Raw genomic sequence first — 53,256 nt, forward strand, 5'->3', positions numbered from 1 at the left:
TTGTCCAGATACAGACCGTCATCGCCATACCACGTCAGCGTACCGCCAAAACCGTAGCCGTCTGAGCTGATGCGTCCGCGACCAAGATCGGAATCGTAAGGCGACCAAACGCTGGCAACACCATGGGTGTAATGCACGGTAATGCCGCCGATCAGCTTGCCTGTTTCACCTTCATGCAACATGCCGTCAATACCAGCCTGCATTTTATAGGCGCTGTAGTCATAGGTGGCATCGGACGTCGACGTGCGCGGCTGCATTTTGGAGTAGGAGCCTTCAATCCGCCCCCAAATGCCAGAAGTTTCAATATAGCTGCCAGCCTCGCTGTTTGGAGCATAAGGCTCAATTGCATCTGCGCCTTGTGAGAGCATCAGATTACCGGCATGGCTCCAATAGCGATTGCCCACACGCTGTTGAAGTGTTGGCAAAGTGTTCAACCCAAGCAGGAATTGCGGATAAATTTCATAGACAGGAGCACCCGGCTGATAATGCGGCTTCTTGTCTTTCAGTTCAGAGCGCAGATACCAGTTACCGTCGGCACTATCATCTCCTAAGCCGTTGCGAAACAGTCGGTACGCATAGGCACCGCCGACAACAGCCTGATCACCTTTGTGAGTATAATCACCCAGCAATGTAAATGAAGCGCCTGATACACCATCAATCTCAATGATCCGGATACCATTAACGGTCTGCGCGCCCTGACCGCCAATATTGGTCACTTTTACAAAACCAGTCCCCGAAGTGTCACCTTTGACAAAAAATTTATCTGTCACGGAGCCATCCAAGCCGAGCTCGGTATCAATAAATAGCTGACCACCATCACTATGATAATCGCCTTCAAATTTTAGCTGATCTCCGGCCAAAGAGTTATTTGAAAGATTAATGGTTCCGGACAGATTATGAAATTTGCCAGTCAGAGTATAATCAACCGGCAGCGCTCCCTGAGCTTTCAAAAATAAAGCCGCTTTATCCCGAAGAGTGACTTCCGAAAAACTGGAATTATCACTTAAATACCAGGCACTGTTTTCGCCTGCTATATTTAAATTAAGAACGCCATTATCTCTAATTTGGGTTGCCCCATCGAAACGGCTGCCATTGCCCATCCAAAGATCAATCACGCCCGATTTTGTGGCCAGCATATCTCCGGAAATTATATAGACTTTATCATCAACGATCGTATTCGTGTCGCTGTTAAATGATCTGATGCTTGCAGTCTTGCCAACAGAATCTTTGCCATCCGCTGCACTATAACTATCAGCATAAAATGCATAAGATCCGGTACCGTTCACCTTTACACTGACATTGCCCCGTAATTCCACATTACCGGAATAGTCTGTCACTCCGGTGTCATTCCGGTTATAATAATAATCAAGTAATTGTCGCTGAGCTGCCACGCCATGCGCGTTATCGCCATTTGTTACAACATTGATATTGTTGGCTGCTATACGTCCCCAGCCATTCGCGTATATACCGTAAGCGCCATCGCCGTTCGTAGTAATATTGTGACTATTAGCGGCTCCACCTAAAAGCTGTATTTCGCCAACACTAAGGGTTCGGCACGCATAAAATTTAAGTATTGACGGTCCACAACCATATGTCTGCGTACCGGCATACACTGCATGTCCGGCATCCCAGCTCCCGTCACCATGCGTCACTATATTTGAGTCACCATTGAATATAATAAGGTGCTTTTCAGGCCCCATCTCAGACGAGACTGAGCGAATTCCCATTCCCTGCTGAACTTCAATATTAGCAGTATTATGGACTGTTAGGCGTCCACCAGAATTATCGCGCCCGACATTAATACCATCGCCGCTTACACCTGAAGCAGATATTGTTAAATTATTGAAATCAACCGTTGGCCCATAATTACGCAAGGTTACACCGTCACTCTGTGAACCTTCAACGGTTATAAAGGCATCTTTAAATACAATCTGATTAGAAAATTGAGCATAGCCATGCTGATTATTGGCAGTTCTATGTAAATATACCGTTTCATATTCATGAAGTTTTTTACCTCCATGATTAGCCGGTTCATATGTTTCGCCTGGAGCACAATTAACAGTATCACCAGAAACCGTACAGTCAGCAGCTTTTGCTGTATTGGTATATCCTAATGCAATGAACGGCACTGCAAATAATAATACTCGCATCCTTCCCTCCTGCCATTATGACAACACGCTATCTCTGCAAAAACTCCACACAACAAAAACAAAATATGCTTAATTATTGATTAAGCATATACTTTTAAAATAATACAATAAATTTTATAATTATAAATTACACTTCTATGTAAAAATTATCTCTAACAAGGCAAAATATTCATCTAACTATTTGATCAAAATTGGTTTTTTATTATAGTTTAAATTTTAAAAGTGATTTTTAATCACTGAACAAAGGCACAAATCATTGTTGTGCATTGAAAAAAATCAACTATCAACAGCAATTCACAGCGTCTATTAGCTCTTTCGAATCTGTCTTGACTCTTCCCTAAGAAGAGAACAGATGTAGAACAGAATTGTAATTTGAAAGTTTATCGACCATTTTGCGCACTCGTTTGCGCCACGGATTTTTTGTGCCATGCGTAAGCCAGAAACCATTGAACGATTATATTTGGATTTTGACGGCTTCTTTGCGAGCGTTGAACAGCAATGTGACAAGCGCTTGCGCGGCAGGCCGGTTGGAGTAGTGCCGTTTGAAGGCACAGATCGGACGGCCGTCATTGCCTGCTCAAAAGAAGCTAAAGCCTATGGCGTGAAAAACGTCATGAAGATTAAGGACGCAAAAGCACTGTGTCCGGATCTGATATTGGTGCCACAAAAGCCAGATCTATATCGCCGCGCTCATAACGCCCTGCTCTGCGAAATCGAATCCGTCATTGCAATCGATACAGCCAAGAGCATCGACGAACTGACCTGCATTCTGGATGAGCGCGGTCGGCGCGATCCGGAGGGGCTCGCCCATAAAATCAAGGAAACAATCAAACTGAATGTCGGCGAGTTCATCACCAGCTCTATTGGCTTTGCAGCGAACCGGCAGTTAGCAAAAATGGCCTGCAAAGCCGGCAAGGATGCCAGCAAAAGAGCCGGCCAATATGGCAACGGCTTAGCGATCTGGCACCCGAATATGATGCCGAACCCGTTATTTGAGGTGAAGCTGGCCGATGTGCCAGGCGTTGGCGACAACATGCGGATGCGCCTTGCCCATAGCCAAGTCATCACCACCGAGCAGCTTTATAATCTGCAGCCCAAGCACATGCGTAAAATCTGGCGCAGCGTGAATGGTGAGCGCCTTTGGTATGCCCTCCACGGCTATGATATCCAAGCCATACCGCAGAAACGCGGTATGTTTGGGCATGGGCGCGTATTGCCACCTGAAAGCCGCAGCATCAACGGAGCCTATGAGATTGCCCGCCTCTTGCTTGTGAAAGCTGGCAGACGCTTACGGCGTGAGGAATACTATGCCGAGGCTTTATGGCTTTGGCTGTCTGTCCGTGATGACTCATGGTTTCGCATTGTGAAAATGCCAACGGTTAACGATGAGCAAGCCATTATGACAGCCCATAGAATGCTGTGGGATTATGTGCGCCGTGAGCTGCCGCGAAACACAACCATATTTCGTGTCGGGATAACGCTTGCCGATCTGAGCCAAGCCAATGCCCGCCAGCTGGATATCTTCAATAACGACGATGTAATCAGACAGAAATGGGAAAGAGCCAACGGCGCAATGGATGCGCTTAATGCCAAATACTCCAGCACGATCGTGCATATGGGAGAATGGAAGCCACCTGCAGGCGGTCATGTTGGCGGTAAGATCAGCTATGTCCGTATCCCATCTGCAGAGGACTTCTACTGATGGGTAACTGGAAAACAAAATACAAAGTCGGTGATCTATCCGATGATCAAAAACTAGAAATGATCTGCAAAAAATGCAGTCGGCTTGTCTATATCACTAAGGCAACGATCTGCACGGCAAGAGGCCGTGAACAGCTGTATCTGGATGAAATTGAGAACCGTGCCCGATGTAAAGCGCAAGGCTGCAGAGGCCGCATGCGTATGGCCATGTACAGGCTCGATGAAATGTCAGGCTTTGTTGGAGGTCTGGCATGAGTGACGAAACACAATCCCGCACATCGAAAGGTATGTATATTCATTATTGCATGCATAAAGGATGCAATAAGTGGGGAGCTTACGGATTCAAAGGTCGCTACGGCACTGAATGGTTTTGCTGTAAACACAAGCAGGATGGAGAGGACACGCCGAAATGAACCAAAATTTCAATCCAGTGTGTCATTCATTTTGTTAAAAATGCTCATCAGTTAGTTTTGGTCATTAGTAAGTTCCATGTCGGAGAGAATATCTTTGCGACAAGAGGAATTAGAAGTGAGCCCAGAATAAAACCAAACACACCATCCGAAAATGCAGTCACAAGCCAGTTAGCGGCCGATGTAAAGGCCTCAGAAACTTCGCTTGATGCTAACAATGCCAGGTACTCGATGTAACCATAAGGTTGATGCACTCCCAACTCATGCATCCCGTGTATAAAGATATTTCCGCCTACCCAAAGCATAGCTGCGGTTCCGATTACAGTCAGTAGCCACAATAGTTTAGGTACAGAGCGAACTGTCCAATGACCAAATGCACGCGTCCATGACAGCCTGCCTTTTTTGGCTAAAAGCACACCAAAGTCATCAAGCTTAACAATTATCGCAACAACGCCATACACAAGCACCGTAACCATAATACCCACTAAGCATAGGGTTACAAACTCTATCCATAAAGACCGAGATTCAATCATTGAAAGAGCCAATGTCATAATTTCTGCAGATAATATGAAATCTGTCTTTACTGCACCTGAAACACGACTTTCTTCAAGTGCTGTAGGGTCTTGAGTGTCATTATTCTCATCACTATCGTGAGAGTTTGAAGGGAGTAACTTGTGCCAGATTTTTTCAGCACCTTCGTAACAAAGATAGGCGCCGCCAATCATAAGAAGTCCGGTCACGCCTATCGGAAAATAATAATCCAAAGCCAATAAGCCGGGTATAAGGAAGGCTTTATTTCGTAAACTCCCCATAGCAATGCGGGCAATCATAGGGAGTTCGCGTGCTGCAGTTATTCCGACGACATAATTTGGAGTTACCGCTGCATCATCAATGATGACACCAAGTGTTTTTGTACCGGCTCGTGTTGCATTGGCGGCAATATCATCGACCGAAGCTGCAGCCACCTTCGCGATGGCAGCTACATCATCCAAAAGAGCTAGCAAACCACTCATATGATTATCTCCAATAAAATCGAAGAACAGAAATAAAGTACAATAAATCCGTCTTATATATCGAGATTAATTCTACCAAAATGAACCAAAGGCACAATCCTGCGTTTCTGCTGAGATGGAGGATAGAATGTGCAATCAATATAATCTTAAAATGAACAGTGCCCAGCTTAAACAAGCAGTCGGGTCATATATTGATCTGACAAACGGCGCGTCATTTGATGAAAAAATCTATCCTGACTATCCGGCACCAATACTGCGCAATAATCTGGATGGTATAGAGCTGGGCTTAAGCCGTTGGGGGATGCCAACACCACCAATGTATGTCAAAGGCGAAACTGATAAAGGCATCACCAATGTGCGGAATATATCATCCCGCCACTGGCAGCGCTGGCTTGGCGTTGCAAGCCGGTGCCTTGTTCCGGCAACTTCATTCAGTGAATATGCGCAGCATTCGGATCCAAAGACAGGGAAAAAACCGCTACATTGGTTTGCTATTGATAAATCAGAACCGCTGTTTTTCTTTGCAGGCATTTGGACAGAATGGATTGGCGTAAGAAAGCCATCAGAAGGCAAACAAAATCACACATTATTTGCTTTCCTGACAAGTGAACCGAATTCCGTTGTCGCGCCAATTCACCCGAAAGCGATGCCGGTCATCCTGACTGAGCCAGAGGAATATGATATGTGGATGACAGCGCCGTGGGATAATGCAAAGGAGCTGCAGCGGCCGCTGACATCAACAAAATTATGCATGCTACTTTGAATTAGCACACCTATCTCAGTGCAATAGTCTAACGATTATTCCGTGTGCCTGAAGAGTACAGCCTTCCCTCCTCCTGTATTTGCCGAAAAGGTGCAGTGAAAACTGCATACAATCCATCCTCTTTATAATACACGTTTGACGCGCCAATCCCCATCAGCCCCATTTTAATCAATCGTGAACCAAATCCTTTAGATTTTGGCGGAACAACTTTCGGCCCATTACGCTCTTGCCATTCCAAAACGAGTGTAGGGGTATTGTCATCATTTTTAATGAACCAATTAACTACAATAGACCCCTCAGGCACTGATAGGGCTCCGTATTTAATTGCATTTGTGGTTAGCTCATTAATAAGCAATGAAGTAGACATAACCCCTTTAGGTCCAATTAGAATTTTGGGACCATTGAGCTCAACTCTACTTTTGCTTGCGACAGGCTCCAGAACAGCATTAATAACTTGTTCGATAGTTCCGTTAGATGAACTACCTAACCTTAATACATCATGACCATTAGCAAGGGCATGTAACCTATTTGAAAAAACAGGTAGAGCATCCTTAACATCATTTTTCCGAAAAGTTTGGTTTGCCAAAGCCTGGATAACACTAAAAGTGTTTTTTATCCTGTGCGCCAGCTCGGAATTTATAACTTCAGCATTTTTAACTGCTTCTACCTTGGAGGTCATTTCAATAACTGTATCGATCATTCCTAAAACAGTGCCGTCACTTCCAAGTATTGGGCTGTAGCAAAATGTAAAATAGCATTGTTCAGGGTAACCATTGCGATTAATAATAAGCGGATAGTCTTCGATAAAGGTTGTCTTGCCTTTATAAGCATCCGCAACCATAGGTTCGATGCTGCTCCAAGCTTCACTCCAAATATCCCGAAAAGATTTTCCCATACAATTTTCTTTTGCGCCAAGAATTTGCGCAAATGCATCATTATAAAGAGTGGTGTAATCATCCCCCCAAATAATTGCCTTGGGAAAATGGGAAGACAACATAAGTTGCACTGCATTTTTAAGCTCACTCGGCCAACCCTCAAGGGGTCCAAGTGGATTTTTATGCCAGTCATAAGCTATAATTTCTGATGATGACTGCCCATTATTAGGTAGAAAGTAGAATTTATTTTTCAATTGAATCACCAAAGGGCGAAAGAGGCAGTGACATAGCCTCTCCATTAATCACCATTCAGAGAAAATGTCTCATTAAAAAACAGATTTAAATCCGCTAAAAAAATCATTTAAAGTATTTTATGCAAAACTTCTTAGCGCAATATGCGCAGATGATACATCAGGTCCATAATGATAATGCCCATCCATATCCAGTAACTCTTGTAAACGCAGCCTCGCTCGGGAAACACGACTTTTAATTGTTCCAAGCGCGCATCCACAAATAGCTGCAGCTTCTTCATACGAAAAACCAGAGGCGCCTACCAGAATAATCGCCTCCCGTTGATCATCAGGGAGTAGATTGAGCGCCACACGAAAATCGTGTAAATCAAGTGAGCCGTACTGTGCTGGATGAATTGCAATATTATTACAATATATGCCTTCGCTATCTTGAACCTCACGGCCGCGTTTTCTCATCAAATTATAAAATTCATTGCGTAGAATAGTGAAGAGCCAGGCATTTATGTTTGTACCTTTTTCAAATAGGTCCTGTTTTGCCCATGCTTTTAAAACGGTCTCTTGTACCAAATCATCAGCTTTATCAGCATTTTTTATAAGAGACTTTGCAAAAGCTCTGAGATTGGGAATGGCTTCCATAAGACCGTCTTTAAAAGATGATGTGCTCTGACCCATAACTTACCTTCTCCCTTTTTCGTGGCGAGCATCAATTGAGAGAGCTTCCTGATGCTTCAACTTATCCAATAAATTTAATAATCTATCGGGAATGCCTTCATCTTTAACTGAGTTATAATAAGACTTTAATTTAACACCGATTGCATTGCTTGAATCAAAGTGCATAAACTCAGAATACTCTGTATTTTTATTTTCTTCATTCATACCAATTCTTTTCAATGTTCTGCTCACTTTAGCTTTTTGCAGCTTTACCGTTGCTACCTCCATTTGCTTGTTCGCCTTCGTGAGAATAAATGCACGAGGAGGCTTACGGTTCCTAAATATTCTAAAAAACAAAACGAAAGTTGGTAATTTAAATAGGCTAAGCATCTATTTTCTCTCATAAACTAGGGCTGCCAACACCTGATCCAGACGCTTATTAGTCTCCTTTGTCCCATCTCTCAGCTCATCACGAATTTCTTTAATGTTCTTTTTTATCTCATTCATTTGAGCATCATGATCGACACGCTTTACATATTCATCGCGCACCCTGTTGATGCGCTCATGTAGCTGATCGTCACCATCTTTCATTGTAGCTGACAAAGACCGGAATGAGCCAACAAGCGCAATCATGAACGATACACCTAAACTAGCCGATATCCCGATCAACCACTTAATATCATCTCCCATCACCAGCACCCCTGCCGTTTTCCATTTTGGTCATTACCTTCCACTCGCTCAGCAGCCTTCCGATCAGCTTTTGTCAGCGCCACCAGCCCAGCGGCTGAAAGATCATTCTTGCGCCAGCCCGCGCAGCTGCTCACAGTCTGCGGATTGCATCCCGCGACGGCGAAGAGACTGAATGCAAAAATCATAGTCCGAAAGATTGCGTGTTTTCGCATCGTCTTTCACCCTCTCCCGCTCAGCACGGATATCACTCTTTAATTGCTGAATTGCGCCCTCTTGGCGCTGTTTGTACTTACCAAGCTGAAAAGCACCGGTGAGCACCACAGCGCCCACCAGCAGCAAGGCTGCGATAGTTTTGAGCTGCCCCAACATCAGAGCGCCTCAACCAGTTCGGTGATTTTGTCTTTCACCTGTTTCATGGTGAGGATGGAATAGATTGAGATACCGATGATGCTGACAACAATCACCATCTGCACCCGCCAATCAAATGCTCCCATCAGAGCTGCAGGCGACATAGTGCCGATATAGCTCCACAACCATGCCCGCTTGGACTTCCAGACCGGCTTAGGCTTTTCAGGTTCAGACGGCAGGTTTTCGGCGTCCCGCTTTTCAGGAGCCAGTACCGGCAACTCATTGCCTGCAGCTTTGGCCTTGCGCAAAACCGCTTCAATGGCTTCCGGCCTCACCAGAGCCTTATTAAGCGCATCACCATCATAATAGGACTGACCACGCTTAAGCTGACCATGCGCCCCTTTGGTTGCAGCAATCACAGGAAAAGAAGCCCATTCCATTGCCAACCGCTTGGCAAACTCTGTTACGGTCATTTTGCCCGCCATGAATTCTTCATATCCACGGCGTTTCAACAGGTGATAACCAAGGCGGTCTTGCAGATCAGGTTCAAATACCTGCCGACCGTTCAGGCGAAGCTCACGCGACAAATCCTGCAAGGTTTTCCGCATGAACTGATAACCACCAGATGCAGAAGATTTGAAACGCTTGGTAAAGCTGGCCTGCTCATCAACCAACTCACCAATCGTCATGGCGGTAATCTGTTTTTTCAGCTTATGCTGGTTTTGACCATAGATGACATCATAAGACGCGCGATCAGTCCGCCCGACTTCAGTCTTACGAATGAAGTCAAGCAGGATCGCCGCGCCAGCTGGCACGGTTTTATCCATTTTCAATTTTCCTGTGAAAATGCCTTGTCGATTTTTTCGATCAACCTGTAGGCAATAAAAACCGCCTCAATGGCAGCTATAGGGGGATTTGCCTTCTGGACACATACATCCTAAGGGAAGGCTTCATTGTTAATCTTAGTGGGGTGAAGCTATGAAACAATATGCCGGACTAATCACAATTACCGTGCTTTGCGTCGGCGCTATTGCATATGCTCTTTTCAGCAGAATGCTGTAAAATGAATGCCTGCTTGACCTCAGTACGAATACCGAAGTCAAGCAGGATCGCCGTGCCAGCTAGCACGGTTTTATCCATTTTCAATTTTCCTTGAAAAACCGCTTAAAAGCGACGAAGAGAAACAGGCCTCAGATCAGGCCAGCCATGCTGTATCAATTTCAGCAGGCGATTTATCAAACATAGCGCCGATCATATCGACATACGGGTCGATGCGACTGATATAGGTGGAAACTTCCCAAGCGTTGAGTGCTTTTTGACGCTCGATATCAAACGGAATTTCATTGATTTTCGCCGCCACCATATGAGGGAAAATTCCCATATCAGTGAGAATATCTCGAAACTCACGCGGAGTTTTATCCGCCATCTGCGCCCTCAGTTCCGCGGCCGTCGGTTGATGTGGCTCCACATAAACCCACTGATTACCTTGCCAGATGTGATTTTCACTTGGCTTGAATGGAACTTCGATTGTCCCTTCTGGATAATCATCTAAAGAAGGATTTCCGCCTACAGTTTGCCAATAACCGATATCAGGATGATAAAAACCTTTTTCCATATTAACGAAGCTCCCTGTAAGATCCACCGGTGGTAGTTTTATAGTAATAGCCGTTAGGAATTGGCATGCCCATGACCCACATACTGCCACCACCAATCTCTGAAGCAGTTGACCAGTTCACATTATCCGGCGACATCTGAAAAGTTCCGTAGCCGCTTGAAATGTTGACAGTAATGAAAATCGTCCTACCTGTTGTGTTTTGGAAAACAGTATTAGCAGGGCGGCTAACAGACTGCCAAACTTGACCATTCCCAAAGAACTGGTTTTTTAAGGCATCAACCTCAGTCTGCCACTGCACTGCCGTTTTATTGCCAAGCCTTGCGCTGTCTGCGGCCTGTGCGTTTGATGGTAGCTTTCCCTCCAAAGCATCGGCAATTGCTCCGCTCTCAACCATTTGTGCTTCGGACTTGTTGGCGACGTTGCCAAGGCCGACCATTGCTTTTGTTAACCAGCTTTGTATCCAAGTTTTAACCGCACTGAAGCGGAATAGCTTTAGCCCTGTTCCTGTTGGGTCAAGGCCAGAAAGTCTATCACCATCTGCGATTGTTTCGGTTGGTGTTGGCGTTGCAATAGCAGCCCCTACGCTCGCCGAATTGACAGGCTGCACACCAATATTATTGCGGGCTTGTGTCTGCTGCGCCACCGTCAATGTTTGTGGAACAAACTGAACGGCACTGATAAGGCCCCCCGCTGCTGCTGCTGCACGGTCAGCCTCTGTTTTTGCGCGATCTGCTTCATTTGTAGAGGTCGTTGCACTTGTCGCGGCTTGGTTCTTGCTGGTATTCGCTGACGAAGCGTGACTGGAAGCCGCCCCCGCATATGCAGCCGCATTATTTTCACTGGCTGCTGCCGCTACTGCACTACGCCCCGAGCTCTCACTTGCTGAAACAGATTGGTTTTTTGCTGTAACGGATTGATCACGTGCTGCATCTGACTGGTTCTTCGCAGTTACAGACTGATCACGCGCCGTTTCTGATGCTGTCTTTGCGTCCTCTGATTGGGTCTTGGCTACGACTGACTGATCACGTGCAGTCTCAGACAGTGTTTTCGCCGTAACAGACGCAGCCCGTGCACTGTCTGACGCAGTTGCTGACTGTGCCGCCGACAAAGCGGATGCCGGATCATTCATAATCCGATAACGCCCATCTGTTTCGCGCGTCAGCATCACGCGCCCAAGCCACTCACCGGCTGCCAATGGATTTCCGGCGACATTGAGTACAACACCCTGACCAAGCCCGACCACATTAAGTGTCACGCTGGCAGTGTTTGGCACTGTCACATCAACATAGAACACCAGTGGCGTTGACGGATTGACACCCTGCCCGACAGTTACCGTTGGCGTGTTCACCGCGCCACCAGTGATAAACAATCGTGAGATTGTGTCCTGCAATGCGCGACCGAATATCCACCCCGTGCCGCTGTTAGTGTAATAGCCATTCTTGAGAGCATCAGGATCAGCTAACACTACGGCAGCAGCAGGATACGACAGCGGCACATATGCCGTCAGAGCCGTACCGTTCTGGAAATAAACCACGCCAGAATTGAGATACTGCGCAAGGCTGTCAATATCATATTCCGCAGCCGTGCCGACCGGTACGAAAGGCCATGTTCGTTCCTGAGAACCGAATTCGGCTTTGATCGTATATGAGCCACCGGCAACAAAGAAAAACACTTGCCCATTTTCATCGGCATTAAATGGGTTTGCCTTTGGTGCGGAGCCATCACGAGCGCTGTACAATTTTGCAAGCGCTCCCGTTGATGTATTGCGAACGGTAATCTTTGCCATAGGGACAACAGCGCCGTTACCATCCTGAATAACGCTGTGCCAAGCTGAGTATTCCATATTTATACCTCAGTTTATGCGTGGGCCACGAACATCGCCTTGGCCGCTTGTGAATGTTAAAAATGAAAACCCATCAACTGCAGAACCGGCAGCCCCGCCAGTTGACCAGCTCTTACCGAGGCCATGTTTGCCGGGTTGACCTGCTGCGCCACCATAGGCACCATCGTTACCGCCGCCATTGCCTGCCCCTGGCCTTTCAGGTGTACCCGCAGCACCATCGCCCTGCCCCGTACCCCCTAGCCCCGCAGAAAACCCCTGTCCGCCTCCACCGCCACCGCCATATTTCCAAGTACCGGAACCACCGCCACCGCCGCCGCCCCAAATCTGGTTTGACTGCTCAATAATGACAGGCCTGCGTGCATAAAGTGCCGTTCCGCCTGCCTGACCATGTGTGGCGTACCCATCATTGCCAGCGCCATTGCCACCATTGCCGCCGCGCCCTTGAATGCGTCCACGGATAAAGAGTTTCAGAGGAATATCGGAAGGCCAGTCACCAACAATAAAGGCAGCCCGACCGAAAATCTGACTGCCTACATTTGCACCTTCATTAATGATGCAGATTATTTCATCTTCCGGCTTTGGCGGCGGATAAAGCCGGTCATAAGCCTGCCGCCAGTTGAAATTATAAACGTCACCGTCAATGGTGATTGTGCGGTCATTCAGATCATCCTCAGAGAAGTCCAGAAAGCGCATTTCAAGAGCGCTCACGTCAAAGCCTTCCGCCTTCGGTACGACTTTCGTTACCTGAACCGGAACAAGATCAGACGCACCGGTTGCGTCCTGCAGAATGCGCGATGAAACCAGATAGCCGTCGCCTGCCATTGGCGGGATTGTATCGACACCTCTGAATGAGCTGAACTGAAACTCCCGTGGTGGATTTACAAACCGGCCAAGCAGAATTTCATTGATCCGCTTGGCAACCGGACGACCGAATGCTGGTATCCATGAGGCGTGAAGCGTCTTGATAATATCGCTGCCGTAATTGGTTTCTTCCTCAAGGTTCACATCCATCTGTAGGGAATGATAGCTCGTTGGCTCCGTATCCCGCTCCAATGGGCTACGTTTCCCATAATAAGTCATCACCTGAGAAAGACGCGTATCCGGCTTTTCCGTTTGTTTAAAGCTGCCTTTGAGCGTGTTCATGTCATCATAAACTCGAGCGTCAGTATCAATCGCCCTGATAACTTTAAGACGGATCAGCTTTGTATTTTCATCCCACCACACCATAAGTCCGGCCTGCTGAATGAGTTCCGATATGGCTTTTGCTACCCCCATAGGCTCTGCAATGATGCGGAAATAACGCCGCCGTAAGAATGTTGCCGTTTCAACGCGCCAATCATCAATCGGGATATATTCAGTCGGTATTTTGGCAAATGAAACGAGCAGATCGCGAATAATGCCTGCAGGGTCTATACCGTCATAGACCTGGCAGACTTGCACTCGATCTTGCGATTTGTGCGTGACATTGAGCGAACCTTCAAGACCACGCTCCACCGTGAACACATCGCCGGAGCGGGTGAAGGTGCAAATCTCCTTACCCCCGATATTGATATATCCACTTTCAGGATATTCGAGATTACCAGCACCTGTCGGCCCGATAGTGAATGTCGTTTGCGCGGCATTGATATCTGATAAAAGATAACCCCGTGATGCAATTGGCACCTTCACACGGTCATCATCTGCCAGTTTCAAAACATCTTTGGCTGTGATATTAAAGCGGCCATCCAGTGTCGGCCCATTAAAATTATCAATGATGAAGTGGCGCACTTCCATTGCATCAATAGATTGCCCGACCTGCCCTTGTATCCATCGCATAGGGCGGCCACGCAAATAGCGTTGGCGTGCCGAGAACTTGCCCCAAAATGTGCCTTGTTTATACGGATCATAGCCACGCTGAGCATGATACTTATCAAAGCCAAGACCGGCATCAGACCACAGAAAATCCGACATGGTGACGGATAGGCTTGCTCTGCGGCCAAGGTTTTCACCAATAGATACCTCACCAGCTGAATAAGATACGCTCTCGATACAAGGTGCTGTGATTTCAATGCCAGATGATTGAAGATATGAAGCCCCGACCGCAAAGCGCAGTGTAACGGATTGCGGAGTAAATGATGTCCGTACCTGACAGGTCGATTTTGTATTGAAACACGGGCTTGAGCCGGTCGCGCCACAAGGCAGCACTCCATGATTGAGACTGCAATATTCAATATCAATCTCAATAAATTCGAGACGCTGCATTTAACACCTATGCGATTGTCGATATATCCAGTGTGAAATTCACCTGAATGCCACCGGCATAATGTGCAGCATCAGGATTAATGTCGGTGTTGAGCCAGCCGAACCCGACTTCATCCGGGTAAAGTTTTGGAAGCCATGAAAAGAAGAACGGCTGCGTCAGTGAGGTTTTGGCAAACTCGCCAAATTCACGCTTGAACCAGCCATAATCAACCAGTTCGAAGCTATAGGATACGCTCTTAGACTGATCGGTAATGATGCGACCAAGGAAATCGCCGCTCTCTGCCCGACCGGTCGCAACCTCAGTTTTATAGGCGAAGTGCAGCGGCACCACTTCCTGAGCAATCCCGCGCTGCATCACCGTGAGCTTGCCGACATAGAGAATGGCAACCTGTGGCGGTGCATTCTGTGGCTTCAAATGTACTCTGATCCGCGTCGGGTAAATCTCACCGAACCGAATGATAACCGGCTCGTCAGTACCGAGAAACTGCCCCGCAATAAGTTCAACATAGCCGTCGCTCTCTTGACCGGATATAAGCGCCTCGACGCTGATCTCGCAGAATGATGAGCCAAGATTATGACGGGCGACTGCGATATAATCAATCGGCGCACTACCGCCCAACTCCACATCAACGGTCTGCTCATCCAGTGAAGTAGAGCGCCACGACAAAGCGGTATTAGTGTTACCAAGATTGCTTGCCGGATGCAGCACATCCTCATACTGAGCAACCACATTGCCACGGGTCACATAGTTACGCCATGCAAACCACGGTTTGCCACTGGCACCGGATTGAACCGCCGTGACAACCATGTTTTGCGCGATAATGATTGCCATTTAAATGCCTTTCCAACTGATCACGTGGCCATCTTTCTGAACATCGTTGATCTTCTCGATCAGGCCAATGACCTGCTCACGGTTGAAAACTTCGCCATGCACGTTGATTTCAGCCATTTGCCTGGGCGGGGCTTTTTCTTGAGGTGCTGCGGATTGGGTTGTGCCTGCTGAGCCGCCGCCGCCTGAGTTTGAGCCAGACTTAATCGCCCCAACAAGCGCCATGCCCTTGGCGAGAACTGCGGCAACAGCCGCAAATTTACCCCAAAACGGTACAGTTGGATCAGCAAGCGCCTGAGAAGCAGCCAAATAAGCGTTAACCAATGCAGCAGCAGCAGCGAAGGTCTTCTGCACGCGTAGCAATTTATCGTTATTACCACCCATAACGCTTGCAAGTGCCCCGAAAAACTCGCCTGTAGCCGTCAGGCTATCCGAAAAACCTGCTGCCCGAATTTGCAGCATCTTTGCTTCATGATCACGAGTAACTCGCTCTTTCCACTCAAGGAATTCTTGTTCAGTTAGTTTTTTCTGATCAAGGTGCCATTGGAGTGTTTCAAGGTCTTTCTGATATTTGGCAAGCTGCACCTCCTCTTCATTGCGGTGCGCTTCTTTCAGGGCTTCGAGGCGCTTTTCCATATCACGGGCGAGCTTCTCAGCGGCTCGTGACTTTTCATCTTTCCCACCGCCCCCTTTCCCTTTCCCGCCTTTTCCACCGCTGCCGTCCCCCAGAGCGCCGCCCATTCCGGAGCCTGCATCGCCTTCAAGGGCAGCGTTCATATCTTTGATTTGATTGGTGGCATCGCCAGCTGCAGTCCAGACCTTACCGAGCCCGTCGACAATCCCACCAAGATGATCCTCACTAAAAGCTTTGGAATAAGCATCACTGATCAAATCACCAGTTTCTTTGGCTTGGTCAGACAACTCAAATTTCAGCCCAGTCAGAACATTCTTCATCTTTCCTGCTGCGCGGGAAGCTACCATCGGAAGGTCGGCAATACCGGCGCCGATATCGACGCTGCCAAGCTCTTGCATCTGTATTCCCACTTGATCCAGCAACCACCTGACGCCAGAGAGCATCTTATTAAGTAGTGAAATAGCCTGGTTTACCATCCATGAAATGGCATCCACACCAAGCTTAACAGCACCACGCACAGCATTAGCGAAAATGATGGGAAAGTTTTCCATTGCGTCCCCGAGCATAGTAGGGATTTCAGCAAAAAACACTTCAAGCTTTCCAGCCCACCAAATCATAACATCAAGAACAGAGTTGACGCCTGTTTTCCATGTAAGTTCAAAAGCAGCAGGAAAGTTATTCCACACGGCCAGAACCGCATTATACGTCCCCACAAAGGCACCAAGAATATAGTTCCCGCCTGCGCGAGCTGCGTTGCCAACATCGAAGCCAAGTATCTGATTGATCTGGTCACCAAAGAGGTACAGTGCAGCTCCCGCCGCCGCCAATGCGCCTACTAACAAGCCAATAGGGTTTGCTAAAATTGCGGCGGTCATTGCAGCGAAAGCCCCAACAACCGGCCCCAAGATAATTGATGATAGGCCTACCAGTGCAGTGCCGACTAGCCCCACGCCTGCAATAATCATGGCGGAACCGGTATCAAAATCGCCAAACATTCCCGAAAAGGCTGTTGAAATAGCTTCAATAGCCTGACCGCCAATCATCTGCATTGCGACAAATGCCTGCGCGATAGTTCCCGCCTGCTCGGCAACCTGATAGCCAAGATCATATAGAGCTTGCCCGAGCGCACCACTTGCGCCTGTCGCCTGATCAACGGTTCCAACAATGGTTGTAAAGGCATTGGACCACGCAGTAGCCGCATCCTGCATAGTAGCAGGCATACTGCCAGCCTTTTCGCGCAACTCCTCTAAGCGGTTGGTCAGAGCACTATAAATCACATCACCGGTGATTTTCCCTTCTTGTCCCATTTTGCGAAGTTGGATTTGAGATACGCCTAGTTCAGCAGCCAAAACGGCTGCTACTTCCCCACCTTTGGCAAGGACGGTATTCAACTGGTCGCCTGACAGCTTCCCCAAAGCCATAGCACGAGACATTGCCTCTTGCACTGATGCGGCGGTCTCAGCCTTAGCGCCAGACACAACCAGAGCGTTATTCAGCGCTTCTGTATAATCAAGCGCCTGTGCAGTGGATTTACCAAGATCACGCAATACCCCTGCGTTGGCAATGAAGCTCTCGGTCGTCGTATTAATGTCAGAGTACGTATTCTTTGCCACACTCTGTAAGCGCTGCATAACAGCAGTTGCCTTATCAGCACTACCTACGGCCAGCCCGAGTCGAGCATTCATGTCTGACCAGCTATCCGCTGCATTTTTTACAGCCATGACGCCAAGTGAGATGCCGAGAGCGCCCAAGGCACCTGACAGCAAGCCAACCGTTGACGTTAAGCCTTTTGCACTCTTTTCAGCACGATCAGCGTTGCCGGTAAGCTTTTCTAAGCCTTCATTGGCTTCAGGAACACCTTTGGAATTAACAACAAGGTTTAAGATTGCCTCTGACATCTGACTCACTTCTCATAAAAAAAGCGCCTCGAAAGGCGCTTTTGACATGCTCAAACTGTGCGGTATTCTTCGCTATTTCATGTTCTCAATTTCAGGGAATGGGCTGTATTGAGCGTGAGCGCAATTGAACTCATCATACTGAGATGAGGTCTGTGACTTATTGCCGATTTCACCGTTATTAAACCAATAGGCGGTAGGCGTGATCCCAGTGTATCCGCCCATTCGGTTCTTCGCATTCGACCGAACGCAGACAAACCACACTTCCCCGTGGCCAATCCGATTGACCGCAAAAGGCTTAGATATTGATGCGTCCCGAACAGTGTATGGGTCAAAATAGTTTTGCCGAACGTGCTGGATTACTTTCTGCTTATAGTTTGCTGGTGGCGGAGTTTTAGGCGCTGCTACCGGTATTTGTTCACTTGTACACCCTGCCAAGAACAAGGAAGAAGCGATAATAAGATACTTTTTCAAAGATGTTTCCCAACCCCTACAGTGATGTGTCTTTGCATATAAAAGCAAGTCTAAACTGGTTTTCCCATTTTATGTGAAAGTCTAACCAGACGGCTATCCCAATCCCCTTGCCAGCCCTCTGCTTTAGCCTGCCGTGTAAGTAATATTGCTTTCGCAAAGTTACCGCGCTTTTCTTCGATTATTGCGTATTGTTTAAAGCAGTGATGGCTAGGGATGATATCGAACTTTTCTTCGATTATAAATGCTTCCGCCGCCAGTTTACTAATAGCAAGAGACTTTTCACAGGCTTCAATTGCCCCACCGATCGCGAAATCATCTACATCTCTCCAACGATAATAGGAAATGCAAATTGCTTGGAAGGCAAAATGCCTTGATAATATAGGGATGGCTGGGGCATCTAAATCATACATTTTATCTATGATCCTGAATGCTAAATGCCTTGTAGGCTCCTTATTCAGGTATCCAACTAGTCCTGATAGAAATTTTAACGGGTCGCCCGATGAATGAATTATTTCCCCCGCATCAAGTCTCACGATTCCAGTGGTTAGCGGGTTATATGCAGCGCGAATAATTTCTCTTTCATCTTCGGAGAAGCTCGAAAGCCACCAGTCACTCAATCCCCAGTAAGCGATATCCCCGCCAACTATCGTCCCTTTATTTTTCTTTAAAAAGCCGAACATTGCACCCCATCGCCATTTACTCGCTTAAGAATAATTGTCGATAGCGTAAAAATTGTCCAGTCCGCAGTAATAGAAAAGGCGGCTTAGGCCGCCTTCTTTTGTTGCTGCTGAGATCACGGTAGTTTGACACAAACATAATTATCTCTGTCGGATAAACCCACATCTTACTTTGTGGTCAATAAAGGAATCCCATCGACCACCGTGAAGCTTTTACATTGCTTCGCAGAGTTTTTCGATGTGGTAATCGCAGAGTTCCTCAAGTGTCATTGGGCTTGATGCATCCAACGCCGGAGCCGCCATTACAGCGCCTGCCACCGGTGCAGCACGGAGGAAAGAGCGACGGTTCATGCTGCGCCCCTCATTCTCAAATCATCAGGAACGCGCTCATTAAGGTATTTCAACCCTTTAGGCGTGATAAATGCCTGCGGACGCACCTTATCATCCACAATGGAAGTCTTTACCTCAAAGATGCCCATCTGGATGAACTGAACACGAGCCACCAGATTGCCACCCTGATAAAACAGGTAGTGCTCTTTCAGCCAGCGGATAAACAAGTTCGGGCGGCAATTAAATGCCCGTGCCGCATTTTGAAGCCCATAGAGGCCATCGGCATTCATGAACTGATCGAAGAACTGAGTTTTCGGCTTATCCGCTTCAATCCGGCTCTCAAGTTCGATAACCTTCTCGCTGTACGAAAGAAGCAAACCCCGCATTGCAGCCGGATTATTAAGAACTGCAACCGGATCAACCGCATTTTTAGCTCGACGCTCACATTCGATGAAATACTGACGAGCCTGCTTGCCCTTCTCATTGCGTTCAACCATGGCAAGCTCTTTCGCCATGTCTAACGAGATATAGTACTCGCGGCTTGGACGCCCACCAGATGAAGTTTTACTCAATTCTGAGTAAAAGTCCTTTCCCTCTTCAAAGGCATATTCAGTGATCCGGCGAGACACCCAATCATTGAAGCGAACTCCAACTTCAAGAAATGAATACAACTCACGTGCATTAACCGTCTGGATTGTCTCTGATCCGATAGCCCCTTCCATAACGGCAGGGAATACAGTATTGTCATTGGTAGACATTTGATACCTCATCGTTTCATTTGTTATGAAAAAGCTGGATTATGCTGTGAGAGGCGATCCGGCTTTTTCGTTTTCTATGGCTTGAAGCCCTTTTTCGACAAGCGCTCTAACAGCCGCAGCCCTTGCCCCTATTCTCTGTTCAAAGCGATAGTCATCAATCTTTTTTATCAGTGATGGCTCCCACATGATGGGAACGCGCTCAGTCTTAGCTTCAGTCAATCATATCTCCTTTAAGTGCCTTGCAATTAAAGTATGGCCTAGTGCCATATTGTCGTCAAGCCAATATATGGCTTAAGGCCAATATTTATTTATGGCACAAGGCCACATATGATATTGACATGACTCAAGACACGCCAAGCCGCTCTTTAGATAAAGTTATTGTACGTTTGCCTGATGGCATGCGTGACCGTATCCGCGAGGCTGCGGAAAAGAATAATCGTTCAATGAATGCTGAGATTGTTTCTCGCCTTGATAATTCATTCATACAAGAATTCTGGGATGCTAAAGCTCCATTCCAACTTGCGAAAGAGCGTTCATTACAGGAAGATGCAATTCAACAAATTATTGAACAAACAGTCCTTCAGCTTTCAGATGTATTAGGTCTTGATAAAAGCAAACTCAATTTAAAAAAGTAAAGACGCCGAGGCGCCTTTTGAATATGCGTCGGTCTTACTTTAAGATGCCAATATTTTCGCCTATTCCGGATCGAGGATCTTTAGGCATACTCGCCTTTGATGCTGCTCGAGCTTGCTCTTTGAGTATTTGATTAATTTCTTTTTCTATATTTTCAGCATGTATTTTAAATAACACGCGCACCCCATGAATAAACCCTATCATTTGCATCAATATTAATAATATTAAAGACACCGAAATGCCGCCAATTATTCGTGTTAGCGGCATTTTAAAGGCGTAACTCACGTCTCCAACAGGAAATTTAATTGGAATATATATTTCAACCCACTGCAACAATGAGCCGAATATCAATATAAATCCAAGTGTTAATGTCCATAGAAACAGTCCAGAGAAAAATGAAATGAGTTGATCAATTGCACCCCTAAGCCTATTAAATTCGTTTTTACCTTTAACCATAGGGCTCAAAATCGTAGCTGCTAAGATCATAGTTGGAACGAGCGCAGCAACTATAATCCCCGCAAAACTAGCTATTGTCGAAGTTGTATCTCTGTATGCCGATGCGGGTAAGAAGCAGCCAGCCGCAACTCCCGCTGCAACAATAAAACTAATCTTTAAAACTCTGATTAATTTTTCCCAATTCTTCTTCATTCTATTTCCAATGGAGATCCATCAATGTGTCCATTACTCCGAAAGAAATTATAAGCTTCCATTAGAACCCGACGGCAATCATCCGGCTCTAAAAAGTCACCCAATGTTTTCACTTTTGCGCCGGGATAACGCACTCGTGTAAGCGATCCATGATATTTCCCATTTTCACCATAAAACGATATAGTGTCGTTTTCTTGGTTAGTCATGAGATCACTAGCTTTAATCCTATCAAACTTTACAGTCTTACCGTCCTTAACTAGCTTAAGTCGCAAATCAGCGACAAGCTCCCCATCTTCCGATAGGCTGGCAAGCAGTTGTAAATCACTTGGCCCCATGCCCGCGGCTCTCGCCATATCTAAAGCCATAGAAGTAGTGGCGGAAGTAGCTCTCCCCGCTTCTTTGACATCCTTAACGCTCTCCATTCTCATGGTGGGACTTGAATCTGAGGAAAGTTCACTACGAGCCTTAACTTGAATCGCCTCTACCTTCGGTGCATGCTCACCAGAGGCCTCCACTAGAGCCTCTAAATTTAACGGCGCTCCAAGCTTCGGTCCATTTGCACAAAGCAACCATTCAAAATATGAGCGCAAAATGCCAACAGACACGTTAGGGGGCTGAATAAAAACGACATGCTCGTCGCAATTAATATAATAAAGGACACCTTTTATGAGATGCTGCCCATTTTGCAGTGACATCTCTTTCAAATCAAGAACATTCGAATCTGCTTTATCGATAAGAACTGGGACACCTTGGCCAGGGTTGAATAATGCAACCTCACCAAACGTCCAATTACTAAACTCATCAATTCTGTTTAGAACTGCATGCCCTTTATCATCAATTTCAGCTGTTCGACATTTAGGAACATCTCTTCTTAATTTGCCTTCTACGATTTCGCCTAATGCTGCAACTATTGCCTCATGCAGGTTACAACTGGCACCACTTTCAGGAACAAATTGGCGATACTGGATATTAACAGACCTCATTACCCCACCTTTTTTAAATATTCTCGCTGAAATAAAGCGAATATTCTCATAAAAGGCGAGTCCTTTAATCTTTCCTTTAACTAAAGGCTAACATCAGGTTCATTACCGCCTGCCCTTGCTTGTCTCAAAGGCCTTTTGTTGCTCTTCCTGCCTCTTACGGTTATTTGCCATTTCAGACCGGAATGCCTCGACAAACTTGCCGTCCATTGACGCGATAAGTTCAAATTCAAATGGCGTAAGATTTGTACCGGACAGTCGAGACCAAGCGTCAATTTCAGAGTATTGCAGACGCTTTTCACAATCATGTCGGGCATTCGACAATTCAAAGAACCATTCCCAGAGATAGAAAGCTTCATGAGGAAAAACTATCTCTGGAGTGTTATCTTCCCACCCCGCAAGCTTGTTGCGCTCCCGTCGCGTCACGCCCTTATGATCTGGGGTATCATATTTGACATGATTGAATACGGAAGTGCAAAGGTCAGCTTTTAGGGTTTCATAAAATTTTGGATTTTATTCGCCTGCTCATTAAGCTGCTCAAACACCCACGCCACGCGAACGATAATGAGCTTGTTTTCCAGGGTGAGTTCAGGCGTTCCCATAATGCCCGGCATAAATTCCTGATCTTCCGGAACGGACAGACCAACGATACAGGCCGCAATGCGTTCTTCTGAAAGCTTTTCAGCTTTATTGATCCGCGCTTCGTCAGTGATCTTCTGATTTGGCGAAATCTCAGCAAACTGCTTGCGCACCACGCCTTTGATAGTTTCGGAGCCTTGCGATACCAGATCAAAGATAACGCCGAGGCCTTCGCCGGTGGCAGGATGCTTCAATTCATATTTAATTGTGCGGTCGTAATCGACAAGATTGAGCGTCGCCACGGTTGATTTTTTCTGTGTCATGCTCTGCCTTTCAAATGATGGAAATAAAAAAGCGCCTCGATGGGCGCTGTATTAAGTGGCTGGAACCCAGAACGGTTGCTGAGTAAAGCCGCCGGTGAAGGTTTCGGTTACAAAGTCCTCAACCCCACCGTTAGAGCGCAATGGCCCTGTTACGATGCCACGGTTGTATTCAATGCTGCCGGTTCCGGTCGGTGTTTTCTTATCGTCCAGTTCAAATTTGAAGGCGTAAGTCATATTGGTTTTGCCAAAATCACGCAGCAGCTTTTGCCCTACGTCACCCTGATCAAAGCGGACGGTAATCGCCACATCACCGGCATCAGAGATACCTTTGCCCTTTTCCGTGAATTTGGTGTCCATCACAGGCAAGGAAACAATGTTTGTATTAACACCGGACTCGCCGATTTCAGTCACAAACCGAACCTCTGTCCAGTCTGTAATGCCCTCAAAGGCATCCAAATCCATTTCTTCGGGGTGCGCTGTGGCACTGACATAAGTTTTCCGCCCCATATTGGTGAGAGCTTGAGACATCGTATGACCTCATGAGTTGTCGTTGAAATATTGAAAACTGATTAACCACCAGCCTGCCAGTAGATTGAAACCGGCAGCGTGACTTGAGAAGGCTCGGAAAAGATCGGGCCTAATTCTGGTATCTGGCTGATGCGGACTTGTGCCGCGCCGTGCCACAAGGTGAGATCAGCAGGGAAATGCTCGACCAGCTTTTCGCCAAGTGCGAGATAATCGCCCTCTGACTTAATCCAGTCGGCTTGTGTGGGAATGTGGGTGATTGTGCATTGCAGAATGCCTTTATGCAGGCTGACATTGCCCTCTCCCATCGTTAAGCGTTCCGGCCTGTTGCGATACAGGTTGACCCGAATGAACGGCTCTCTACCGCCGTTTAAAGGCGAATAGCGCTTTAGCTGGTAGACGATTGGAATTTCAGCATTGAGCAACGACAACCGCGTGTAAAGTGCGGCCATAATGTCTTTGTAAATCATTAGACTGCACCGGCCTTTCTAAATGCTTTCTCGACATAGCTGTTCCAGTTTTGCGCAGCACCGCGCACCCAGAACCGGCCAGACTGATTGTAAAGCCTTCCCGCGCTGTCCATACCTTCAAACCCGTATTCGAGGCGCATTGCATAGGAAGCTGTGAAGCTCAGATAAACCGTGTCGGACAGTTTGATGCCAGCCACCGCGCCTGATACTCCGGCAATACCAATCCCGTTATCGCCAAGGTTCGGCAGGCTGTTCAGCGTGATATTGAAGCTATTACGGAGAAAACCAGTATCAACCGGCGAAGTCTTCACAATATCCTCGGCCATGAACTGCACACTTGTCTGAAACACCGCGAGAATGAGCTTCATCACATCCTTGTGGAAGCCTCCAACCTGATCTGCAAAGCTCATCGATCTTTCCTCGCAAAGAAATTCAGCCTGACGAAATAGGTGCAACGGCAGTTGATTGTCTGACCAGCACCAGCCCCTAAACTGCTATCCATTGGATATTGCATCTGCGTACCGTCCGGCATGGTGAATGGCGTATCCATACCAACCACTGAAACCCCGTTCATATGCAAGTGCTGATCGCGTGTGCGGTTATCGAGTGTTGCAATCCAAACCTTTTCTGCTTGGTCTGGGTCAACTCCGGCCTGTTCTGCCGCCTGATAACCGGCCTCCATTCGGGCAGAGTTCAAAGCCTCCATGACTTCGGTCTGACCGATGGTGTTTGCCCGTGTGATTAGCAAACGATCTGCATAGCGCGTTGCCAGCTTGTTAATCTGGGCTTGCGATAGTTCAATCTCGCCCCGCATGGCCTTCATGACCGTTCCATCAAACCGCTTATCACGGCGCGTTCGGGTCAAATAATTCGCCAATGCCTGCGGGTTGCCTGATGAAAGCTCAGCTTTTGCTCGCTGCACATATTCAGCCTGATTGCGATTGAGTACCAGTGCGCCACCGATGCGCTTACGCTGTGCCGGATCGTAAACCCCGATCAATTCTTGTGCGATCTGTCGCGGGTTGCGCCCAGCCTTCAATCCTGCAGTCAAGGTTGCCCGTGTGGCGGCTTCGGCCTCTTTGGTGAAATCCTGTATCAAGCCGCTCAAATAACTGCTCAGGCGGCGCTCTGCGCGAAGATTGGGGGCATTGAACTGGAAGTTTACTTTGAAGCCACGCGCATCGCGTACAAGCGGCAGCATTGCCATAGCCGCAGTACCGGATGCAGCATAGGCCACCGCCATCGCATCACCCAACGCATTGAACGAACCGGCCTGAATACCGATAGACCGGAGAACATCGCGGACATTTCCCGCCTCAATCGCTATCATCAGCCTGGTAAAGTCAGCGTCGCGAATGATCTGATCAGCTACAGCGAGAAAGGCATCGCGCACAACCGGCTCAAACCGCGCTGTCAACGCCTCAAGCTGTCGGCGCTGCTTTGCGGATAGCCGATATGTCATGAATTACGCCTTAGCTGCGAATGAGTAATAGACCGGCGTACCGGCTGGGTTGAGGTCACGGGAACCGATGACAACCAGTTCCTCGCCGTTCACACTGATGATATCGGTAGGCTGCGGCTGAATACTCTCTGCACCGGTGCCGCTAATTTTCTTCATCTGCACAGCCATGTAGCCAAATCTGGCTTGCTGCATTGTGAAGTTGCCTTCAAACTTGAGGTCGAAGTTATCGGCCTTGCCAACGCTGACCGGCAACATAACAACTGTAACCTCATAGATTGACTGAGTGGCGCCAGATGATTGCCAGTCACTTGGATCATCTGCATCAACTCTTGTGAGTGTCGCTTGAGTTCCGAATTCAGTAAGAAGCTCGAGCGCAGTATCGCTCATCATCCCATAATCAAACGCTGCCATGCTGCACCCTCGCTACAGAGCCAAAGACAGATGCGCCTGCTTGTTCAGGCTGGATCAGTCCGGACAAGATATTTTCAATCACTGATAGTTCTTGATCCTCGCCCACCCCTGCAAGGGACGCAAAAGCAGCCTCACAAGACGCAGTTATAATTTTCTCGGGAATTTCGTTGTCAGGAAAAAAGCGTCCTTGAAACTTTGCCCGTTTGCGCGGCCATGCAAGCGATTGCCCGAATGTTGCAGTCTCACCGATAAAGCGAGAGCCATATGTTGCGTCTAAATATTCCGAAGCATTGCGCAGAGCATAGTGAATATCGCTGTCGGTAAACTCGACCAAGCTATGCCCGAGCGCTTCACAGTGAGCTTTAAATTGCTCCGTACTGGCGTAACTGCTTATTGTCGAAGTTATCGGCATATCAGCCCACCGATCTGACTAGCAGGCCGTTAGCGGTTTCATTGCGAAGATATGGGGCAAGCATCCCGTCAACAGTCGATATGAGTGGAGTCAAAAATGACGCCGTTCCATCACTCTGTGCGCCCGAATACTGAACCTCAAGCTCCCCAACCTTCTTGCGCACGACCGAGCCAGACGCAGAGCCAACAGCATTCAAACCGCCTTGATTACGCGCCTCCTGATACGCCGCTTCGAATGAGGCGTAAATAACCGCCTGTGGCACAACATTGTCGGGAATAGTCGCCCCTCGCAACGATGCACCAATGCGCGGCCACACACGTTCCTGATCAAATGTCACAACGCGCCCGATAAACCGATCACCATATACAGCATCGATATACTGACTGCCTCTCTGACGCAGAACAGCGGGTGCCGGTGCATCCGATGCCAGCGTATAGCCGTTATCAGTCAACCACAGCTGAAACTGTTCGTCTGTTCCGTAACCCGCCATATCCGCTATTCCGCCAGTTTCGCGTCAATGAGTTCTTGCAGCTTCTCGTTTGAGATATTTTTCGCATACTCAATACCAAGCTCGTCGGCCTGCTTTTTCAGCTCATCGCGGTTCGCAGTGATGGCAGCCTTACCATCATCATCGCCCTGAATGACTTCATAACGCCCTTCCCAACCCTTAGGTTCAGCCTTGAGCGTCAGTTCGGTGCCGACTTCGACTTCGCCAGATGCACCATAAATGCCCGGTTTCGTGATTTTCACACGCATGATTTAATCCTTTCCAAATGAAAAGCCCGGCGCCAAGGCCGGGCAGTTTCATCAATTGACTTGTGTGGAATAGAAAACACCAGACTTACCGTTAAAGTCGGCACGGATTTCCAAGCCCATCGCCCCTATGACCAAGAACTGGTAATTATCAGTCGGGTTCAAGCGAACCTTGGCCGTGGTGTTCACCGCCATACCGATCAGCGGACGGATGAATTCAGCATCAGGCACGAAACCGAAGAATTCATTGCCTTTCAGCTCAAAGGTCACCACGATTTTGTTAATTCGGCGGTTGGTCAGCAGATACGACAGCAGTGTACCGCCCTTGAAGCCGGTTGAACCGGAATATGACTTATCGAAGTTGCGGCCAATCTCCGGCGAGATATAAAGATTGACCTTACCTGTGATCAGGTTGGCATCCAGCATCGCGCCAAGTGTCTGTGTGATGAATGTATCAACCGCGTCGGAACCGGCAGTGGTCAGATCAATATTAGCCCCACCCGCAGCTGAACCGAGATTGATAGCCTTGGAGTATGGTGAGGTACGGATACCGTAAGCGGTGTAGCCACTCACTGCAATCGTGGCGTCACCATCCAGAGCATACCGTGCCATATCACGGCGGATTTTGGCGGTATGCGCCTCCTGATCATCCGACAGAGCATCAAAATTTTCAGACTGCAGAGTATTCCACTCCCGCCATTCACGACCATAAGCGGTCGAGAAGATTGGCACCGGAGTACCGCGATAGTCATAGGTGACCTTATCGACCGGCGTTGGCACTTGACCAGATAGAGAGCGGGTAACCGCACCTGCATCCGAAGACACACGGTTCAGATGCACCAGCTTACCGATATTAACCGCCTTCGCCAATGGCATCAGATCAGCCATATAAGCCTGACCTTCATCGTTACGCATCACGCGACGGGTAATGCCGTCAAGCTCCAGCCATGCATCACGCGGCAAGATGGCGGCTTGATTGCGAACCGCGGCAAGTTGATCTTCGGCATTATGAAACCATTCACGGTCTGCCGAAACTTCATTCCACCAGCCAGCGTGAACACGCGAACTGTTGAGAAGTTGAGAGGAAAAATAGCGCATGTCGTGAAACTCCCTTATGCCGCGGCCAGATGGCTTTTAGCTGCACGCACGCGCACAAGCTGATCCGATCCTGTTGTATTGTTGAATGCTTCCTCCGCAGTTGCGATGATACGATCACCAGAAGCAGCGAGGACAAAGCGCCCTGTTGCATTGGTGGTCAGCTTCGCGCCCTTAGCGATGTTCTGACCAGTTGGCACGCGAACATTAAAAAGCTGCACATCCAGCATTGCCATGCCAATCATGCGGTCACCGGCTTTCCATTCATCATCCACGCCTTTCAGCGTCAGATAATTGTCCTGAGCGATGAAAACAGCATCATTGGTTGAGGCACCAGCAATGGAAAAACCACCAGTTGTATTGAAAACAACGGCCAGCCCCGGCAAAGTCGCAGCGGCGACAATGCTTTCATGTACCTGTGGTGTAGCCTCAGTGAACGGACCTGCAAAAATCTTGTTATATCGAGCCATGCTTATTCTCCTTCCGGAACTTTAAAGCCCTGCTTTTCAGCGTTTGGCTTGTACTGACTGTTGAGTGGCGCGGCCTTGCCCGGCTCTGCTCTTGGAGCTAGTTCTTTAAGCGCTTCAATACTCAGGCTGTTTGCCACGGCTTCTGTCAGCAGATTGGCCTTAACCACCTTTTCAACCAGACCCGCTTTTTCGGCGTCGTCCTTGGCCTTCTGGTTTTCCAGTGCCGTATTTTGCGCATCTACCAATGGCTTAACGGCATTTGCCACTGCATCACCTACGGTAGTGCCAATATTGGCAAATCCTTCCGAGAGGGTTTCAACCTTCGCGGAAAGTGCGTCAAACTGCTCTTTAGAGACAGACATGTCGTCTTCCTTTCTGTTTGTAGAGGGTTCCCGCTCAGTAAAGCCAAAGGCTTCCATGATGACGGATTTCATACGATCCAGAACTGTCGCCTTTTGGCGGCGTTCCAATGCACGGGCGAGTGAATCCACTGCCCAATCGAGTTCAATGTCGGCCTGATCGACGGCAGAGTTGATAACTTCGATTTCCTGCGCTTCACCATTGGAGTTAACGAGCATTCCAACGCCTTGCTCAGGCGTGGCCGCTCCCGGCTCATCGAGCAGGATAGCGTCATGGTCGAACTCAAGGGAGCGGGCGATATGCTTGTATGCGACATCACCATTGGCGGCTGCGAGGAGCGCCAGCAGACCGGTTGATGTGTGAACCGGCTCGCCTTTATCAATCGCCTCCAGAACACGCTTGCCGCCCTCTGAACGGTTGGCAACCTCAATATCGATCACCTTATCCAGCAGTACGCGCCCATTCTCACGGCGGACATTCTCATTCCAAGCCCCGATATGACCGAGGTTGATGCCTTCCGGATCACGCGCAGAGACAAACTTACCATTGATAGTAGGGTGACCGAGCGGTGCAGGCGTTCTTTCAAGGCCGGAGAAGCTCTTTTCGATTTCTTCTGCCGGATACATGATGCTGTTCATCACGATATTGTCCGGCAGGGTTGCGGACGGCACGATCACAACATCACGACCGTTCCTTTTCTCACGTCTAATCGCACCGGCGTTAGCCAGTGTGCGGATATTCACCCGAACTGTTTTCATTAATTAGTCCTCGATTTCAGTATCAACCGGCGGGACAACTATTGGAGGTGTATCAAACTCATCGTTGTCATTGCCGCCAACGGGGTCGGGATAGCGCTGCTCATCTGTCAAAGGCTCTTTGCCAAGCACTTCGCGCATTTCGTCGCCGGTAAATACCAGTTCGCCTGTTCCCTGCATTTTCTGGTTGGTATCGGCCATCTTAGTCACACGGTCGATCTTTTCAGACATGGACGCCTCAGTCAGATCCGACCAATCAAGATACCAGTCGCGCTCAGGAAGAATCCGGAACCGTTCAAGGCGGTTCACAAGCTCCATAATGTTCGGCCGAACAGTGTTATTACGCCGTGCCATATTGGTCTGTGACCATTCGGTCGCGTCCTCAGTGCTGGCACGCTCGCCGGTCTGCGAACCAACAAGGATTTTAACCGGCATCGTGATCGAGGCAGCAAAGGATTGCAGAGCAATGGCAAAGAAATGTTCAGGACTTGGTAGCGTCACACTCAGGCTCTTGGCCTGCATGCCTTGAATCATCAGAAGCTTGTCAAAGCCCTTCTGCCAATCTTCGACCTGCTCATTCATGCGGTCTACAAGTTCCTCAACCGGCAACCCCATTGCCCGTGCCATTTCGTCAATTTTTGCTTCCGGATCAACTTCCAGCACCGGTGCGGATTTGGCATTCTTCCAGAAACCTTCACCGCCTGCACCGCTAACCTTTTCCAAAGTCATCAAGTCATTATAGCCGGCTTCGAGAAGTGACTTGCAGTCAAATGTGCCATCCCGAGACCAGATGATCACACGATCCGGATGCAGCATGAATTGTCTTGGCTGGCGGATATCATCGCCGACGCTGGCTTCATTGAACTGAAACATCTTCGATTCGCCGTAGGTGCCACTGGTTTGATCTGTGTCCCATTCGGATACAGCCAGCTGGCCTTCCCAAGCAGGGATAACCTCAACCAGTCCTGCAAGTCCTCCCGGCACACGGTCAACCGGCATATCGAAAGTCTTGCCGTCAGCAAGCCGCAAGATCAGACCGGAATACGATCCGACCAGTGAACGCCGGTCAGTCTCGGCAATACGCGACCATAGCCGCAGATCTTCAAATCGTTGCCGGATCTCTCCTTCAGCTTTCGTCTCCTTGGTATGTGCGCCTTGTGTGCCATCACGCTGCTGCTCCTGTAGAAACGGAACATCCTGCCATGTTTTCAGAATGGTCTTATCAACGGCAGCTGCTGCAATGCCATTGCGTGTATACATGGCATAGAGCATGTCGAAGGTGACTTTATCCGGATAGCCGAAATCCCTGTAGTGATTATGTTTGGCCGCCATAAAGTATCCGGGAAACATCACATCAAGGCGTCGTGCTGCAGCATTTGCCATAGCTCGGATTACATTCATCGGTGCCTCTTAGTCAGGAACATGCCAGCGGACGGAGCCTTATCACGAGGTGCGAAGGCCATTACAAATGCATCTGCCTTATTGGGAGAAGGCACATCGCGTTTCTCGAGATCCTTCTTACTCTCAACCTTTGACCGGCCGGAGTTATCAAAATCTTTGCGCGGGATAGAAAGTTCATCAATGAGACCGTCCAGATGCTCACAATCGCTCGAGATCGCGATCAGGTCGTCCTCATCAAAGACCTCTCCTTTGGTCACCGCGTTATAAGTATTGCGAAACCTCTTTGAGACGCTCCACCACGCCTGTGCTTTAAGGTTGGCATAGAAGTCTTTGTTCTTCGACGATTTAGGATCATCCGGATCAACCTGCGCATCAGGATTTAAAACAGCGGCGCCGGCATTAAACCGGAAATAACCGATCCTCACCTCATGCTCAGTATTCAGTGCCTGAAAATGCGCACCGGCGAAGGCTCCGACCCCGATACTGTCATAGTCAATTTCGGCATCTAGCTCTCGTGCCAGGGCATGAACACGGCCGGCAGATTTGAGAAGTTCATCCTCTCTCGCCTTCCATTCGTCCACCTGCATGGCCAGAAAGCCATCAGCTGCCACCGTCGCGCATTTATCATTGCCGCTGTCAGCAACGTCAAAACCAATACGCCGTATACCCTTAGGCTCAATGCCCAGTTTCTTATGAGCATCAACTGCTGCCAGTATCCAGGAACGACGGATGATAACCGCCTCGTCATCCTCTAACGGCTCACCCAGATAGATATGCCGGAACTCTTCTTCATCCTCTGCCTGCTTAGCCTCAATGACCTTGAGAATGGTCTGAGACAGAAACGGGTTTTCGTTGAAGTTGATGTGCCGCTTAATCGTATCCGGCGGAGTATTGCGTACAAACCGCTTATAGACAAAATCTGTTGTCAGCGTGGATTGAAGATGATCCAGAACTGTGAGCCTTCCTTACGAAGCGTCGGCTCCAGAATGTCCCACTGTTCTTGCGTGAGATTATGTGCTTCCTCGATCCAACATATGTCGATGCTTTCCAGCGACTTGATTTCATCGATATGACGCCAAAGACCATAGAACATGAACTCCGCACCGGTCACTTTATGCCGGATGGTGTTCTCAGTGATGACGAACTGATTAGTCAGACCAAAGCGGCTGATCTGAATTTTGAGAAGCGTATAGACGCTCTCTGCAATCTTGTTCTGAAACTGGCGGGCACACAGAACACGGATATTACACTGTGTGGCCAGATAGACTGCAAACCCTGCGGCATCCCATGACTTAGAACTTGAACGCCCGCCATAGAGAACACGGTTACGTGCCGGTGTCAGCCAGAAATCACGAAGTGCCGGATTGAGGGTTGGTGTAGAAGTCTGCAAGTGTCTTAACCTCTATCGGCTTGCCATCCTTGCCGGTGTGTTCATGCTTCTCGACCATGAAGCCAAGCATCTTGGCCAGATCAACCAAGGCTGATTTTTTATCGTGTAGCTTGATCTTGACGCCTTCACGGGTGTTAGCAACCTCAGAGACAGCGGCAGCGGTATCATCGTCTATCTCATTGCTATCAATCAGCGTAACGCCGGATGAAACAACGACAGTACCATCGATCATCTCTTTCGTGTTTTGTGTAGGGCCCCATTTTACCGCTTTGCGCATGTCAGCAAACGCAATCTTTGCCAATTCCTCGATTATACGCTCTTTGGTGATTTCGAGCTTAGTGGCAGTCTTGTTTTGGGCTTTTGAAATTGCTTCTGCGACTGAAGTTTTCTGAAGTAGCTGATAACCCTGCTGCTCTGCCGTCCTCTCACTGTATCCGGCGCGTATCGCTGCCTGTGTCGCGTTTAAGTCAATCAGATATTCTGAGACGAAACGCTCTTGCTTAGCTGTCAGTTTCACAGTTCAATTCCTAAACAAACAGGGAGGTTAAAATGAACCATTTCACCGGAGGTTGTCTTTGCGGGAATGTAAGGCTTGAAGCATCAGGCACTCCGTACCGTGTAGGCATCTGCCACTGTATGGACTGCCGTAAACATCATGGTGCGCTGTTTCATGCTTCTGCGATATTTCCGGTTGAAGCAGTTACAGTTACCGGCAACACGAAACACTATAACGGACGACACTTCTGCCCTCAGTGCGGTTCTTCTGTATTTGGAATAAGCAATGATGAGATCGAAGTGAACTTAGGCTCATTCGATGCACCAGATCAGTTCACACCAGGCTATGAGTTATGGACGATAAGACGTGAATCTTGGCTGCCAGTCTTCCCAGACCTTAAACAATACGAGCGAAACCGTGATGATACATCTCGCTCTGAATAAACGTTAAGCCACAATCTGTTTAACGCGATCCGGCGTCATGAGTTATCCTTTTGCCGGTGAAGGCTGGCGTTTGTCAACTCGGCATTTAGATGCAAATATGTACCCATGAAAAATATTCAGATTATAGACGGTGCAATTAACGCCACTTACAGCATCTTCCAAGCAACCGAGGAAGAGTACCGCTCAATATTCCCTAACGAGCAAGATATAGAACTGGTTGAGGATTTCTTTGCTCGACTTGGCGATGATCCCGCCAGCTTGATACTAGGGCGCATCTGGGAGCGCCCAGTCCGAAAGCGCGATGCAATGGGAATTCACGGAACCTTATTTTTCGACAACGATCATCGTAAGGAATACATACCACAATCCAAAAGAGAAACCGATTGGGATGAAACACTGATCAATCAGGCACAGAGAAATCTCTTTTCAAACCGCTGATAACGAAATGCATTCCCTTACATCAATCCCCTCTGCTGAGGAGATAGAAATGGGCATATGCTACATACCATAAAGAACAGCAGCATAACCCGGCCATTTGGAGGAACTTCGCCTACTACCATTTTGGAACATATGTTGTCGTTCAACGTTTTCATCCTCAAGTGATAGTTACAAGAGGCAAAGTATGGAAACATTTCAAGCCGCGCTTACGTCAACTCTGAGCGCCGACAATTTTAATGTATGGCCGCATATTATCGCTTTGGCTGCAGCATATATTTTAGCATTACCTATAGGCTGGCACCGTGAGCAAGAGGAACGAAGTGCCGGGCTTCGAACATTTCCTTTAGTCGCGGTAGCTAGTTGTGGTTTTGTTCAAGCAACCGAGGGAATTGCAAATGGCAATCCTGAAGCCCAAGCAAGGATTATTGAAGGGGTCATTACCGGCATGGGCTTTATTGGTGGCGGTGCTATTCTGCGATTAAGCACTTCAGTTAAAGGCACGGCAACAGCTGCAAGTCTATGGGCAACCGGCGCAGTTGGTATTGCATGTGCCATGGGAACTTTTGATGTTGCGATAATAATCGTGATTTTTGCCCTGCTCACTTTGTGGATGTTCTCTAACGGAAAATCTCACACCGATATTGATGCAGGCGGTTCTAATCCTAAAACCTTGGATTAAACAGGCAATAAAAAAGGCCGGGGCAACTCTGCACCGACCTTCCTACTCATCATTTAATTTCCAGTGCCAGTACATCCGTGGTCAAAGGTTTAAATTGATGAAGACGTTTGCGAGCGCTGTGAGAAACGCGCTGCATAGCAACGTCTATGAAATCTATATAGATAGCGATTGTGTTCTAAACAAGGATACAGGCAAATTTCTTAATTCTGCTGTACCCACTTCAGATTGCCAGACACTACTCCTACCTCTGAAGCAACCTTAATCGCTCGCTCCTTCAATTCCTCTGGAACCTCTGCTGTGCGTGATAAAACCCAAAAATATTTAGGGCTTGAGCCAACGATAATAGCCCAGCGATAATCCTCATCCAGATCTACGATATTATAACCACCATAGAACGGACCGAAGAAAGAAACTTTGAGCGCCCCCTCGTGCTCATTTCGCACAAAAACGGCAGTTCCTGAAGCTCGTTTATGTCTGCCTGATATCTCGTCGATACCGCTATTCAATACATTCACAGTGCCATCGCCGTTAAGCGTGTATTCGGCCGTGGTTTTAATCAAGCCTTTTTCAAAACGGTTATCTACACGAGCAACCTCAAACCACTTCCCGAGATATCGGTTTAGCTCGAAACCCGTGACAGGCGTTACATTGTCAGGAATTTGAGGATTACCTGCTTTATATAACTTATATCCTGCGAATATACCAAGTGCAGCCAGTAATAGCTTTTTAGCGCTCATAACAAACTCCTGTCAGTTATATTGTGAACGCATATGGGTGTTGAGAGTTCCGCAATCTACATTTGGAAATAAAAAAGAAAGCATTATTTCTGTGTGATTTATTCGTATTGAATCGCGCTGCGAACAGATTGAACCAATGACAACGGACACTCTCAGGAATGTGTTTTTTAGTGTTCATCCAGGCATTTGTCGTCGTCATTTTGTTATTCAAATAGAAACCCCGCCATAGCGGGGCTTCTTTCAAGCGTTTGATGATCATTTACGATCTGATTAGCCTGCCGCCCCAAATGAGTATGCAGGCGCCTACAAAACCAGCTACAAGATAGCCAAGCCAACCACCGAATGAAACTCCGACGAGCCCAAACAGAAAACTGGCTATAGAAGCGCCAATTATTCCCAATATGATATTGAGAAAAATACCTGTATCGCTCTTCATAAAGTTTGAAGCGATCCAACCAGCCAAGCCGCCGATAATAATTGCAGCAATCCAACCAATTCCCGCGTCGCCCATATAACCCTCCATTCTATTAGGTGATATCTAACGAATTAGGGCGATAAGTTCTTCCATCAAGTAGTGAGGTTTAGTAATGGATATATTAGATATTCTAGTCGCCTTTTATTGGCTGCTTCGCATTGTGACAGGGATGCCCTAGCTTATTGATTCAATCAGCCTATAACAAAAAAGGCAGCCTTTAAGCTGCCTCACAAATCGGATTTCGCGTTAAACGCAAATCACCATAATACAAAATATAGTATATTCCGCTTAAGCGGGCAACTACTTAGTGTGTTTTATATCCCCAATGCACAGCCAGCGCATCAAGACCGTCTTTCACATAGTCGCTATAGGTGGTCTTCTCGCGCTGTGTCGTAGCTATGTCTGAAATCTCCATGCCCTGCCCGACGACCTTGATCATCAGATCGAAGGCTTTTCGGCCAAGCACCGGCTTACACTCATTGAGCCGCTGCACCGCATCAATCATGCTGTCCGGCAGCGGGTCGATGCCCCTGCCGCCGTCGACCTGCTCACGACCATAATCGATAGCAACCGTACCTTTCGCACCTGAGCGCTCCCAATATTGCCGGAACCGCCCTGCTGCCGCCCATTGCGCATCATTTATGTGGCCACGTGAATAAAGAGTGCCCACAGCGCTCTCCTTGATATTCACATAGGCTTTGATCTTCGGTGGATTCCAGCTCTCGCCTGAATGATCTGGCGAGTAAAACGGGTTCGGAACACGATGCACTCGAATATCAGATTTAAGGGTTCCCACCTCCCCGCGGGAGATAGCTTTTCGCTGTTCTTTAGATGGTGCAGCCATTTTGTTTCCTTAAGCCATTCCCAACGCGTCCATATAAAGCTGGATCATCGCTTCTTCTTCCTGACGTTCATGGGCTTCTTTCTTACGAGCGCGGATGATTGCGCGAACAGCTTTTGTGTCAAAGCCAGAACCTTTCAGCTCTGCGAAAACCTCTTTGATATCATCACTGATAGTGCCCTTTTCTTCTTCAAGGCGTTCAATACGCTCGATGAAAGCACGCAACTGTCCAACAGCTATCGCTTGTGCGCTGTCACCTGTAATGTCATCATTCATTATGATAATTCTCCATTATATTTAATGATTTCAATTTATTAGGAATATTTCAAAACGGAGGTTGATTAATCCATTCATTTTGATTGAGTAGATCTAACGGGGGTGGAATCATGTCGTGGAATTACGAACGCGGCCGCATTTACAATCGACGCACTGATATTCACGGTCGCTATCAAGGCCAACAGCAGGGAGGGATCATTACCCCTGCTAAACATGCGCTTGTAATTATTATCACCGGCGAAGCTGGTGAGGAGCATGGTTATGCGGATCGCTGGCGCACGGATGGTGTTTTCGAGTACTTTGGCGAAGGCCAAATTGGAAACATGCAGATGCATAAAGGCAATGCAGCTATTGCCAACCACTCGTCGAATGGCAAAAGTCTGCTGCTTTTCGCGAAAACAAAACAGGGACTGCGTTTTGAGGATGAGTTTATTTGCGAGGCTCACCACACCGAAAAAGCACCAGATCGTGAAGGCACACTTAGGGATGCAATAGTGTTCGAGCTCCGCCCTATGAGCAACGTTCTTGAAACTGTTGAACTTCAAGAATTGCAAACATTGAACATAGAAGAGTTGCGAAAAAAAGCGTTCGCTTCTGCGAGTATGGCTCCCAGCAAAAGCAGCACTACCACAACTGTTTATGAACGTAGCCGTCATGTGAGAGACTATGTTGTAGCCAGATCTAATGGTAATTGCGAAGGTTGTGGTCTTCCTGCTCCATTTAAGCGCCCTAATGGTATTCCATACCTGGAGCCACATCATATTAGACGCCTTACGGACGGCGGCCCCGATAACCCAAAATACGTTATCGCACTTTGTCCGAACTGTCATAGACGTGTTCATTCTGGGGCAGATGGAATTACCTATAACGATAGGCTCGCCGTTAAAATGAAAGCAATCGAGGTTGCGAAAAGTTAACATGGGGCACCATTGACTGATTGTTTAGGTCCATAAATTGTGCCTGTCTTAGCTTCCCACAGTGAACCATCTGGGAATGTTCGCTTGCCCGTGGTTGTCCATGTGCCGTGATCGATATTCACCGCGAGAATGTCTCGGTTTCTGGTCGCATCAACCGGACTGCTGTGCTTACGGCCTTTAGCTTCTGCCCTTGCCTGATCAACTTCTCGTACATATCGCGCACTGTCATTGATGGGCTTCATCACTCGCTCGCACTCACGGCGAAGCTCTGGCGGTGACGGCATAAAACCATGCTCAAGGCTCGAATGGCCTTTGATGATGTTATCAGTGGCAACTTCCAGACTGTGACGGGTCACGCCTTCCAGCGCCTTGAGATAAACACCACGGGTCAGGTTCGGATCAGTAGCGCCCCGAGCTGGCAATACGGAGAGGATGTACATTGCTTTCTTGATGTCGGTTTCCGTAACCTTCATCGAGTATGTCTGTGCTGTGGCTAACTGGTTCATTCGGGAGGATCCCTTCTTCACGCAGGGCATCAGCCCAGATATCGGTGTGGGTTAATTTGCGGCTGGCCGGACTGGCGCGCTGTTGCGCTGCCTGCTGCCGGTTCTGCAGCCATTCAGGCTTGAAGCCCTGCCAACAGTTCTCGATCATTGCATCAGCTGCAGCGTTCGGATCTGGGCATTTGAAAAATTGAGCTGCCAAAAGTTTGGCGGCATGCGGAGTGAGCGGTTTCTTGAGCGCTTTGCGGTGATCGATAACAGCCTTGGCGTGATCCTGATCTAAGACCTTCATCAATTCGCTTTGAGCAGATGCTTTTTCGGGCGCTCGCGCCTTAACTTCTGAACGTAGTGAAGAAGTAATATCTGTATCTGTATCTGTATCTTGGGGCGTTACTGTAACGTTACATGATGTTTCATTACGGTTGCGCTTTGTTTTCTCTCGATATTTTCTAACTCGATCTGTGCTGCTATCGCTACGATACTGCAATTCATCCCAAGCCATCGGGCTCATGTTTTCGTCAACTAAGCCAACCTCAAAAAGACGACGTTTGATCTCATCCAGTTCACGCGCTTGCACGCCGAGCTTAACAGCAATCTTGCGCTGCTTTAGGCTGCTTTCCTCATCATCCAGCAGGCCATCAGCCTTAAGACACATCAATGCAACGAAGTGCCAACGATCTTCAAAGGCCAGAAGACGGATTTTCTCGTCATCGATAACCCGATGATAAAGACGGAACCATTGAAGGTTACTCATTCTATGCTGGCTCCTTTAGCTATATTGCAGGGCGCGCAAAGGGTTTGAAGGTTTTCTAATACGGCCTTACCCCCTCTGCTTTCCGGGAATATGTGATCAACGTGGAGATCATGATGGCTGCCGCATTTTTTGCAGCGATAGGCGTCTCGCTCCAAAATTTCTTTGCGCAATTTGGACGGGATTGGTGATTTTCTGTAATGAGGGGTCATCCGCTTACTGTGCTCGGCCATCTCGTCATCCGTTGAGAAGCCAAAAACAGGGACGCCAGAGTGCGCCATCGAATACTCATGAGCCAATCGCCTCACACAGGAACCGCAAGCGCCCCTAAAATGGTAAACAAACTCAGCGATGACTTCCTTGCCGCATATACGACATTCCATTCTATCGCCTATAGATGCCATTGCCTGAAAACTCATGCCGCGCTCCTGTCTCTGGAAGCCGCAGCAGAGTAATCGGACACAGCTTGCCGTAGAGCATCACAAAGGCTGCGCTGCTCCTCGACTTCATGCGAAGGACGCGGAGCTTTACCTGCTCCATGCGTTTTCACTCATAGCTCCTTGCTGTACAGCATCTTCTGCATAGCAAAGGCCATATCAGAGTGAGATATGCGTTCAGACATGCGGCACCCGATAAGTTTGAGTGCCACCGAACAGATCATCACCCGATGGAATAACCATCGCGTTGGCAATAAGCCAAAGCGCAGATGCAAAGCTAACTGCCTTACCATCAGGATGTGTGAAATAGATGTATCCATTACCCTTCACCGCTGCTTCCTCCGAAGTCGAGGATTGTCGAACGAGCGCCCCCCCCCCTGACTGAGACGGGTAAGAGCTGGCTTAACGAAATGCGGTATTTTCAATTCCTCTGTCATTCTCTCAACTCCGGGCAAATCCATTCAGCTGCACCTGCAGCCCAAGTTCTAAAACTGACGGCGATCTTGTGCCGCCGGCTGAATGACAGCCATCGCAGCAATACGGGCGGTTTCGGCGCGATATGCGGCTTGTTTTCTTCTCCCATCGAGGATTGCCTTCATTTCTTCGATTTCTCTGTTTTCAATCCTGCTAGCTTCTTTGTTGAAGACAGCCCTCACTCTGCGGCGCGTCCACGCACCGTTGCGCTTACTCAAATCTGAATACGCCCGTTCCAGCATGGACTTGATCGTTTCGCGAACACCGCGCTGACCAATGATTTCGTCCAGCAGAGAAGCGGCCATATCGACATCAGTCATCGTCGGCTCCTTGGCTGAAAAATCCACGTTCTTGGATGAAATTCCCACGTTCATGGGTGGCTCCTTTGTTACGTTTCAAATCAGTGACGACTTGAGACGAAACCGGAGCAACCAGTGCATGGAGCCAGTGGGAAAGATTGCGCTGCGCATATTGAACAAAAACAGGCATGCGCAGATACACCGCCAAAGGACGGGAATTGATGGCCGAGACGATCAGAGGGAAGAGAAAAACCGCCTCGGCCTCACCGGTGGGAGGAGTAACCGGTGATATGAAACTGATTAATGGGGTCGCGGGGCTCATGCTGCGCGATCCTTTTTCTTTGGATGTGACAGTTTATCTCGCTCCAGTCGCATATATGCGCGGACTTCGATTTCTGTTTCTGGCCACACTCTGCCGCCTGCACGGAGCCTTTCAATTAGACGTCCGTTTTTGGCCGCTTTGATCCCAAAGCGAAAGGTGCCAGTTCCGGTCTCAGATAGAAAAGCTTCAATTTCTTCGAGAAGTTTCTTGCTCATAAATACGATATACACGCAATCGCGTGCATATGCAATACACGCAACTACGTGCACACGCTTTTCCGTGCATATGATAAAAACAAGACATGGTAGAAAACTGGAAAACCCGCCTATTAAAGGCTGTTGATGAAGACCCTAGATCCGACCGAGCCATCAGCTTGGCGGTTGGCCTTGGCGTGAACACAGTTAACGAGCTGCGCAATACCGATAAATCCCCCAGTATTGATAAAGTTCTCAAGTTGGCAGCGGAGCTTGGTCTGAATCTTGGATATGTACTGTGGGGTGGCGATCAAGATAAATCGCCCATCCGCGGGGATAAAGAAATCCTCCAAACCCTGCACCGGATTGAAGGTCTGGATCAGCGCGGCGTGGAAGTTGTGTTCTCGGTGATCGATACAGTCATCAATCGTCAGCCTTCCAAACAAGAACAGTCATCCTCTGGTGATCAACTTGAGCTCGCCACTCCCCACCGTGAGCCAAAGCCATAGATTCAGCTAACTCCTTAGCTTGGAAATCGACCTTTCTCATAGCCGCCAGCAGGCCGCCATTGAGCGTAGCTACACGGAGCAATTCCAGCTTATCAGCTTCTTTTCCTTTTTGGATGCGAGCAAACTTAATCATTCACCAACTCCGTGGATAACCTCTCACAACACGCTAACTGCACTTGCAAGAATCTCGCTTCCCGCAAGCGCTTATCATTTCACAAAATGAGAACATAGCAAGAACGATTTAACACAAGCGAACAGATTTTTAACGGACTATTAAGGACGCACTAGATGTGGTGGAGTTGAGGTTTGGGGAGCACAAATAGACGCCATGCACTCAATTGTGACGGTTCATATACGATAGGATACCTAGGCGGCTTTAAAGCGTCGAAAGCCAAACACAGCAATTACAATACCGATCAGCGCTAATACAGCGCCGCCGACACCAACAAACATCGCATCACTGCACTGAATGCCCGGACAGCGATAAGAAGCATCGGAAAGCGCAACCAATGCTATCAATAACGCAGCGCCAGTCACAAATAGGCCGGTAGCGATTACAGCGATATAAAGCTTCTTCATACATATCTCCGCAGGGGATTAACGCCTAACATCCGATCTCGGAGTATAGTGAAATACGTCAGTGGTTTGTGTCGCACACAGTCCAAGCCTGCGCTGTCTTACACCCTGCTAGTACCGCTAAAACCCAAATAAATTCAGTATCTCACCCACCGCCTCTATCAAAGCCTGACCAGCTACCAGCAAGTAGATAAGACCAGCAGCCAATAAAAACAGCAAAACCCGCCCACCGGTGCGCAATGGGCACAAAGCTCCTGCACCTATAAGTGCGATTATAACAATGATCGTAATCTCTGGATAAAACGCCGGGGTCAGTAAAATAAATTCCATACAGCGTTTTTAGCAACCTCTATGACTGAAACAAGAGAGATCACAGTGCCGGCCACCTAGTTTTTTTCATTTGCACTCACATTGCAGATATTTGCAAAATGCCAAGGCTCTCTAATTAGCAACACCGCTGATCACAAACTTGTGATTATTTCTGGACTCTTAAAATCGACTGAATTAGAGTTGGATTAGGTTACGCACTCTCTCATCTTAGCATTCAGAGGGGGCTCTGTAAGGTGGTTAGATTGAGCTGCGTAACCTGCAAAACCTACCCCATAAAACGAAGCCTCGGGTAATACCGAGGCTTTTTATTATGGCGTCTTACCGCCCAAGTATACGCTCTCGTTTACGTTTTAGCTTATCAGCCATGTGTATCCGCTTGAGCATGACATCTACCAACTTCTTTTGATCATACTGGCCAGTCATATATTCGCGAACAGCGGAATTCGCCAAGGCCTGCCCTTCATCGCTTTTTAGCTGAATGAGGGTGGCAGCGCAGATTTGGGAAAGCGCATTATTAATAATCGAGATATCTTTTGGATCGATTACATTCCTCTGAGTAGATTTTAACAATGTAGTATCCTCCAGCCCTCTTAATCGGAGTAGTCCGAAGAGAGCCTAATGAGAGTAACATAGTTAACACCTCAACCCTAATTTTCATTTTCTCTAAAATATCACAGCCCGCCTCGTGCGGGCTTTTTCCTGCCCTGATTCTGGTATGGTTGGGGTTTGGCTCAATTAAAATACACGCTATTGCGTTTATTGTATTGCAATGCACGCAGTAGCGTGTATATTCAACTCATCAACAGCGCGAAGAAGCACCCGCCGATCCGCTAACCGATGGAGAGAAACATGCGATACCCGTTTTGCACTGATCTGAGCGACAAAGCTCTCGGCATTACACTGTTTCAGGATTTTGAATGTGAAGTCGATGTGTCCCTGATCTGGGATAACGGCGAGCCAGTTCTTGAAGTGAACGCGGTCTATGTTGACAGTGAAAACCTGTCCAAAGGCGAAAGCGCATCGCAGTTTCTCGTTCACATGATCGCAGACAAAGCAGAGCGTGACGACGACCTCCTCACACGCCTCATTGAAGATGAAGAAGCCCGTTTTCCGAGGGCTGCATGATGGACGAGGAACTCATGACACTCGTCTGGTACGCCTATTGGGATGAAGGCAATACCAAAACTGCTTTGGAGCGCGTCGTTCAAGTTGTGCGTGATTACGACAAGGCCGCCTTGGCATCAGCTCAAGCTTCATCCGTTACGAAACTCTCTCAGCGCAGAAAGGCAGCATAATGGAAGGCATTATTCAGGATCTCTGCGCTCTGGTCTCAATCATCATCTTCGTAACAGTCATAGTCATCTATATCGGAGCTTTGACGTGAATGCGGATTATCAATGGTGGAGCAATCTGCTCGACGGCCGGCAAATGCCAATTCACGAAGGCGAGCCACAGTGCGGGTACTTCAAAATCCGTAACCGTCGCGGACTGAATAAAGATCTGGCGCCAATCAAGCGCCCGTTCATTGCGGCAGCCATCTGGAAAGCGCCGGACGGAACTTTCAAAGCAGAGATAGCAGGCCAACCTGTCGAGATCGATCAGGCATGGCCGTATGTCGCCAAATATCCAATCACCTATCACGAATATGCCTACTGGCACACCAATGAAAAATGGCCGGAGAAAGCAGCATGACACAAGTCACAACTATTCCTGCAGCCAAACAATCACTGATTACTTCTATGGCCTCTCAGTACGGGATGGAGCCTAAGGCTTTCGCAGATACTGTAAAAGCCACTTGTATGCCGAACACCGCAAGCAATGAAGAGTTTGCAGCGTTTCTGATGGTGGCCAAAGAATACGGGCTCAATCCGATCACCCGCGAGATTTATGCCTTCCCAAAGAAGGGTGGCGGTGTTCAGCCAATCGTTGGCGTGGATGGCTGGTTCAACTTGATCAACTCACACCCGCAGTGTGACGGTATCGATTTTGAGGATGAGTTTGACGACAAGCGTAATCTGATCGCGGTCAAATGCTCCATCTACCGTAAAGACCGCAATCGTCCGACAGTCGTCACCGAATATATGGATGAATGTAAGCGACCAACCGAGCCATGGCAAAAGTGGCCAAAGCGTATGCTTCGCCACAAAGCTGCAATTCAGTGTGCTCGCTACGCTTTCGGCTTTGCAGGGATCATTGATCCGGATGAAGCTGAGCGCTCGCCGGAAGTCATCACTCACGCAGTCGTTATGGCTCCTCCACCAACCATGTCGACCGATCATGAAGCCCCAACAGTTCCATTCGATAGCACAGCTTTCCTCACCGAGCTCGAAGAAGCACTGACTGTGGCCGGTGACATTGAAACACTCGAGGATATCTGGTCGTCACATGACCCATTGTCAGTTCTCGAAGGTGATGATCATGCACAGGACGTCGCTCTTAAAATCAAAGAGCGCTGCCTTGCTGCAATCGATACGGGAGCCGCAGCATGAGCAGATGGACACTCATTCTCCATAATGACCTGACTGTTCAAAAGGCCATCAACTGGTTACGCAAAGCACCACGAGGTATGCGTATTGAGTTCAAAATGCCAAAGCGCACCACACCACAAAATGACCGCATGTGGGCAATGCTCACGGATATCGCAGCAGAAATGCGCAAGCGCGGCACTGATTACACAACTGACGAATGGAAAGTCATTTTCATGCATGCTTGTGGCCGTGAAATGCGACTACTGCCGGCGCTCGATGGCCATGGCTTCATTCCATATGGGCAATCATCATCCGATCTCAGTAAGCAAGAAATGACCGATCTGATTGAATTCATGTCGGCCTGGGGTGCTGAGAAAAGTGTGGTTTTCAATGATGAAAGGAGAGCAGCATGATACAGACAGTTCCTCTTACTGCTCCTTATGAGTTTCGACGGAGCAAAAAGCTGGCGCAGGCTCATATCCGCTCAACAACTGAATTGATGAACGCACCGGAAGTATTGGCCAACCGTCAAAAGCGCCTGAACGACCGGATCTCCGATATTCTGGCTGATGAACTGGCAGCAGCTTTATCGACCCTCAACTTCAATGAGGTGCAGGCATGAGCAAGCGCATAGAGTTTTCCCGCAAAGACAAGGCAAAGATCATCGCCCGTGCAAACGGCAAGTGTGAAAAATGCTATGCAATGCTGAAGACCGGCGAGGGCGAAGTCGATCATATTCTGCCCTGCGCACTCGGTGGCGAGGCGACAATGGCCAATGGCCGCCTGCTCTGCCGTGTTTGCCATGTTGAAAAGACGGCCGGAGATATCAAGGCCATTCGCAAGTCAGACCGGCAGCGTGACAAGGCCAGTGGCGCGGTACGGCCAAAGTCTGCACTGGCAGGCCGGAAACGGCCAAAGCCGGCACTAACGAAAACACTGCCACCTCGCGCGATGTTTGTACCTACTAACAACGTAGTATCTGCGAAAGGAGGAAAGTTATGACCGAAAATTTATCGGACGACGTACTAATTGGCGCAAAATCGATTAGCAAATTTAGCGGCTTTCCGGAGCGAACAATTTATCATTTGTGCGCAAAAGGTGCCTTTCCTCATTTTAAAGCCGGTGATTTGTTGTGTGCACGCAAATCAACAATCATCCGATGGATATCTCAACAAGAAGTCGCTTGATTCTGGAACTACCAGAACTGCGTAGGCCAAATAATAAAAGCCGCCCTTAATGGCGGCTTCATCGCTTTAATATGTTGCATCCGTGTTGCATGGAGTAATTTGCAATACGTTGAAAACCCTAGAAATCCGCGCTTTTGCATGCAACTCATTGCAACACGCCAGCAACTAAGAACGTTCATTTAATTGCGATGTATGTAATTGATTTAATTGAATTTTTAAGTGGTGCCCGGAGACGGATTTGAACCGCCGACACGCGGATTTTCAATCCGCTGCTCTACCAACTGAGCTATCCGGGCATCCCTGCGAGCCTGTCTGGCTGCTTGGCGGTGTTGGTTGTCCGCCTGATGTGAGCGCTTTATAGCATTAAATTTTCGCCTGTCCAGCACCCAAAACAGAAATTATGCACAGAACCACCAATTTTTTTCAAAAAGCCCAGATTTCCTTGATTTTTAACGAGTATTTTCTTTTTGCCATGCACCTGTCATATGTGGAAATGTGAAAATTTTCCTCTTCAGATATGCATTTATGCGTGAATCATCAGAATCCACAGCCTCCAGATTCTGGTGCGTATCGCGTTTATTCGTATCTACTGCACCCACTCAGGTTTTTTTTGATCGTCGGACGTTGACGGAAGCTCAAATGAAGCCCTTTGAGTCAGACATGCCTGATCTGGTTCAGGTTCTTTTCAAAGAAAAATCATACATTGTCTTATATGGTGCAGTGCGTGTCGTCACTGAAGGCGACTTTTATAAAAGACGCGACATTCAATCGCTGCGCAAAGAGCCGCATTATAATAATTCCAGATGACTTCACCAGCCAGCTACGATAAAAGGCACGCATGTCGAGGAGAGGATCATATCCTGATTCCTGTTTGTCTGCGGGAGAGAGCCGGTAACGGCCACCGAAGGGGAAATCGCCCGAAATCTCTCAGGTACCAAGAACCGCAGATCAGCAAGGCAACTCTGGAAAGTCGGGGGAAACTCCGCGCCGAAGGTGTAAGTAAGTCTCTACAGGCTTGCGAGTCTCTCAGGCTTCCGACAGAGGGGTACATTCATAGCTCTCCGCTTTCGCGGAAGGCTGACGTGTGTCTCTGGAGTGAAAAATGGGCGATACAACTTCTTTAAAAACGCTTCCGTTGGAAGAACTACATATTGCATCCGGCGCCCGCTTTGGCGGCTTTGCCGGTTGGAACATGCCGCTGACCTATCCGCTCGGCGTGATGAAAGAGCATGTTCATACACGTGAACAGGCTGGTCTGTTTGACATCTCGCATATGAAACTCATTGAAGTTTCAGGTAGCGATGCTGCTGCTTTGTTTGCAAAGCTGTGCCCGATTGATGTTACCAAGCTCAATGAAGGCCAGTCGAAATATACATTCCTGATGAATGATGACGCAGGCATTATTGATGACCTGATCGTAACCCGTCTGGGTGACGAGCGTTTCATGATCGTCGCCAATGCCGGTAATGCCGATATTGATGTTGCGCATTTCCAGAAAGCAGCAAGCGCGCTGAACTGCACTGTTACGCCGCTTGACCGCGTTCTGCTGGCCATTCAGGGCCCGCAGGCTGCTGATGTCATGAAGAGCCTCGCTTCTGATCTCGGTTTCAGCGTTGAAGAGCTGAAATTCATGCACGGTTTTGAACCGAAACAGGGCTGGTTCGTTACCCGCTCCGGTTATACCGGCGAAGACGGTTTTGAAATTGCTGCCCCGATCGGCGATGCACAGTTTCTGGCAAAAGCACTGCTGGGCGATGCCCGCGTTGCATGGATCGGCCTTGCTGCCCGCGATAGCTTGCGTCTTGAAGCCGGTCTTTGCCTGCATGGTCAGGACATTACTGAGACCATTGATCCGGTTTCTGCCGGTCTGACATGGGCAATCACCAAAGCAGTGCGCGAAACGGCCGCTTTCCCTGCCGCCGCTAAAGTTCTGGAACTGATTGCTAACGGCCCTGAAAAGCGCCGCGTCGGCATCAAGCCGGAAGGCCGTCAGCCGGTTCGCGCCGGTACCAAACTGTTTGATGAAGCCGGCAGCGAAGTCGGTGAAATCACATCCGGCGGCTTCGGCCCTTCAGCCGGTTTCCCTGTTGCCATGGGTTATGTCAGAGCTGATCTGAAAGAACCGGGCACACGTCTTTTTGCGGAAGTCCGCGGCAATAAAGTGCCTGTAGACGTCCATACACTTCCATTTACCCAACCTCGCTATCACAAAGGATAATCGCATGCCTAAAATCTTTTTTACCGAAGATCATGAATGGCTCAGCGTTGAAGGCGACATTGCAACTGTCGGCATCACCAACCACGCTCAGGAACAGCTCGGCGACCTCGTTTTCGTAGAACTGCCTGAAGTTGAGCGCGTTGTGGAAAAAGGCGAAGCCATTGTTGTGGTTGAGTCTGTGAAAGCTGCATCCGATGTGTATGCACCGCTTAACGGTGAAGTCATTGAAATCAACGAAGAACTCAATGGCAATCCAGCGCTCGTCAACAGCGCGGCAGAAGGTGAAGGCTGGCTGTGGAAGATGAAAATCTCCGATGCAGGTCAGCTCGAAGGTCTGCTCGACGCTGCCGGTTATCAGGCACTGGTTGGCTAAATCATGGCAGCATCATCACTTCCGTTTGTAGAGCGCCATATCGGCCCTCGCGCCAGTGAACAGCAGGAAATGCTGTCGGCGCTTGGTCTGCCGTCGCTGGACGCTCTGATCAGTCAGGCCGTGCCGCAGTCAATTCGTCTTGACCGCGCACTCAACCTGCCTGCTCCGCTCGATGAAGCCGCAGCTCTCAGTGAGCTGTCCGGCATTATGGGTCACAACGTGGTTGCCAAAAGCTTCTACGGTGCGGGCTATCACGGCACCCATGTGCCGCCGGTTATTCAGCGCAACCTGTTTGAAAATCCGGCATGGTACACAGCCTATACACCATATCAGGCTGAAATCAGTCAGGGCCGCCTTGAGTTGCTGTTCAACTTCCAAACGCTGGTAACAGAGCTGACCGGCCTGCCGGTTGCCTGCGCATCGCTGCTGGATGAAGCAACTGCCGTTGCTGAAGCTGTTGGCATTGCTTACCGTCATCACCGCGAAAAGCGTCCGAAAATGGTGATTGCCGGTGAGTTGCACCCGCAGACGCTGGATGTTCTGAACACCCGTGCGGAACCGCATGGTATGATCATTGAAGTTGGCGGCGAAGTGGATACCACAACCGCTGCGGTGATCATTCCTTGGCCGGATACACGCGGCGTTTACGGTGATTTCACCCGTATTATCGCCAGCGCCAAACAGACCGGCGCTCTGGTTGTGGCCGTTGCCGATCCTCTGGCACTGACCATCACCCAGTCTCCGGGCTCATGGGGCGCCGATATTGCTGTCGGTTCCATGCAGCGCTACGGCGTACCAATGGGTAATGGTGGTCCTCACGCTGCTTATCTCGGCGTGAAAGAAAACCTCACCCGTATCATTCCGGGCCGGATCGTTGGTCAGTCGCTCGATGCGCATGGCCGTCCGGCCTATCGTCTGGCACTGCAGACCCGCGAACAGCATATTCGTCGTGATAAAGCGACATCGAATATCTGTACCGCTCAGGCACTGCTGGCCAATATGGCTGCATCTTATGCAATCTGGCACGGTCCTAAAGGCCTGCAGGCTATTGCTGATGCCGTTCATGCGATCACTGCCCGCTTTGCAGCCTCGCTGAAAGCTGCCGGTTTTGAACTGGCCGGTGAACAGCTGTTTGATACAGTGACTGTAACTGTTAAAGGCAAAGCACAGGATTATGCTGACAAGGCTCTGGCAGGCGACCGCCTGATCCGCGTCATTGATGCTGATACTGTGTCTGTCACTTTCGATGAAACCTCGCTGGAAGATGATTATCTGGCTCTGGTTGCATTGTTTGGTGCGAAGCCTGTTGAAAAAGCTGCCCGTCTGTTGCCGGATGCCCCGCGTGACGAACATTTCCTGACACAGGCTGCATTCCACAGCTATCGTTCAGAAACCGAAATGATGCGTTTCCTGCGCAAATTGGCAGACAAGGATCTGGCGCTTGACCGTGCGATGATCCCGCTCGGTTCCTGCACCATGAAGCTCAATGCTGCTGCTGAAATGATGCCGGTCTCATGGCCGACAGTCGGTGGTCTGCATCCTTTTGCGCCACAGGCGCATCTGGAAGGCTACAAGGTTCTGACCGATAACCTCGAAGCATGGCTTTGCGAAGTAACCGGTTTTGACGCTGTATCCCTGCAGCCAAATGCCGGTAGTCAGGGCGAATATGCCGGTCTTCTGGCAATCCGCCGCTATCACCGCGCCAATGGCGATGAGAACCGCAATATCTGCCTTATCCCGTCTTCCGCACACGGTACTAATCCGGCCAGTGCGCAGATGGCAGGCATGAAAGTGGTTGTCGTCAACTGTCTCGAAGACGGTGACATTGATGTGGCCGATCTGAAAGCCAAGGCAGAACAGTATCGTGATACGCTGTCAGCGCTGATGATCACCTATCCGTCCACCCACGGTGTGTTTGAAGAAACCATCCGTGAAATCTGCACAATCATTCATGCGAATGGCGGTCAGGTTTACTTCGACGGTGCCAACCTCAATGCGCTGGTTGGTCTGGCACGTCCTGCCGATATCGGTGCTGACGTTTGCCATATGAACCTGCATAAAACTTTCTGCATTCCGCATGGCGGCGGCGGTCCGGGCATTGGTCCGATCGGCGTTGGCGCACATCTGGCACCATTCCTGCCAGGTCACGTGAATGCAGGCAGCGACAATGCGGTTTCCGCTGCACCATTCGGCAGTGCGTCTATCCTCGTTATCACATGGATGTATATCCGTATGATGGGCGGCGCCGGTCTGAAAAATGCAACAGAAGTGGCCATTCTCAATGCGAACTACATTGCTGAGCGCCTGAAGGATCATTATCCGATCCTTTATACCGGTGCGAACAATCGCGTTGCGCATGAGTGCATCGTTGACACCCGCGTGTTGAAAGACAAAGCCGGTGTGACCGTTGAAGATGTTGCCAAGCGTCTGATCGACTATGGCTTCCACGCCCCGACCATGTCATGGCCGGTTGCCGGTACGCTGATGGTTGAACCGACTGAATCCGAATCCAAGGCTGAAGTGGATCGTCTTTGTGACGCTATGATCTCCATCGCCAAAGAAGCGGCTAAGGTTGAAGCCGGTGAGTGGCCGCAGGACGACAATCCGCTGGCGAATGCACCGCATACCGTTGCTGACACCATGCTCGACGACTGGAAACATCCGTATTCCCGCAAGGAAGCAGCCTTCCCTGCGAAAAATATGGATCCGGCCTCCAAATATTGGGCTCCGGTATCGCGCATCGACAACGTAGGCGGCGACCGCAATCTGGTTTGCTCCTGCCCGCCGATGGATGCTTATACAGACTAAAATAATCAAAAGGCCCTGATGAAAATCAGGGCCTTTTTTGTTGCCTGCCCAGCCATGGGAAGCAAATTCAACTCACAGCTTATGCGACATTAGTCTAACCTTATGCAAATTTTGCTTTCACTCGCAAGCACACAGGAGTAATCGCTCAGGGTGTTTGTCTGTGCGAAGGAATCATTGCGCACCGGCACACATGCAGAAAACAAAAACAGAATATTTTCTTGGATTTAGGAGGGGAAATATTCTGGCAGATGAATTGTGAGGCATACTGAATGGATACTGCATCCGGGCGCACGCATTCCCACGAGGAAGAGCCCCATCTCGCCCGTAATCTCAAAAACCGCCACTTGCAGCTGATCGCCATCGGCGGCGCTATCGGTACCGGTCTTTTCATGGGGTCGGGCAAAACAATTTCACTCGCAGGCCCTTCGATCCTGCTCGTCTATGCGATTATCGGCTTTATGCTGTTTTTCGTTATGCGTGCATTGGGCGAATTGCTGCTGTCCAATCTGAACTACCGTTCTTTTGCTGATTTTGCCGGTGACTATCTCGGCTCATGGGCACAGTTTTTTACCGGCTGGACCTATTGGCTATGCTGGATCGTAACCGGTATTGCCGATGTGGTGGCCGTTGCAGGCTATATGTCGTTCTGGTTCCCTGAACTGGCATTGTGGGTTCCTGCCCTCGGCCTGATTATTGCTCTGGTAGCACTCAACCTGCCAAATGTGCGCAATTTCGGTGAAATTGAATTCTGGTTTGCACTGATCAAGATCGTGGCGATTGTCGCGCTGATCATCACCGGCGTTATCATGCTGACATCCGGCTATACATCGCCAAACGGCACAGCGGCTTCTGTCTCCCATTTGTGGGATCAGGGCGGCTTCTTCCCGAACGGTTTCTTCGGCTTTGTCGCCGGTTTCCAGATCGCGGTTTTTGCTTTTGTTGGTATTGAGCTTGTTGGCACTGCGGCCGCAGAAACCGAAAATCCGGAACGCAACCTGCCAAAGGCGATCAACTCGATCCCTGTGCGCATTGTTCTGTTTTATCTCGGTTCGCTCTTCGTCATCATGACCGTGATGCCGTGGAACCAGGTTGACCCGTCAAGCAGTCCGTTTGTGGCTATGTTCTCGCTGGCAGGCCTCGGCATTGCCGCGCATGTTGTGAACTTCGTGGTACTGACCTCTGCGGCTTCCAGTGCAAACTCCGGAATCTACTCGACATCGCGTATGATTTTTGGTCTGGCAAGCTATGCGCTGGCACCAAAAACACTGGGCAAGCTGAACCATCGTAAAGTGCCGGTCAATGCGCTGTTTTTCTCCTGCACATTCCTGCTCGCAGGTGTTGTGCTGCTTTATGCAGGACAGAGCATTATTGAAGCTTTCACGATTGTAACCACAATTTCGGCACTGCTGTTTATCTTTGTCTGGTCGATCATTTTGGCATCTTACGTGCAGTATCGCCGTAAGCGTCCTGATCTCCATGCAAAATCAAACTTCAAAATGCCGGGTGGTTATGCCGCTGTGGCTATGGTGTTTGCGTTCTTTGCTTTCATCCTCTGGGCACTGGCACAGCAGGCTGATACGGCACAGGCTTTGCTGATTACACCGGTCTGGTTCGTCCTGCTGGCCGTGATCTATTTCTTCATCGCGAAGAAAAGAGCTTAAAGAAACTGAAAAGGCCACTCATCAGAGTG

Annotated in this window: 72 protein-coding genes, 1 tRNA gene, 1 pseudogene and 1 riboswitch; of the genes and pseudogenes, 21 read left to right on the plus strand and 53 right to left on the minus strand. The window is 48.7% G+C overall.

Annotation, left to right across the window (positions count from 1 at the left end):
• The coding region (locus tag DFR47_RS18345; RefSeq protein WP_113945966.1) for an autotransporter family protein at positions 1-2,150 on the minus strand (2,150 nt) is incomplete at its 3' end.
• A 427-nt stretch (positions 2,151-2,577) separates the two neighbouring features.
• On the opposite strand from DFR47_RS18345, the gene DFR47_RS18350 reads away from it, so the two are divergent.
• Positions 2,578-3,852 carry a Y-family DNA polymerase gene (locus tag DFR47_RS18350; protein ID WP_113945967.1) on the plus strand — a complete coding sequence of 425 codons (1,275 nt, stop codon included), beginning with the start codon at positions 2,578-2,580 and terminating at the stop codon, positions 3,850-3,852.
• Positions 3,852-4,106 carry a hypothetical protein gene (locus tag DFR47_RS18355; protein WP_113945968.1) on the plus strand — a complete coding sequence of 85 codons (255 nt, stop codon included), beginning with the start codon at positions 3,852-3,854 and terminating at the stop codon, positions 4,104-4,106. The genes DFR47_RS18350 and DFR47_RS18355 overlap by 1 nt, the downstream gene beginning before the upstream one ends.
• 205 nt (positions 4,107-4,311) lie before the next feature.
• On the opposite strand, the gene DFR47_RS18360 is transcribed toward DFR47_RS18355, so the two are convergent.
• On the minus strand, positions 4,312-5,274 hold the full coding sequence (locus DFR47_RS18360) for a DUF808 domain-containing protein (protein ID WP_113945969.1): 963 nt from the start codon (positions 5,272-5,274) through the stop codon (positions 4,312-4,314).
• Between the two features lie 127 nt (positions 5,275-5,401).
• Here DFR47_RS18360 and DFR47_RS18365 point away from each other — a divergent pair, with 127 nt between their 5' ends.
• On the plus strand, positions 5,402-6,037 hold the full coding sequence (locus tag DFR47_RS18365) for an SOS response-associated peptidase (protein WP_113945970.1): 636 nt from the start codon (positions 5,402-5,404) through the stop codon (positions 6,035-6,037).
• Positions 6,038-6,065: 28 nt separating this feature from the next.
• On the opposite strand, the gene DFR47_RS18370 is transcribed toward DFR47_RS18365, so the two are convergent.
• The 16 genes from DFR47_RS18370 to DFR47_RS18440 all read right to left on the minus strand — a co-directional run bounded on the left by DFR47_RS18370 (position 6,066) and on the right by DFR47_RS18440 (position 20,367).
• Positions 6,066-7,166, minus strand: a complete 1,101-nt coding sequence (locus DFR47_RS18370) for a PAS domain-containing sensor histidine kinase (RefSeq protein ID WP_245416645.1) — start codon at positions 7,164-7,166, stop codon at positions 6,066-6,068.
• 117 nt (positions 7,167-7,283) lie between these two features.
• A complete protein-coding gene (locus DFR47_RS18375; RefSeq protein ID WP_113945972.1) occupies positions 7,284-7,835 on the minus strand; it encodes a sigma-70 family RNA polymerase sigma factor in 552 nt (183 codons plus the stop codon).
• A 3-nt stretch (positions 7,836-7,838) separates the two neighbouring features.
• Complete coding sequence (locus DFR47_RS18380) at positions 7,839-8,102, minus strand: NepR family anti-sigma factor (protein ID WP_245416646.1); 264 nt, start codon at positions 8,100-8,102, stop codon at positions 7,839-7,841.
• 102 nt (positions 8,103-8,204) lie between these two features.
• Positions 8,205-8,504 carry a hypothetical protein gene (locus tag DFR47_RS18385; RefSeq protein WP_113945973.1) on the minus strand — a complete coding sequence of 100 codons (300 nt, stop codon included), beginning with the start codon at positions 8,502-8,504 and terminating at the stop codon, positions 8,205-8,207.
• A gap of 102 nt (positions 8,505-8,606) precedes the next feature.
• The gene (locus DFR47_RS18390; protein WP_113945974.1) at positions 8,607-8,873 is read right to left on the minus strand and encodes a hypothetical protein; all 267 of its coding nucleotides are present in this window, start codon (positions 8,871-8,873) and stop codon (positions 8,607-8,609) included.
• A complete protein-coding gene (locus DFR47_RS18395) occupies positions 8,873-9,679 on the minus strand; it encodes a lysozyme family protein (RefSeq protein ID WP_113945975.1) in 807 nt (268 codons plus the stop codon). Before DFR47_RS18395 ends, DFR47_RS18390 begins: the two co-directional genes overlap by 1 nt.
• A 169-nt stretch (positions 9,680-9,848) precedes the next feature.
• Positions 9,849-9,992 (minus strand): hypothetical protein, encoded by a 144-nt coding sequence (locus DFR47_RS21860; RefSeq protein ID WP_170137555.1) that lies wholly within the window; start codon positions 9,990-9,992, stop codon positions 9,849-9,851.
• A gap of 55 nt (positions 9,993-10,047) precedes the next feature.
• Entirely contained in the window at positions 10,048-10,467 is a 420-nt protein-coding gene (locus DFR47_RS18400) for a hypothetical protein (RefSeq protein WP_113945976.1), read from the minus strand.
• Between the two features lies 1 nt (position 10,468).
• Positions 10,469-12,310 (minus strand): phage tail family protein, encoded by a 1,842-nt coding sequence (locus DFR47_RS18405; protein WP_147245624.1) that lies wholly within the window; start codon positions 12,308-12,310, stop codon positions 10,469-10,471.
• Positions 12,311-12,319: 9 nt separating this feature from the next.
• On the minus strand, positions 12,320-14,551 hold the full coding sequence (locus DFR47_RS18410) for a hypothetical protein (RefSeq protein ID WP_113945978.1): 2,232 nt from the start codon (positions 14,549-14,551) through the stop codon (positions 12,320-12,322).
• A 7-nt stretch (positions 14,552-14,558) separates the two neighbouring features.
• Positions 14,559-15,383 (minus strand): hypothetical protein, encoded by an 825-nt coding sequence (locus tag DFR47_RS18415; RefSeq protein WP_113945979.1) that lies wholly within the window; start codon positions 15,381-15,383, stop codon positions 14,559-14,561.
• Positions 15,384-17,912 carry a tape measure protein gene (locus DFR47_RS18420; protein WP_113945980.1) on the minus strand — a complete coding sequence of 843 codons (2,529 nt, stop codon included), beginning with the start codon at positions 17,910-17,912 and terminating at the stop codon, positions 15,384-15,386.
• Between the two features lie 521 nt (positions 17,913-18,433).
• Positions 18,434-19,063: a hypothetical protein gene (locus tag DFR47_RS18425; RefSeq protein WP_113945981.1), complete on the minus strand. Its 630-nt coding sequence runs from the start codon at positions 19,061-19,063 to the stop codon at positions 18,434-18,436.
• A gap of 210 nt (positions 19,064-19,273) precedes the next feature.
• Positions 19,274-19,411 carry a twin-arginine translocation signal domain-containing protein gene (locus tag DFR47_RS18430; protein ID WP_113945982.1) on the minus strand — a complete coding sequence of 46 codons (138 nt, stop codon included), beginning with the start codon at positions 19,409-19,411 and terminating at the stop codon, positions 19,274-19,276.
• On the minus strand, positions 19,408-20,148 hold the full coding sequence (locus DFR47_RS18435; RefSeq protein ID WP_210207343.1) for an antA/AntB antirepressor family protein: 741 nt from the start codon (positions 20,146-20,148) through the stop codon (positions 19,408-19,410). Before DFR47_RS18435 ends, DFR47_RS18430 begins: the two co-directional genes overlap by 4 nt.
• Positions 20,149-20,187: 39 nt before the next feature.
• Positions 20,188-20,367: a hypothetical protein gene (locus tag DFR47_RS18440; protein ID WP_113945983.1), complete on the minus strand. Its 180-nt coding sequence runs from the start codon at positions 20,365-20,367 to the stop codon at positions 20,188-20,190.
• 119 nt (positions 20,368-20,486) lie between these two features.
• Here DFR47_RS18440 and DFR47_RS18445 point away from each other — a divergent pair, with 119 nt between their 5' ends.
• Complete coding sequence (locus tag DFR47_RS18445; protein WP_113945984.1) at positions 20,487-20,783, plus strand: Arc family DNA-binding protein; 297 nt, start codon at positions 20,487-20,489, stop codon at positions 20,781-20,783.
• 34 nt (positions 20,784-20,817) lie between these two features.
• On the opposite strand, the gene DFR47_RS18450 is transcribed toward DFR47_RS18445, so the two are convergent.
• From DFR47_RS18450 to DFR47_RS18535, 20 genes and pseudogenes are all read right to left on the minus strand, one after another.
• The gene (locus DFR47_RS18450; RefSeq protein ID WP_113945985.1) at positions 20,818-21,429 is read right to left on the minus strand and encodes a hypothetical protein; all 612 of its coding nucleotides are present in this window, start codon (positions 21,427-21,429) and stop codon (positions 20,818-20,820) included.
• Positions 21,426-22,412, minus strand: a complete 987-nt coding sequence (locus DFR47_RS18455) for a hypothetical protein (RefSeq protein WP_113945986.1) — start codon at positions 22,410-22,412, stop codon at positions 21,426-21,428. The genes DFR47_RS18450 and DFR47_RS18455 overlap by 4 nt, the downstream gene beginning before the upstream one ends.
• 102 nt (positions 22,413-22,514) lie before the next feature.
• Positions 22,515-22,835, minus strand: a complete 321-nt coding sequence (locus tag DFR47_RS18460; protein WP_113945987.1) for a phage tail assembly chaperone — start codon at positions 22,833-22,835, stop codon at positions 22,515-22,517.
• Between the two features lie 62 nt (positions 22,836-22,897).
• Positions 22,898-23,311, minus strand: coding sequence for a hypothetical protein (locus DFR47_RS18465; protein WP_113945988.1), 414 nt, complete (start codon positions 23,309-23,311; stop codon positions 22,898-22,900).
• A gap of 51 nt (positions 23,312-23,362) precedes the next feature.
• Positions 23,363-23,839: a hypothetical protein gene (locus DFR47_RS18470; protein ID WP_113945989.1), complete on the minus strand. Its 477-nt coding sequence runs from the start codon at positions 23,837-23,839 to the stop codon at positions 23,363-23,365.
• Between the two features lie 41 nt (positions 23,840-23,880).
• Positions 23,881-24,306 (minus strand): phage tail terminator-like protein, encoded by a 426-nt coding sequence (locus DFR47_RS18475; protein ID WP_113945990.1) that lies wholly within the window; start codon positions 24,304-24,306, stop codon positions 23,881-23,883.
• Positions 24,306-24,716, minus strand: a complete 411-nt coding sequence (locus tag DFR47_RS18480) for an HK97 gp10 family phage protein (protein ID WP_113945991.1) — start codon at positions 24,714-24,716, stop codon at positions 24,306-24,308. Before DFR47_RS18480 ends, DFR47_RS18475 begins: the two co-directional genes overlap by 1 nt.
• Positions 24,713-25,768 carry a phage minor head protein gene (locus DFR47_RS18485; RefSeq protein ID WP_113945992.1) on the minus strand — a complete coding sequence of 352 codons (1,056 nt, stop codon included), beginning with the start codon at positions 25,766-25,768 and terminating at the stop codon, positions 24,713-24,715. The genes DFR47_RS18480 and DFR47_RS18485 overlap by 4 nt, the downstream gene beginning before the upstream one ends.
• A gap of 3 nt (positions 25,769-25,771) precedes the next feature.
• Positions 25,772-26,179, minus strand: a complete 408-nt coding sequence (locus tag DFR47_RS18490) for a hypothetical protein (RefSeq protein WP_113945993.1) — start codon at positions 26,177-26,179, stop codon at positions 25,772-25,774.
• Positions 26,166-26,591 (minus strand): DnaT-like ssDNA-binding protein, encoded by a 426-nt coding sequence (locus tag DFR47_RS18495; RefSeq protein ID WP_113945994.1) that lies wholly within the window; start codon positions 26,589-26,591, stop codon positions 26,166-26,168. The genes DFR47_RS18490 and DFR47_RS18495 overlap by 14 nt, the downstream gene beginning before the upstream one ends.
• Before the next feature lies 1 nt (position 26,592).
• The gene (locus DFR47_RS18500) at positions 26,593-27,081 is read right to left on the minus strand and encodes a DnaT-like ssDNA-binding protein (protein WP_113945995.1); all 489 of its coding nucleotides are present in this window, start codon (positions 27,079-27,081) and stop codon (positions 26,593-26,595) included.
• A gap of 5 nt (positions 27,082-27,086) precedes the next feature.
• On the minus strand, positions 27,087-27,347 hold the full coding sequence (locus DFR47_RS18505; protein WP_113945996.1) for a hypothetical protein: 261 nt from the start codon (positions 27,345-27,347) through the stop codon (positions 27,087-27,089).
• Positions 27,348-27,398: 51 nt separating this feature from the next.
• Positions 27,399-28,442 (minus strand): major capsid protein, encoded by a 1,044-nt coding sequence (locus DFR47_RS18510; RefSeq protein WP_113945997.1) that lies wholly within the window; start codon positions 28,440-28,442, stop codon positions 27,399-27,401.
• 14 nt (positions 28,443-28,456) lie between these two features.
• Positions 28,457-28,909 (minus strand): hypothetical protein, encoded by a 453-nt coding sequence (locus DFR47_RS18515; protein ID WP_113945998.1) that lies wholly within the window; start codon positions 28,907-28,909, stop codon positions 28,457-28,459.
• Between the two features lie 2 nt (positions 28,910-28,911).
• Positions 28,912-30,027, minus strand: a complete 1,116-nt coding sequence (locus tag DFR47_RS18520; protein ID WP_113945999.1) for a hypothetical protein — start codon at positions 30,025-30,027, stop codon at positions 28,912-28,914.
• 3 nt (positions 30,028-30,030) lie between these two features.
• The gene (locus DFR47_RS18525; protein ID WP_113946000.1) at positions 30,031-31,425 is read right to left on the minus strand and encodes an anti-CBASS protein Acb1 family protein; all 1,395 of its coding nucleotides are present in this window, start codon (positions 31,423-31,425) and stop codon (positions 30,031-30,033) included.
• Positions 31,422-32,036, minus strand: a complete 615-nt coding sequence (locus tag DFR47_RS22160) for a hypothetical protein (protein WP_245416648.1) — start codon at positions 32,034-32,036, stop codon at positions 31,422-31,424. Before DFR47_RS22160 ends, DFR47_RS18525 begins: the two co-directional genes overlap by 4 nt.
• A gap of 207 nt (positions 32,037-32,243) precedes the next feature.
• Positions 32,244-32,375: pseudogene (locus tag DFR47_RS22285) on the minus strand (hypothetical protein); the annotation flags it as partial.
• A complete protein-coding gene (locus tag DFR47_RS22165) occupies positions 32,351-32,815 on the minus strand; it encodes a PBSX family phage terminase large subunit (protein WP_281011668.1) in 465 nt (154 codons plus the stop codon). The gene DFR47_RS22165 and the pseudogene DFR47_RS22285, both read right to left, overlap by 25 nt.
• Complete coding sequence (locus tag DFR47_RS18535) at positions 32,775-33,332, minus strand: terminase small subunit (protein WP_113946001.1); 558 nt, start codon at positions 33,330-33,332, stop codon at positions 32,775-32,777. Before DFR47_RS18535 ends, DFR47_RS22165 begins: the two co-directional genes overlap by 41 nt.
• 32 nt (positions 33,333-33,364) lie before the next feature.
• On the opposite strand from DFR47_RS18535, the gene DFR47_RS18540 reads away from it, so the two are divergent.
• The 3 genes from DFR47_RS18540 to DFR47_RS18550 all read left to right on the plus strand — a co-directional run bounded on the left by DFR47_RS18540 (position 33,365) and on the right by DFR47_RS18550 (position 34,871).
• Entirely contained in the window at positions 33,365-33,754 is a 390-nt protein-coding gene (locus DFR47_RS18540; RefSeq protein WP_113946002.1) for a GFA family protein, read from the plus strand.
• Positions 33,755-33,859: 105 nt separating this feature from the next.
• The gene (locus tag DFR47_RS18545) at positions 33,860-34,192 is read left to right on the plus strand and encodes a hypothetical protein (RefSeq protein WP_113946003.1); all 333 of its coding nucleotides are present in this window, start codon (positions 33,860-33,862) and stop codon (positions 34,190-34,192) included.
• Between the two features lie 184 nt (positions 34,193-34,376).
• Positions 34,377-34,871 carry an MgtC/SapB family protein gene (locus DFR47_RS18550; protein ID WP_113946004.1) on the plus strand — a complete coding sequence of 165 codons (495 nt, stop codon included), beginning with the start codon at positions 34,377-34,379 and terminating at the stop codon, positions 34,869-34,871.
• A gap of 200 nt (positions 34,872-35,071) precedes the next feature.
• Here the strand turns inward: DFR47_RS18550 and DFR47_RS18555 are convergent, their stop codons facing one another.
• The 4 genes from DFR47_RS18555 to DFR47_RS18570 all read right to left on the minus strand — a co-directional run bounded on the left by DFR47_RS18555 (position 35,072) and on the right by DFR47_RS18570 (position 37,200).
• The gene (locus DFR47_RS18555) at positions 35,072-35,608 is read right to left on the minus strand and encodes a lipocalin family protein (protein ID WP_113946005.1); all 537 of its coding nucleotides are present in this window, start codon (positions 35,606-35,608) and stop codon (positions 35,072-35,074) included.
• A 259-nt stretch (positions 35,609-35,867) separates the two neighbouring features.
• Positions 35,868-36,119, minus strand: a complete 252-nt coding sequence (locus DFR47_RS18560) for a GlsB/YeaQ/YmgE family stress response membrane protein (protein ID WP_113946006.1) — start codon at positions 36,117-36,119, stop codon at positions 35,868-35,870.
• A 268-nt stretch (positions 36,120-36,387) separates the two neighbouring features.
• Positions 36,388-36,927, minus strand: coding sequence for a hypothetical protein (locus DFR47_RS18565; RefSeq protein ID WP_113946007.1), 540 nt, complete (start codon positions 36,925-36,927; stop codon positions 36,388-36,390).
• Positions 36,928-36,936: 9 nt separating this feature from the next.
• Entirely contained in the window at positions 36,937-37,200 is a 264-nt protein-coding gene (locus DFR47_RS18570) for a DUF2312 domain-containing protein (protein WP_113946008.1), read from the minus strand.
• Between the two features lie 110 nt (positions 37,201-37,310).
• Here DFR47_RS18570 and DFR47_RS18575 point away from each other — a divergent pair, with 110 nt between their 5' ends.
• Complete coding sequence (locus DFR47_RS18575; protein ID WP_113946009.1) at positions 37,311-38,117, plus strand: HNH endonuclease; 807 nt, start codon at positions 37,311-37,313, stop codon at positions 38,115-38,117.
• Here the strand turns inward: DFR47_RS18575 and DFR47_RS18580 are convergent.
• The 7 genes from DFR47_RS18580 to DFR47_RS21875 all read right to left on the minus strand — a co-directional run bounded on the left by DFR47_RS18580 (position 38,114) and on the right by DFR47_RS21875 (position 41,118).
• Complete coding sequence (locus DFR47_RS18580; protein WP_170137556.1) at positions 38,114-38,557, minus strand: hypothetical protein; 444 nt, start codon at positions 38,555-38,557, stop codon at positions 38,114-38,116. The two genes, DFR47_RS18575 and DFR47_RS18580, sit on opposite strands and share 4 nt — an antisense overlap.
• Positions 38,517-39,374, minus strand: coding sequence for a hypothetical protein (locus tag DFR47_RS18585; protein WP_113946011.1), 858 nt, complete (start codon positions 39,372-39,374; stop codon positions 38,517-38,519). The genes DFR47_RS18580 and DFR47_RS18585 overlap by 41 nt, the downstream gene beginning before the upstream one ends.
• A complete protein-coding gene (locus DFR47_RS22020) occupies positions 39,371-39,790 on the minus strand; it encodes an HNH endonuclease (RefSeq protein WP_210207344.1) in 420 nt (139 codons plus the stop codon). Before DFR47_RS22020 ends, DFR47_RS18585 begins: the two co-directional genes overlap by 4 nt.
• 195 nt (positions 39,791-39,985) lie before the next feature.
• A complete protein-coding gene (locus tag DFR47_RS21865; RefSeq protein ID WP_170137557.1) occupies positions 39,986-40,138 on the minus strand; it encodes a hypothetical protein in 153 nt (50 codons plus the stop codon).
• Between the two features lie 155 nt (positions 40,139-40,293).
• Positions 40,294-40,602 carry a hypothetical protein gene (locus DFR47_RS18595; protein WP_147245607.1) on the minus strand — a complete coding sequence of 103 codons (309 nt, stop codon included), beginning with the start codon at positions 40,600-40,602 and terminating at the stop codon, positions 40,294-40,296.
• The gene (locus DFR47_RS21870) at positions 40,595-40,903 is read right to left on the minus strand and encodes a hypothetical protein (protein WP_170137558.1); all 309 of its coding nucleotides are present in this window, start codon (positions 40,901-40,903) and stop codon (positions 40,595-40,597) included. Before DFR47_RS21870 ends, DFR47_RS18595 begins: the two co-directional genes overlap by 8 nt.
• Positions 40,900-41,118, minus strand: coding sequence for a hypothetical protein (locus DFR47_RS21875; RefSeq protein WP_113946013.1), 219 nt, complete (start codon positions 41,116-41,118; stop codon positions 40,900-40,902). Before DFR47_RS21875 ends, DFR47_RS21870 begins: the two co-directional genes overlap by 4 nt.
• Positions 41,119-41,204: 86 nt before the next feature.
• On the opposite strand from DFR47_RS21875, the gene DFR47_RS21625 reads away from it, so the two are divergent.
• Positions 41,205-41,606, plus strand: a complete 402-nt coding sequence (locus tag DFR47_RS21625) for a hypothetical protein (protein WP_147245629.1) — start codon at positions 41,205-41,207, stop codon at positions 41,604-41,606.
• A 366-nt stretch (positions 41,607-41,972) separates the two neighbouring features.
• On the opposite strand, the gene DFR47_RS18615 is transcribed toward DFR47_RS21625, so the two are convergent.
• The 3 genes from DFR47_RS18615 to DFR47_RS18625 all read right to left on the minus strand — a co-directional run bounded on the left by DFR47_RS18615 (position 41,973) and on the right by DFR47_RS18625 (position 43,082).
• Positions 41,973-42,185 (minus strand): hypothetical protein, encoded by a 213-nt coding sequence (locus tag DFR47_RS18615; protein WP_113946016.1) that lies wholly within the window; start codon positions 42,183-42,185, stop codon positions 41,973-41,975.
• A gap of 117 nt (positions 42,186-42,302) precedes the next feature.
• The gene (locus DFR47_RS18620; protein WP_113946017.1) at positions 42,303-42,512 is read right to left on the minus strand and encodes a hypothetical protein; all 210 of its coding nucleotides are present in this window, start codon (positions 42,510-42,512) and stop codon (positions 42,303-42,305) included.
• A gap of 318 nt (positions 42,513-42,830) precedes the next feature.
• Positions 42,831-43,082, minus strand: a complete 252-nt coding sequence (locus DFR47_RS18625; protein ID WP_113946018.1) for a hypothetical protein — start codon at positions 43,080-43,082, stop codon at positions 42,831-42,833.
• Positions 43,083-43,361: 279 nt separating this feature from the next.
• Between DFR47_RS18625 and DFR47_RS18630 the strand changes: the two genes are divergently transcribed.
• From DFR47_RS18630 to DFR47_RS18660, 8 genes are all read left to right on the plus strand, one after another.
• Positions 43,362-43,637, plus strand: a complete 276-nt coding sequence (locus tag DFR47_RS18630; protein WP_113946019.1) for a hypothetical protein — start codon at positions 43,362-43,364, stop codon at positions 43,635-43,637.
• The gene (locus DFR47_RS21880; RefSeq protein WP_170137559.1) at positions 43,637-43,807 is read left to right on the plus strand and encodes a hypothetical protein; all 171 of its coding nucleotides are present in this window, start codon (positions 43,637-43,639) and stop codon (positions 43,805-43,807) included. Before DFR47_RS18630 ends, DFR47_RS21880 begins: the two co-directional genes overlap by 1 nt.
• Before the next feature lie 85 nt (positions 43,808-43,892).
• Positions 43,893-44,204 (plus strand): hypothetical protein, encoded by a 312-nt coding sequence (locus DFR47_RS18635; protein WP_113946020.1) that lies wholly within the window; start codon positions 43,893-43,895, stop codon positions 44,202-44,204.
• Positions 44,201-45,001, plus strand: coding sequence for a phage recombination protein Bet (gene bet, locus DFR47_RS18640; protein ID WP_113946021.1), 801 nt, complete (start codon positions 44,201-44,203; stop codon positions 44,999-45,001). Before DFR47_RS18635 ends, bet begins: the two co-directional genes overlap by 4 nt.
• Positions 44,998-45,393, plus strand: coding sequence for a recombination protein NinB (locus DFR47_RS18645; RefSeq protein ID WP_113946022.1), 396 nt, complete (start codon positions 44,998-45,000; stop codon positions 45,391-45,393). Before bet ends, DFR47_RS18645 begins: the two co-directional genes overlap by 4 nt.
• Entirely contained in the window at positions 45,390-45,602 is a 213-nt protein-coding gene (locus DFR47_RS18650) for a hypothetical protein (protein ID WP_113946023.1), read from the plus strand. The genes DFR47_RS18645 and DFR47_RS18650 overlap by 4 nt, the downstream gene beginning before the upstream one ends.
• Positions 45,599-45,982, plus strand: a complete 384-nt coding sequence (locus tag DFR47_RS18655) for an HNH endonuclease (RefSeq protein ID WP_113946024.1) — start codon at positions 45,599-45,601, stop codon at positions 45,980-45,982. The genes DFR47_RS18650 and DFR47_RS18655 overlap by 4 nt, the downstream gene beginning before the upstream one ends.
• On the plus strand, positions 45,979-46,167 hold the full coding sequence (locus tag DFR47_RS18660; protein WP_113946025.1) for a helix-turn-helix transcriptional regulator: 189 nt from the start codon (positions 45,979-45,981) through the stop codon (positions 46,165-46,167). Before DFR47_RS18655 ends, DFR47_RS18660 begins: the two co-directional genes overlap by 4 nt.
• Before the next feature lie 220 nt (positions 46,168-46,387).
• Here the strand turns inward: DFR47_RS18660 and DFR47_RS18665 are convergent.
• A tRNA-Phe gene (locus DFR47_RS18665) sits at positions 46,388-46,463 on the minus strand.
• Between the two features lie 572 nt (positions 46,464-47,035).
• Positions 47,036-47,121, plus strand: a riboswitch (glycine riboswitch).
• A gap of 148 nt (positions 47,122-47,269) precedes the next feature.
• Here DFR47_RS18665 and gcvT point away from each other — a divergent pair.
• The 4 genes from gcvT to DFR47_RS18685 all read left to right on the plus strand — a co-directional run bounded on the left by gcvT (position 47,270) and on the right by DFR47_RS18685 (position 53,227).
• Positions 47,270-48,385 (plus strand): glycine cleavage system aminomethyltransferase GcvT, encoded by a 1,116-nt coding sequence (gene gcvT, locus DFR47_RS18670; RefSeq protein WP_113946026.1) that lies wholly within the window; start codon positions 47,270-47,272, stop codon positions 48,383-48,385.
• Positions 48,386-48,389: 4 nt separating this feature from the next.
• Entirely contained in the window at positions 48,390-48,758 is a 369-nt protein-coding gene (gcvH, locus tag DFR47_RS18675) for a glycine cleavage system protein GcvH (RefSeq protein ID WP_075656842.1), read from the plus strand.
• 3 nt (positions 48,759-48,761) lie between these two features.
• Complete coding sequence (gcvP, locus tag DFR47_RS18680; protein WP_113946027.1) at positions 48,762-51,566, plus strand: aminomethyl-transferring glycine dehydrogenase; 2,805 nt, start codon at positions 48,762-48,764, stop codon at positions 51,564-51,566.
• A 269-nt stretch (positions 51,567-51,835) separates the two neighbouring features.
• Positions 51,836-53,227, plus strand: coding sequence for an amino acid permease (locus DFR47_RS18685; RefSeq protein WP_113946028.1), 1,392 nt, complete (start codon positions 51,836-51,838; stop codon positions 53,225-53,227).
• Positions 53,228-53,256: the final 29 nt, after the last annotated feature.

Origin of the sequence: Pseudochrobactrum asaccharolyticum (genome assembly GCF_003314995.1) — a bacterium.
In the GTDB taxonomy this organism is placed as follows: domain Bacteria; phylum Pseudomonadota; class Alphaproteobacteria; order Rhizobiales; family Rhizobiaceae; genus Pseudochrobactrum; species Pseudochrobactrum asaccharolyticum.

Excerpts from the sequence above, each read along its gene's own strand:
- DFR47_RS18350 (WP_113945967.1), top strand. The coding sequence starts at position 2,578 with ATGCGTAAGCCAGAAACCATTGAACGATTATATTTGGATTTTGACGGC.
- DFR47_RS18355 (WP_113945968.1), top strand. The coding sequence starts at position 3,852 with ATGGGTAACTGGAAAACAAAATACAAAGTCGGTGATCTATCCGATGAT.
- DFR47_RS18360 (WP_113945969.1), bottom strand. The coding sequence starts at position 5,274 with ATGAGTGGTTTGCTAGCTCTTTTGGATGATGTAGCTGCCATCGCGAAG.
- DFR47_RS18365 (WP_113945970.1), top strand. The coding sequence starts at position 5,402 with ATGTGCAATCAATATAATCTTAAAATGAACAGTGCCCAGCTTAAACAA.
- DFR47_RS18375 (WP_113945972.1), bottom strand. The coding sequence starts at position 7,835 with ATGGGTCAGAGCACATCATCTTTTAAAGACGGTCTTATGGAAGCCATT.
- DFR47_RS18380 (WP_245416646.1), bottom strand. The coding sequence starts at position 8,102 with ATGGAGGTAGCAACGGTAAAGCTGCAAAAAGCTAAAGTGAGCAGAACA.
- DFR47_RS18385 (WP_113945973.1), bottom strand. The coding sequence starts at position 8,504 with ATGGGAGATGATATTAAGTGGTTGATCGGGATATCGGCTAGTTTAGGT.
- DFR47_RS18390 (WP_113945974.1), bottom strand. The coding sequence starts at position 8,873 with ATGTTGGGGCAGCTCAAAACTATCGCAGCCTTGCTGCTGGTGGGCGCT.
- DFR47_RS18395 (WP_113945975.1), bottom strand. The coding sequence starts at position 9,679 with ATGGATAAAACCGTGCCAGCTGGCGCGGCGATCCTGCTTGACTTCATT.
- DFR47_RS21860 (WP_170137555.1), bottom strand. The coding sequence starts at position 9,992 with ATGGATAAAACCGTGCTAGCTGGCACGGCGATCCTGCTTGACTTCGGT.
- DFR47_RS18400 (WP_113945976.1), bottom strand. The coding sequence starts at position 10,467 with ATGGAAAAAGGTTTTTATCATCCTGATATCGGTTATTGGCAAACTGTA.
- DFR47_RS18405 (WP_147245624.1), bottom strand. The coding sequence starts at position 12,310 with ATGGAATACTCAGCTTGGCACAGCGTTATTCAGGATGGTAACGGCGCT.
- DFR47_RS18410 (WP_113945978.1), bottom strand. The coding sequence starts at position 14,551 with ATGCAGCGTCTCGAATTTATTGAGATTGATATTGAATATTGCAGTCTC.
- DFR47_RS18415 (WP_113945979.1), bottom strand. The coding sequence starts at position 15,383 with ATGGCAATCATTATCGCGCAAAACATGGTTGTCACGGCGGTTCAATCC.
- DFR47_RS18420 (WP_113945980.1), bottom strand. The coding sequence starts at position 17,912 with ATGTCAGAGGCAATCTTAAACCTTGTTGTTAATTCCAAAGGTGTTCCT.
- DFR47_RS18425 (WP_113945981.1), bottom strand. The coding sequence starts at position 19,063 with ATGTTCGGCTTTTTAAAGAAAAATAAAGGGACGATAGTTGGCGGGGAT.
- DFR47_RS18430 (WP_113945982.1), bottom strand. The coding sequence starts at position 19,411 with ATGAACCGTCGCTCTTTCCTCCGTGCTGCACCGGTGGCAGGCGCTGTA.
- DFR47_RS18435 (WP_210207343.1), bottom strand. The coding sequence starts at position 20,148 with ATGTCTACCAATGACAATACTGTATTCCCTGCCGTTATGGAAGGGGCT.
- DFR47_RS18445 (WP_113945984.1), top strand. The coding sequence starts at position 20,487 with ATGACTCAAGACACGCCAAGCCGCTCTTTAGATAAAGTTATTGTACGT.
- DFR47_RS18450 (WP_113945985.1), bottom strand. The coding sequence starts at position 21,429 with ATGAAGAAGAATTGGGAAAAATTAATCAGAGTTTTAAAGATTAGTTTT.
- DFR47_RS18455 (WP_113945986.1), bottom strand. The coding sequence starts at position 22,412 with ATGAGGTCTGTTAATATCCAGTATCGCCAATTTGTTCCTGAAAGTGGT.
- DFR47_RS18465 (WP_113945988.1), bottom strand. The coding sequence starts at position 23,311 with ATGACACAGAAAAAATCAACCGTGGCGACGCTCAATCTTGTCGATTAC.
- DFR47_RS18470 (WP_113945989.1), bottom strand. The coding sequence starts at position 23,839 with ATGTCTCAAGCTCTCACCAATATGGGGCGGAAAACTTATGTCAGTGCC.
- DFR47_RS18475 (WP_113945990.1), bottom strand. The coding sequence starts at position 24,306 with ATGATTTACAAAGACATTATGGCCGCACTTTACACGCGGTTGTCGTTG.
- DFR47_RS18480 (WP_113945991.1), bottom strand. The coding sequence starts at position 24,716 with ATGAGCTTTGCAGATCAGGTTGGAGGCTTCCACAAGGATGTGATGAAG.
- DFR47_RS18485 (WP_113945992.1), bottom strand. The coding sequence starts at position 25,768 with ATGACATATCGGCTATCCGCAAAGCAGCGCCGACAGCTTGAGGCGTTG.
- DFR47_RS18490 (WP_113945993.1), bottom strand. The coding sequence starts at position 26,179 with ATGGCAGCGTTTGATTATGGGATGATGAGCGATACTGCGCTCGAGCTT.
- DFR47_RS18495 (WP_113945994.1), bottom strand. The coding sequence starts at position 26,591 with ATGCCGATAACTTCGACAATAAGCAGTTACGCCAGTACGGAGCAATTT.
- DFR47_RS18500 (WP_113945995.1), bottom strand. The coding sequence starts at position 27,081 with ATGGCGGGTTACGGAACAGACGAACAGTTTCAGCTGTGGTTGACTGAT.
- DFR47_RS18505 (WP_113945996.1), bottom strand. The coding sequence starts at position 27,347 with ATGCGTGTGAAAATCACGAAACCGGGCATTTATGGTGCATCTGGCGAA.
- DFR47_RS18510 (WP_113945997.1), bottom strand. The coding sequence starts at position 28,442 with ATGCGCTATTTTTCCTCTCAACTTCTCAACAGTTCGCGTGTTCACGCT.
- DFR47_RS18515 (WP_113945998.1), bottom strand. The coding sequence starts at position 28,909 with ATGGCTCGATATAACAAGATTTTTGCAGGTCCGTTCACTGAGGCTACA.
- DFR47_RS18520 (WP_113945999.1), bottom strand. The coding sequence starts at position 30,027 with ATGAAAACAGTTCGGGTGAATATCCGCACACTGGCTAACGCCGGTGCG.
- DFR47_RS18525 (WP_113946000.1), bottom strand. The coding sequence starts at position 31,425 with ATGAATGTAATCCGAGCTATGGCAAATGCTGCAGCACGACGCCTTGAT.
- DFR47_RS18540 (WP_113946002.1), top strand. The coding sequence starts at position 33,365 with ATGAACCATTTCACCGGAGGTTGTCTTTGCGGGAATGTAAGGCTTGAA.
- DFR47_RS18545 (WP_113946003.1), top strand. The coding sequence starts at position 33,860 with ATGAAAAATATTCAGATTATAGACGGTGCAATTAACGCCACTTACAGC.
- DFR47_RS18550 (WP_113946004.1), top strand. The coding sequence starts at position 34,377 with ATGGAAACATTTCAAGCCGCGCTTACGTCAACTCTGAGCGCCGACAAT.
- DFR47_RS18555 (WP_113946005.1), bottom strand. The coding sequence starts at position 35,608 with ATGAGCGCTAAAAAGCTATTACTGGCTGCACTTGGTATATTCGCAGGA.
- DFR47_RS18560 (WP_113946006.1), bottom strand. The coding sequence starts at position 36,119 with ATGGGCGACGCGGGAATTGGTTGGATTGCTGCAATTATTATCGGCGGC.
- DFR47_RS18565 (WP_113946007.1), bottom strand. The coding sequence starts at position 36,927 with ATGGCTGCACCATCTAAAGAACAGCGAAAAGCTATCTCCCGCGGGGAG.
- DFR47_RS18570 (WP_113946008.1), bottom strand. The coding sequence starts at position 37,200 with ATGAATGATGACATTACAGGTGACAGCGCACAAGCGATAGCTGTTGGA.
- DFR47_RS18575 (WP_113946009.1), top strand. The coding sequence starts at position 37,311 with ATGTCGTGGAATTACGAACGCGGCCGCATTTACAATCGACGCACTGAT.
- DFR47_RS18580 (WP_170137556.1), bottom strand. The coding sequence starts at position 38,557 with ATGTACATCCTCTCCGTATTGCCAGCTCGGGGCGCTACTGATCCGAAC.
- DFR47_RS18585 (WP_113946011.1), bottom strand. The coding sequence starts at position 39,374 with ATGAGTAACCTTCAATGGTTCCGTCTTTATCATCGGGTTATCGATGAC.
- DFR47_RS22020 (WP_210207344.1), bottom strand. The coding sequence starts at position 39,790 with ATGAGTTTTCAGGCAATGGCATCTATAGGCGATAGAATGGAATGTCGT.
- DFR47_RS18595 (WP_147245607.1), bottom strand. The coding sequence starts at position 40,602 with ATGACTGATGTCGATATGGCCGCTTCTCTGCTGGACGAAATCATTGGT.
- DFR47_RS21870 (WP_170137558.1), bottom strand. The coding sequence starts at position 40,903 with ATGAGCCCCGCGACCCCATTAATCAGTTTCATATCACCGGTTACTCCT.
- DFR47_RS21875 (WP_113946013.1), bottom strand. The coding sequence starts at position 41,118 with ATGAGCAAGAAACTTCTCGAAGAAATTGAAGCTTTTCTATCTGAGACC.
- DFR47_RS21625 (WP_147245629.1), top strand. The coding sequence starts at position 41,205 with ATGGTAGAAAACTGGAAAACCCGCCTATTAAAGGCTGTTGATGAAGAC.
- DFR47_RS18615 (WP_113946016.1), bottom strand. The coding sequence starts at position 42,185 with ATGAAGAAGCTTTATATCGCTGTAATCGCTACCGGCCTATTTGTGACT.
- DFR47_RS18620 (WP_113946017.1), bottom strand. The coding sequence starts at position 42,512 with ATGGAATTTATTTTACTGACCCCGGCGTTTTATCCAGAGATTACGATC.
- DFR47_RS18630 (WP_113946019.1), top strand. The coding sequence starts at position 43,362 with ATGCGATACCCGTTTTGCACTGATCTGAGCGACAAAGCTCTCGGCATT.
- DFR47_RS21880 (WP_170137559.1), top strand. The coding sequence starts at position 43,637 with ATGGACGAGGAACTCATGACACTCGTCTGGTACGCCTATTGGGATGAA.
- bet (WP_113946021.1), top strand. The coding sequence starts at position 44,201 with ATGACACAAGTCACAACTATTCCTGCAGCCAAACAATCACTGATTACT.
- DFR47_RS18645 (WP_113946022.1), top strand. The coding sequence starts at position 44,998 with ATGAGCAGATGGACACTCATTCTCCATAATGACCTGACTGTTCAAAAG.
- DFR47_RS18650 (WP_113946023.1), top strand. The coding sequence starts at position 45,390 with ATGATACAGACAGTTCCTCTTACTGCTCCTTATGAGTTTCGACGGAGC.
- DFR47_RS18655 (WP_113946024.1), top strand. The coding sequence starts at position 45,599 with ATGAGCAAGCGCATAGAGTTTTCCCGCAAAGACAAGGCAAAGATCATC.
- DFR47_RS18660 (WP_113946025.1), top strand. The coding sequence starts at position 45,979 with ATGACCGAAAATTTATCGGACGACGTACTAATTGGCGCAAAATCGATT.
- gcvT (WP_113946026.1), top strand. The coding sequence starts at position 47,270 with ATGGGCGATACAACTTCTTTAAAAACGCTTCCGTTGGAAGAACTACAT.
- gcvH (WP_075656842.1), top strand. The coding sequence starts at position 48,390 with ATGCCTAAAATCTTTTTTACCGAAGATCATGAATGGCTCAGCGTTGAA.
- gcvP (WP_113946027.1), top strand. The coding sequence starts at position 48,762 with ATGGCAGCATCATCACTTCCGTTTGTAGAGCGCCATATCGGCCCTCGC.
- DFR47_RS18685 (WP_113946028.1), top strand. The coding sequence starts at position 51,836 with ATGGATACTGCATCCGGGCGCACGCATTCCCACGAGGAAGAGCCCCAT.